This is a genomic window from Nocardioides sp. zg-1230, assembly GCF_013155335.1.
GTDB lineage: Bacteria > Actinomycetota > Actinomycetes > Propionibacteriales > Nocardioidaceae > Nocardioides.
In genome coordinates this window covers 1,009,668-1,065,981 of sequence record NZ_JABJQZ010000001.1, presented here as the reverse complement: position 1 = coordinate 1,065,981, position 56,314 = coordinate 1,009,668, and the positions used below count along the sequence as shown (strand labels likewise).

51 protein-coding genes and 1 tRNA gene (2 of these 52 only partly in view) are annotated in these 56,314 nt (G+C 73.0%); 19 read left to right on the top strand and 33 right to left on the bottom strand.

Translation table 11 applies throughout. From position 1 onward, the window contains the following. The 3 genes in view from HOO61_RS05190 to HOO61_RS05180 are tightly spaced (at most 18 nt apart) and all read left to right on the top strand, a layout consistent with a single transcriptional unit that may run on beyond the window. A protein-coding gene (locus tag HOO61_RS05190; RefSeq protein WP_172257489.1) for a cyclic nucleotide-binding domain-containing protein crosses the window boundary here: on the top strand, nucleotides 1-224 show its 3' portion. It extends 151 nt beyond the left edge of the window; only the last 224 of its 375 coding nucleotides appear in the window; its start codon lies beyond the left edge, outside the window; the stop codon is at nucleotides 222-224. Nucleotides 225-227: 3 nt separating this feature from the next. After that, the gene (locus HOO61_RS05185) at nucleotides 228-1,220 is read left to right on the top strand and encodes an adenylate/guanylate cyclase domain-containing protein (protein WP_367650034.1); all 993 of its coding nucleotides are present in this window, start codon (nucleotides 228-230) and stop codon (nucleotides 1,218-1,220) included. A gap of 18 nt (nucleotides 1,221-1,238) precedes the next feature. Next, nucleotides 1,239-1,820, top strand: coding sequence for a hypothetical protein (locus HOO61_RS05180; RefSeq protein WP_172257488.1), 582 nt, complete (start codon nucleotides 1,239-1,241; stop codon nucleotides 1,818-1,820). A 157-nt stretch (nucleotides 1,821-1,977) separates the two neighbouring features. Here HOO61_RS05180 and HOO61_RS05175 read toward each other — a convergent pair whose 3' ends face one another. From HOO61_RS05175 to HOO61_RS05160, 4 genes are read right to left on the bottom strand one after another with little or no spacing between them, the layout of a single operon-like run. Continuing rightward, the gene (locus HOO61_RS05175) at nucleotides 1,978-2,907 is read right to left on the bottom strand and encodes a DUF5926 family protein (RefSeq protein WP_172257487.1); all 930 of its coding nucleotides are present in this window, start codon (nucleotides 2,905-2,907) and stop codon (nucleotides 1,978-1,980) included. 9 nt (nucleotides 2,908-2,916) lie between these two features. Then, nucleotides 2,917-3,738, bottom strand: a complete 822-nt coding sequence (locus tag HOO61_RS05170) for a glycerophosphodiester phosphodiesterase family protein (RefSeq protein ID WP_172257486.1) — start codon at nucleotides 3,736-3,738, stop codon at nucleotides 2,917-2,919. Between the two features lie 53 nt (nucleotides 3,739-3,791). Beyond that, a complete protein-coding gene (locus HOO61_RS05165) occupies nucleotides 3,792-4,133 on the bottom strand; it encodes a UBP-type zinc finger domain-containing protein (protein WP_172257485.1) in 342 nt (113 codons plus the stop codon). Nucleotides 4,134-4,150: 17 nt separating this feature from the next. Further along, entirely contained in the window at nucleotides 4,151-4,639 is a 489-nt protein-coding gene (locus HOO61_RS05160; protein WP_172257484.1) for a DUF2087 domain-containing protein, read from the bottom strand. A 230-nt stretch (nucleotides 4,640-4,869) separates the two neighbouring features. On the opposite strand from HOO61_RS05160, the gene HOO61_RS05155 reads away from it, so the two are divergent. Then, nucleotides 4,870-5,493: a LysE family translocator gene (locus HOO61_RS05155; RefSeq protein ID WP_172257483.1), complete on the top strand. Its 624-nt coding sequence runs from the start codon at nucleotides 4,870-4,872 to the stop codon at nucleotides 5,491-5,493. 10 nt (nucleotides 5,494-5,503) lie between these two features. Here the strand turns inward: HOO61_RS05155 and HOO61_RS05150 are convergent, their stop codons facing one another. Beyond that, nucleotides 5,504-6,514: a TerC family protein gene (locus tag HOO61_RS05150; protein ID WP_172257482.1), complete on the bottom strand. Its 1,011-nt coding sequence runs from the start codon at nucleotides 6,512-6,514 to the stop codon at nucleotides 5,504-5,506. A 191-nt stretch (nucleotides 6,515-6,705) separates the two neighbouring features. Here HOO61_RS05150 and HOO61_RS05145 point away from each other — a divergent pair, with 191 nt between their 5' ends. Beyond that, the gene (locus tag HOO61_RS05145; protein WP_172257481.1) at nucleotides 6,706-8,133 is read left to right on the top strand and encodes an NAD(P)/FAD-dependent oxidoreductase; all 1,428 of its coding nucleotides are present in this window, start codon (nucleotides 6,706-6,708) and stop codon (nucleotides 8,131-8,133) included. Between the two features lie 188 nt (nucleotides 8,134-8,321). Here the strand turns inward: HOO61_RS05145 and HOO61_RS05140 are convergent, their stop codons facing one another. Together HOO61_RS05140 and HOO61_RS05135 are read right to left on the bottom strand one after the other, a co-directional pair. Next, on the bottom strand, nucleotides 8,322-9,524 hold the full coding sequence (locus tag HOO61_RS05140; protein ID WP_172257480.1) for an ATP-binding protein: 1,203 nt from the start codon (nucleotides 9,522-9,524) through the stop codon (nucleotides 8,322-8,324). Nucleotides 9,525-9,581: 57 nt separating this feature from the next. Continuing rightward, nucleotides 9,582-9,845: a hypothetical protein gene (locus HOO61_RS05135; protein WP_172257479.1), complete on the bottom strand. Its 264-nt coding sequence runs from the start codon at nucleotides 9,843-9,845 to the stop codon at nucleotides 9,582-9,584. Between the two features lie 46 nt (nucleotides 9,846-9,891). Here HOO61_RS05135 and HOO61_RS05130 point away from each other — a divergent pair, with 46 nt between their 5' ends. Then, nucleotides 9,892-10,773, top strand: coding sequence for an Fpg/Nei family DNA glycosylase (locus HOO61_RS05130; protein WP_172257478.1), 882 nt, complete (start codon nucleotides 9,892-9,894; stop codon nucleotides 10,771-10,773). Nucleotides 10,774-10,902: 129 nt separating this feature from the next. Here the strand turns inward: HOO61_RS05130 and HOO61_RS05125 are convergent, their stop codons facing one another. The 3 genes from HOO61_RS05125 to aat all read right to left on the bottom strand — a co-directional run bounded on the left by HOO61_RS05125 (nucleotide 10,903) and on the right by aat (nucleotide 12,618). Next, nucleotides 10,903-11,292 carry a hypothetical protein gene (locus HOO61_RS05125; protein WP_172257477.1) on the bottom strand — a complete coding sequence of 130 codons (390 nt, stop codon included), beginning with the start codon at nucleotides 11,290-11,292 and terminating at the stop codon, nucleotides 10,903-10,905. A 77-nt stretch (nucleotides 11,293-11,369) separates the two neighbouring features. Then, a complete protein-coding gene (locus HOO61_RS05120; RefSeq protein WP_172257476.1) occupies nucleotides 11,370-11,858 on the bottom strand; it encodes a hypothetical protein in 489 nt (162 codons plus the stop codon). A 40-nt stretch (nucleotides 11,859-11,898) separates the two neighbouring features. Further along, the gene (aat, locus tag HOO61_RS05115) at nucleotides 11,899-12,618 is read right to left on the bottom strand and encodes a leucyl/phenylalanyl-tRNA--protein transferase (protein ID WP_172257474.1); all 720 of its coding nucleotides are present in this window, start codon (nucleotides 12,616-12,618) and stop codon (nucleotides 11,899-11,901) included. 73 nt (nucleotides 12,619-12,691) lie between these two features. Here aat and HOO61_RS05110 point away from each other — a divergent pair, with 73 nt between their 5' ends. Both HOO61_RS05110 and HOO61_RS05105 read left to right on the top strand, forming a co-directional pair. Beyond that, a complete protein-coding gene (locus HOO61_RS05110; RefSeq protein WP_172257472.1) occupies nucleotides 12,692-14,065 on the top strand; it encodes a calcium-binding protein in 1,374 nt (457 codons plus the stop codon). 45 nt (nucleotides 14,066-14,110) lie between these two features. Further along, nucleotides 14,111-14,788, top strand: coding sequence for an EcsC family protein (locus tag HOO61_RS05105; protein ID WP_172257470.1), 678 nt, complete (start codon nucleotides 14,111-14,113; stop codon nucleotides 14,786-14,788). A gap of 87 nt (nucleotides 14,789-14,875) precedes the next feature. Here HOO61_RS05105 and HOO61_RS05100 read toward each other — a convergent pair whose 3' ends face one another. The 7 genes from HOO61_RS05100 to HOO61_RS05070 form a co-directional block, all read right to left on the bottom strand. Next, nucleotides 14,876-15,193 (bottom strand): hypothetical protein, encoded by a 318-nt coding sequence (locus HOO61_RS05100; protein ID WP_172257468.1) that lies wholly within the window; start codon nucleotides 15,191-15,193, stop codon nucleotides 14,876-14,878. A gap of 661 nt (nucleotides 15,194-15,854) precedes the next feature. Beyond that, nucleotides 15,855-17,048, bottom strand: a complete 1,194-nt coding sequence (locus HOO61_RS05095; RefSeq protein ID WP_172257466.1) for a hypothetical protein — start codon at nucleotides 17,046-17,048, stop codon at nucleotides 15,855-15,857. Continuing rightward, entirely contained in the window at nucleotides 17,045-18,178 is a 1,134-nt protein-coding gene (locus HOO61_RS05090; RefSeq protein WP_172257464.1) for a hypothetical protein, read from the bottom strand. The genes HOO61_RS05095 and HOO61_RS05090 overlap by 4 nt, the downstream gene beginning before the upstream one ends. A 29-nt stretch (nucleotides 18,179-18,207) precedes the next feature. Further along, nucleotides 18,208-19,293, bottom strand: coding sequence for a hypothetical protein (locus tag HOO61_RS05085; protein WP_172257463.1), 1,086 nt, complete (start codon nucleotides 19,291-19,293; stop codon nucleotides 18,208-18,210). Beyond that, nucleotides 19,290-20,231, bottom strand: a complete 942-nt coding sequence (locus tag HOO61_RS05080) for a hydroxymethylglutaryl-CoA lyase (protein WP_172257462.1) — start codon at nucleotides 20,229-20,231, stop codon at nucleotides 19,290-19,292. Before HOO61_RS05080 ends, HOO61_RS05085 begins: the two co-directional genes overlap by 4 nt. After that, on the bottom strand, nucleotides 20,224-22,155 hold the full coding sequence (locus HOO61_RS05075) for a biotin carboxylase N-terminal domain-containing protein (RefSeq protein ID WP_172257461.1): 1,932 nt from the start codon (nucleotides 22,153-22,155) through the stop codon (nucleotides 20,224-20,226). Before HOO61_RS05075 ends, HOO61_RS05080 begins: the two co-directional genes overlap by 8 nt. 5 nt (nucleotides 22,156-22,160) lie before the next feature. Continuing rightward, a complete protein-coding gene (locus tag HOO61_RS05070; protein WP_172258162.1) occupies nucleotides 22,161-23,702 on the bottom strand; it encodes an acyl-CoA carboxylase subunit beta in 1,542 nt (513 codons plus the stop codon). Between the two features lie 414 nt (nucleotides 23,703-24,116). Between HOO61_RS05070 and HOO61_RS05065 the strand changes: the two genes are divergently transcribed. Continuing rightward, nucleotides 24,117-24,668, top strand: a complete 552-nt coding sequence (locus HOO61_RS05065) for a TetR/AcrR family transcriptional regulator (RefSeq protein ID WP_367650032.1) — start codon at nucleotides 24,117-24,119, stop codon at nucleotides 24,666-24,668. Nucleotides 24,669-24,690: 22 nt separating this feature from the next. Here the strand turns inward: HOO61_RS05065 and HOO61_RS05060 are convergent, their stop codons facing one another. Further along, on the bottom strand, nucleotides 24,691-25,422 hold the full coding sequence (locus tag HOO61_RS05060; protein WP_172257459.1) for a hypothetical protein: 732 nt from the start codon (nucleotides 25,420-25,422) through the stop codon (nucleotides 24,691-24,693). An 8-nt stretch (nucleotides 25,423-25,430) separates the two neighbouring features. Then, entirely contained in the window at nucleotides 25,431-28,154 is a 2,724-nt protein-coding gene (locus HOO61_RS05055) for a DEAD/DEAH box helicase (RefSeq protein WP_172257458.1), read from the bottom strand. Between the two features lie 90 nt (nucleotides 28,155-28,244). Between HOO61_RS05055 and HOO61_RS05050 the strand changes: the two genes are divergently transcribed. Continuing rightward, nucleotides 28,245-29,456, top strand: a complete 1,212-nt coding sequence (locus HOO61_RS05050; RefSeq protein ID WP_172257457.1) for a dipeptidase — start codon at nucleotides 28,245-28,247, stop codon at nucleotides 29,454-29,456. A 64-nt stretch (nucleotides 29,457-29,520) separates the two neighbouring features. Continuing rightward, complete coding sequence (locus tag HOO61_RS05045; protein WP_367650031.1) at nucleotides 29,521-31,095, top strand: DHA2 family efflux MFS transporter permease subunit; 1,575 nt, start codon at nucleotides 29,521-29,523, stop codon at nucleotides 31,093-31,095. A gap of 229 nt (nucleotides 31,096-31,324) precedes the next feature. Here HOO61_RS05045 and HOO61_RS05040 read toward each other — a convergent pair whose 3' ends face one another. Next, on the bottom strand, nucleotides 31,325-33,466 hold the full coding sequence (locus HOO61_RS05040) for a RecQ family ATP-dependent DNA helicase (RefSeq protein WP_172257456.1): 2,142 nt from the start codon (nucleotides 33,464-33,466) through the stop codon (nucleotides 31,325-31,327). 88 nt (nucleotides 33,467-33,554) lie between these two features. Beyond that, entirely contained in the window at nucleotides 33,555-33,713 is a 159-nt protein-coding gene (locus HOO61_RS05035) for a hypothetical protein (protein WP_172257454.1), read from the bottom strand. A gap of 169 nt (nucleotides 33,714-33,882) precedes the next feature. On the opposite strand from HOO61_RS05035, the gene HOO61_RS05030 reads away from it, so the two are divergent. From HOO61_RS05030 to HOO61_RS05015, 4 genes are all read left to right on the top strand, one after another. Then, nucleotides 33,883-35,064 (top strand): histidine kinase, encoded by a 1,182-nt coding sequence (locus tag HOO61_RS05030; protein WP_172257452.1) that lies wholly within the window; start codon nucleotides 33,883-33,885, stop codon nucleotides 35,062-35,064. Then, complete coding sequence (locus tag HOO61_RS05025) at nucleotides 35,061-35,711, top strand: response regulator transcription factor (protein WP_172257450.1); 651 nt, start codon at nucleotides 35,061-35,063, stop codon at nucleotides 35,709-35,711. Before HOO61_RS05030 ends, HOO61_RS05025 begins: the two co-directional genes overlap by 4 nt. A 144-nt stretch (nucleotides 35,712-35,855) precedes the next feature. After that, nucleotides 35,856-36,785: an ABC transporter ATP-binding protein gene (locus HOO61_RS05020; protein WP_172257448.1), complete on the top strand. Its 930-nt coding sequence runs from the start codon at nucleotides 35,856-35,858 to the stop codon at nucleotides 36,783-36,785. Further along, complete coding sequence (locus HOO61_RS05015; protein ID WP_172257446.1) at nucleotides 36,782-37,591, top strand: ABC transporter permease; 810 nt, start codon at nucleotides 36,782-36,784, stop codon at nucleotides 37,589-37,591. Before HOO61_RS05020 ends, HOO61_RS05015 begins: the two co-directional genes overlap by 4 nt. Nucleotides 37,592-37,810: 219 nt before the next feature. Here the strand turns inward: HOO61_RS05015 and HOO61_RS05010 are convergent, their stop codons facing one another. The 12 genes from HOO61_RS05010 to selD all read right to left on the bottom strand — a co-directional run bounded on the left by HOO61_RS05010 (nucleotide 37,811) and on the right by selD (nucleotide 53,182). Then, on the bottom strand, nucleotides 37,811-38,605 hold the full coding sequence (locus HOO61_RS05010) for a 2-phosphosulfolactate phosphatase (RefSeq protein WP_367650030.1): 795 nt from the start codon (nucleotides 38,603-38,605) through the stop codon (nucleotides 37,811-37,813). A 49-nt stretch (nucleotides 38,606-38,654) separates the two neighbouring features. Then, nucleotides 38,655-39,113 (bottom strand): universal stress protein, encoded by a 459-nt coding sequence (locus tag HOO61_RS05005; protein ID WP_172257442.1) that lies wholly within the window; start codon nucleotides 39,111-39,113, stop codon nucleotides 38,655-38,657. Between the two features lie 62 nt (nucleotides 39,114-39,175). Beyond that, a complete protein-coding gene (locus tag HOO61_RS05000) occupies nucleotides 39,176-41,119 on the bottom strand; it encodes a M13 family metallopeptidase (protein WP_367650029.1) in 1,944 nt (647 codons plus the stop codon). A 36-nt stretch (nucleotides 41,120-41,155) separates the two neighbouring features. Next, nucleotides 41,156-42,133 (bottom strand): NADPH:quinone oxidoreductase family protein, encoded by a 978-nt coding sequence (locus HOO61_RS04995; protein WP_172257440.1) that lies wholly within the window; start codon nucleotides 42,131-42,133, stop codon nucleotides 41,156-41,158. A 24-nt stretch (nucleotides 42,134-42,157) separates the two neighbouring features. Next, complete coding sequence (locus HOO61_RS04990; protein WP_172257438.1) at nucleotides 42,158-43,393, bottom strand: M15 family metallopeptidase; 1,236 nt, start codon at nucleotides 43,391-43,393, stop codon at nucleotides 42,158-42,160. A 10-nt stretch (nucleotides 43,394-43,403) separates the two neighbouring features. Next, entirely contained in the window at nucleotides 43,404-44,807 is a 1,404-nt protein-coding gene (locus HOO61_RS04985; protein WP_172257436.1) for an MFS transporter, read from the bottom strand. A gap of 51 nt (nucleotides 44,808-44,858) precedes the next feature. After that, the gene (locus HOO61_RS04980; protein ID WP_172257434.1) at nucleotides 44,859-45,422 is read right to left on the bottom strand and encodes a TetR/AcrR family transcriptional regulator; all 564 of its coding nucleotides are present in this window, start codon (nucleotides 45,420-45,422) and stop codon (nucleotides 44,859-44,861) included. 33 nt (nucleotides 45,423-45,455) lie between these two features. Beyond that, nucleotides 45,456-46,745, bottom strand: coding sequence for an OFA family MFS transporter (locus tag HOO61_RS04975; RefSeq protein ID WP_172257432.1), 1,290 nt, complete (start codon nucleotides 46,743-46,745; stop codon nucleotides 45,456-45,458). A gap of 53 nt (nucleotides 46,746-46,798) precedes the next feature. After that, nucleotides 46,799-47,827 (bottom strand): NrfD/PsrC family molybdoenzyme membrane anchor subunit, encoded by a 1,029-nt coding sequence (gene nrfD / locus HOO61_RS04970; protein ID WP_172257430.1) that lies wholly within the window; start codon nucleotides 47,825-47,827, stop codon nucleotides 46,799-46,801. Next, the gene (locus HOO61_RS04965; RefSeq protein ID WP_172257428.1) at nucleotides 47,824-48,738 is read right to left on the bottom strand and encodes a 4Fe-4S dicluster domain-containing protein; all 915 of its coding nucleotides are present in this window, start codon (nucleotides 48,736-48,738) and stop codon (nucleotides 47,824-47,826) included. Before HOO61_RS04965 ends, nrfD begins: the two co-directional genes overlap by 4 nt. Beyond that, the gene (gene fdh, locus HOO61_RS04960) at nucleotides 48,738-52,109 is read right to left on the bottom strand and encodes a formate dehydrogenase (RefSeq protein WP_253942145.1); all 3,372 of its coding nucleotides are present in this window, start codon (nucleotides 52,107-52,109) and stop codon (nucleotides 48,738-48,740) included. Before fdh ends, HOO61_RS04965 begins: the two co-directional genes overlap by 1 nt. A gap of 83 nt (nucleotides 52,110-52,192) precedes the next feature. Continuing rightward, nucleotides 52,193-53,182 carry a selenide, water dikinase SelD gene (selD, locus tag HOO61_RS04950; RefSeq protein ID WP_172258157.1) on the bottom strand — a complete coding sequence of 330 codons (990 nt, stop codon included), beginning with the start codon at nucleotides 53,180-53,182 and terminating at the stop codon, nucleotides 52,193-52,195. A 118-nt stretch (nucleotides 53,183-53,300) separates the two neighbouring features. Here selD and HOO61_RS04945 point away from each other — a divergent pair, with 118 nt between their 5' ends. The 4 genes from HOO61_RS04945 to HOO61_RS04930 form a co-directional block, all read left to right on the top strand. Next, nucleotides 53,301-53,726: a rhodanese-like domain-containing protein gene (locus HOO61_RS04945; protein ID WP_172257426.1), complete on the top strand. Its 426-nt coding sequence runs from the start codon at nucleotides 53,301-53,303 to the stop codon at nucleotides 53,724-53,726. Nucleotides 53,727-53,736: 10 nt separating this feature from the next. Next, nucleotides 53,737-53,831 (top strand) — tRNA-Sec (locus HOO61_RS04940). A gap of 21 nt (nucleotides 53,832-53,852) precedes the next feature. Beyond that, nucleotides 53,853-55,193, top strand: coding sequence for an L-seryl-tRNA(Sec) selenium transferase (gene selA, locus HOO61_RS04935; protein WP_172257424.1), 1,341 nt, complete (start codon nucleotides 53,853-53,855; stop codon nucleotides 55,191-55,193). Continuing rightward, nucleotides 55,193-56,314: the 5' portion of a selenocysteine-specific translation elongation factor gene (locus tag HOO61_RS04930; RefSeq protein WP_172257422.1), read on the top strand. 654 nt of this gene lie beyond the right edge of the window; the window shows 1,122 of its 1,776 coding nt (coding positions 1-1,122); its start codon is at nucleotides 55,193-55,195; its stop codon lies off the right edge, out of view. Before selA ends, HOO61_RS04930 begins: the two co-directional genes overlap by 1 nt.

Sequence of the window (56,314 nt, the reverse complement as noted above, 5' to 3'; positions counted from 1 at the left end):
CGGTCCGCAGGGGCGGCGTCGAGGTCGCCACCCTGGGTCCTGGCGCCGTGGTGGGTGAGGCCGCCATCGTCAACCGGACCTTGCGCTCGGCGACCGTCGTGGCCCTGACGCCGCTGCGGGTCGTCCACTTCACCCGCGAGACGATCGAGGACCTCGCCGCCGAGATCCCCGCCTTCGGCGAGGCTCTCCGGTCGGCGGCGACCGGGCGCCTCGAGAGCGGCTGAGCCGTGAGCGATCCGGGACACGACGCCCGGGCGCTGGGGGTCGTCCTCCTCGGCGAGGAGCCGAGCCTGATCCGCGTCGAGGTGGCCGAGCGTGCCGGGGTGCCCCTGGACGTCGCGATCACCCTGTGGCACCAGCTCGGCTTCCCCCACCGCGCCGACGACGACGTCGCGTTCGCCGAGAGCGACGTCGAGGCGCTGCGGCTCTCGGCCGAGCTGGTGCGGATCGGGGTCCTGTCTCCGGAGTCGCAGGCGGCGCTCGTGCGGACCTGGGGCCGCAGCTACGCCCGCCTCGCCGAGTGGCAGACGACGCTGCTCGCCGGCCTGGCCGCCGAGGACGGCGACGCGACCGCCGGCCCGACCGACCTCACCGACCTGGTGAGCGAGGTGCTCCCCCGCGTCGAGGCGCTCCAGGGCTACGTCTGGCGCCGCCACCTCGCCAGCGCGGCCGAGCACCTGCTCGAGGACGCGAGCACCCTGACCACCACCGAGTCACAGCTGTCGGTGTGCTTCGTCGACATCGTCGGCTACACCACGCAGAGCCGCAGCCTCGACGGGCCCGCGCTGGTGCGGTGGGTCGACGGCTTCGAGCAGGACACCACCGCGCTCGTGGTCGACCACGGCGGCCAGGTGATCAAGACGATCGGCGACGAGGTCCTCTTCACCGTCGCCGACCCGGCCGCCGCAGTGGAGGTCGCGCTCGCGCTGACCGCGCGCGGCGCCGACGAGGACGACCCGTTCCCGGCGGTGCGGGCCGGCATCGCCCACGGGTCCGTCGTACGACGTCTCGGCGACGTCTTCGGCTCGACGGTCGACGCCGCCGCCCGCCTGACGTCGGCCGCCCGGCCGGGCAGCGTGCTGGTCGACGTGGGCGTCCACGAGGCGCTCGCCACCGGTGACGAGGACGGCTGGCGGTTCCGGCGGGCCCGCCGCATCTCGGCCAAGGGGTTCACGCACCTCGAGGCGTGGCGCGTGCGGACCACCGGCAGGGACGACTGACCCCCCTAGTCTCGGCGCTTGGACCGCGAACGCGTCGCGCACCCGTTCGACGGCTCCCGCCTGTGGGTGTCTCGCGCCGTGGCCGTGGTCTTCCTGCTGGGCCTGCCGTTGCTCGTGCGCGACCTGTGGGTGAGCGTGCACGAGCACCGCGTGCTGCGCGCCGGCGTCACGTGCGGCGCCTCCACCGTGGACTGCCTCGCGGAGGAAGACGTGACCCTCGGTCCGCGCAACGACAGCAGGCGCACCCGGATGGTCGACTGGTACGTGCGGGGCGTCGGCGAAGGGCCCGACGACAGCGACCTGGTCCACCTGCTCCCGGCGGACGACCGCACGGTCCTCGGCTTCGGCCCCTCGGCCGTGGCGTACCGGGTCGACGGCACTGTCGTCGCGCTGTCCCGCACGCCGACGTCGGAGCGCGTCCCCATCGCCTGGGACGGGACCCACGGCGCCCTCCTCGACGGCTTCCTCGTCGCCTTCGTGCTGGCGACGTACGACGCCCTGGTGTGGACGCTCGCCGGGCTCTTCGTCGCGGCTACGTGGTGGGGACCCGCGGTCAACCGACGCATCCTCGCGCCGCGCGCGGGGCGGCACGCCGCCTGACGCCGGGAACCGGGCCGCCCGGAGACGTGAAAGCCCGGTCGTTGTTGACGGGGGAAACAACAACGACCGGGCAGAGACGAATCTACTCCGCCCCGGAGGGCCCGCACAACCGTTGGATCCGTTGTGTTCGAGCCGTGGTCGGATGGTGGACCGGTTCTTACCGGATCGTCACCTGACGGTTGGCGAGTCCTGCTCGCGCGGACCGCTCGGCGGCACTCAGCTCCCCGCCTGCGAGAGCCTCCTCGAGGTCGGTCGCGAACCGCGCTGCCGGCTCCTCGAGCACCTCCGCGCCCGTGCCGACCGGGAGGTCCCAGACCGGGGCCAGCAGGCCGTGCGCACGGAACATCCCCACGAACCGGGAGCCCTCGGCCACGGAATCCTTGCCCGCGGCGTGCAGCCGGGCGAGCGCGTCGAGCAGCTCGTCCTCGGGGTGCGGCATGACCCAGCGCAGGTGCTCCTTGGTGCCGACGTTGGTCCAGTACGCCGCCTCGACCGAGGTGAGCCGGCTGGTCGGCATGACGCCCCCGTTGGCCTGCTCGAGCGCGGCCTCCATGGTCGCGTCGCGCTCGGGGATGTCGTCGATCCAGTACTCGAACCCGTCGTGCACCGTGATGTCGAGGCTGGTGTCGCTGATCAGGTCCTGGATGCTCGGGCCCTCACCCGGGTCGGTCATCAGCCCGACGATGCCCGGCTCCTCGGTGGCCAGCGCGGCCTCGAGCACGGCGCCGAGGTCGCGGGCCGGGTTGCCGTACGAGTGCTGGACCTGCAGGCCGAGCCAGATGTCGCCCGACTCGCGCACCATGGCCGGGGCGGCCCCGGGCAGGAGGGTCGCCAGACGGACCTTGCGGTCGCCCTCCTTCAGGGTCAGCGGCGCCGTCGCGGCCGGGACCAGCTCGCGCAGCGCGATGACGTCGCACTCGCTCGGCATGCCCTCGAAGGGGCGGGCGACGAACGTCGGCGCGGCGCCGCCGGCCGCACCGTGGCAGGCCTTGTAGCGCTTGCCCGAACCGCACGGGCAGGGCTGGCGGGGGCCGACCTCGCCGGCGGCGGAGGCGGACGGGGCGGGCTTGCGGGACTTCTTGGCCATGCCCAGAACCTATCGGCCGAGCAGCTCCAGCATGTAGGCCGGCCGGTCGCTGATGACCGCGGTGACGCCGAGGTCGAGGCAGAGGTCGAGGTCCTCGGCGGTGTTCACCGTCCAGACGTGGATCTCGCGGCCCTCCTTGCGCAGGTGGCGGCCGAGCCCGGGGTGGTCGCGCAGCTCCTTGATCCCGGGGCCGACGATCCAGTCGTCGCCGACCACCGGGCGCAGCACCGGCCAGTGGTGCGCCTTCTCGACCAGGATGACGACGTCGAGCCCGGGCGCGAGACGGCGTACGCGGTTGACGGCGTTGAGGGAGAAGCTCATCACCCGGGCGGGCGACCCCGGTTTGTCCCATCCGAAGTCGCCCAGCACGTCGACCAGGCGCCGCTCGACCAGGCCGCCGTAGCGGGTGGGGTGCTTGGTCTCCACGGCGAGCTCGACGCGCCGGTCGTAGTCGGCGACCGTCTCCAGGAGCTTGCGCAGGGTGAGCACCTTGCCGGCGTCCGGGTCGCGGGCCGGCGCCTCGTCGTCGAGCTCGGACCACGGGTTCTTCCACGAGGCGAAGTCGAGCTCGTCGAGCTCGGCGAGGTTCATCGTCGAGACGAGCCCGGGCGTGGACGTCGTACGCCGCAGGTCGCGGTCGTGCACGCACACGAGGTGCCCGTCGGCCGTCAGCCGGACGTCGCACTCCAGCGCATCGGCACCCTCGTCGAGGGCCTTCACGTAGGCCGCGAGCGTGTGCTCGGCGGTCTCGTGGCTGCTGCCGCGGTGGGCGACGACCTGCGGCCGGTCACGGGGCGTCCGGTCCCGGCGCGTGCGCGGCGTACGTCGCATGGCCCGAGCATGGCACGCACACGACGCGCGACACGGCACCCCGATGGGCGGCGTCAGTGCACGTGGTCGCGCCAGTCGTCCGGCACCCGGCCGGCCGGCCCGGGGACCGTCTGGTCCTCCGGTCGGCTCTGCGGGTCGGCAAGCCGGGGCCCCTCCACGCCGACCGAGCGGTCGTAGTCCCAGAACCAGTCCTCGCCGGGCTCGAAGCTCTGCACCACGGGGTGGCCGGTCGCCCGGAAGTGCGCGGTGGCGTGCTGGGAGGGGCTGGAGTCGCAGCACCCGACGTGCCCGCACTGGGCGCACCGGCGCAGGTGGACCCACCAGCCGCCGGCCTCCTCGCACTCCTGGCACCCGGTGCCCGACGGGGACGCTGCGGGGTCGATGCCTGCCGTCATGCCCCCAGCCTGCCGCCTCAGGGCTCGCGGCGGAAGGCCCCGGCTGCGGCTCCCGCCCCCGCGCCGGAGGGGAAGCCGGGCAGCCAGTGCGCCTCCCAGGCCGGGATCTCCTGTCGCTCGACCGCCGAGCGGGTCGGCGCCTGCGCGGCCGTGCGGTAGCGGCCGTCCGCCCGCTCGAGGTAGTGGTAGTTCACCAGCTCGCGGCGCAGGTAGGCGAAGTCCTCGTGCACCCCGAGGAGCACCTCGTTGACCTCGGGCTCTGCGTAGACACGGCCCGGCTCGAACCGGCTGAGCACCTCGAGCAGCACCGCCGCCCGGACCTTCCGCTTGGCGGGCACCCGCTCGATCCGGCCAGCCCGGAAGAGCCGCCCGACGAGCCGCTCCTGCTCGGCGCGCGCGGCGTCGTACGCCTCCTGCTGGAGCGCCGCCCGCGCGGCGGTGTAGCCCTCGCCGGTCGCGGCCATGCGAGCGCGGACGACCTGCTTGAAGTCACTGTTCCTGGTCATGTCGATCACCTTCGGCTGCGCTGCGCCCCCAGTGCGCCGCTGCAGCGGGCGTCGACGAACCTGACTCGCGGATGCGTCCGAGGATCTGCTCCCCTTCGCCGTGTGCGCGGACTGGGGCCGGCGCGTCGGGCTGGGCGGCGGACGTCGCCCTCGCCGCTGAGTCTCCCAGAAACTCATGGTCGACGGCAAAGCACTTTCGCGCCACGGCGCCGGCGCCCCACACTGGGGCCATGCCGTCGTCGAGCCAGTGGGTGGCCTTCCTCGTCGCCTCGATCCTGTTCATCCAGGTGCCGGGTCCGAGCCTGCTCTTCACCATCGGACGGGCCCTGACTGTCGGGCGCCGCGAGGCGCTCCTGTCGGTGGTCGGCAACGCCCTCGGGCTGGTGGCCCAGGTCGTCCTCGTGGCGGTCGGGCTCGGCGCGGTCGTCGCGGCGAGCGCGACGGCGTACACCGTCGTGAAGCTGCTCGGCGCCGCGTACGTCGTGTGGCTCGGCGTGCAGGCCATCCGTCACCGCAGCGACGCGCGCCTCGCGATGGACGACCAGGCGCCGGTCCGGCGCGGGCACCCGGTGCGGATCGGCTTCACCGTGGGTGCGACCAACCCCAAGACGATCGTGTTCTTCGTGGCCTTCCTCCCGCAGTTCACCGACGCGACCGGCCCGGTGGCCCTGCAGACGATGCTGCTCGGCCTCGTCTTCGGGGTCATGGCCGCCGCGTCCGACAGCGCCTGGGCGCTCGCCGCGGGGACGGCGCGCACGTGGTTCGCGCGCCGCCCCTCGCGGCTCGACGCCCTCAGCGCCACCGGCGGCACGATGATGATCGGCCTCGGGGCGACGATGCTGACCGTCGAGTGAGCCGTGGCGCTCAGCGCGTCTCGACGACCTCCGGCTCGTCGTCCGGGGTCCCGGCCTCCGGGGCCCGGTCGCGGTCCCGCTTGTTGGCCCACAGGCTCGTGGCGATCGTGACGCCGAGGATGCCGACGATCACGAACAGCGACATCAGCGTGGGCACGTCGGGGACCGACGGCCACACCAGGTGCGCCCAGTGCAGCACCAGCTTGCCACCGATGAAGCCCAGGATCGCGGCGAGGCCGTAGCTGAGGTGCCGCAGCGCGCCGAGCGCGCCCTGCAGCACGAAGTAGAGCGCGCGCAGGCCGAGCAGTGCGAAGGCGTTCGTCACGAAGACCAGGTAGGGGTCGCCGGTGATGCCGTAGACCGCGGGCACCGAGTCGACGGCGAAGACGACGTCGGTGGCGAGCACGGCGACGGTGACGAGGGCCAGCGGCGTCAGCGCCCGGCGGCCCTGCTGCACGACGGTGAGGCGGGTGCCCTCGTAGTCGTCGGTGACCGGCATGATCCGGCGCATCACCTTGACCACGCGCATCTCGGCGACGTCGACCTCGTGCTCCTGGCCGCGGACGGCGTCGCGCAGCAGCTTGACGCCGGTGAGCAGCAGGATCGCGCCGAAGACCAGGAACACCCAGTCGAAGCGGGACAGGGCTGCCGCGCCGAGGGCGATGAAGATGCCGCGCAGCACGAGCGCGCCGATGATGCCGAAGAGCAGCACCCGCTGCTGGAGGACCTTCGGCACCGCGAAGGCCGCGAGCAGCAGCATGAAGACGAACAGGTTGTCGACGCTCAACGTCTTCTCGACGAGGTAGCCGGTGTAGTACTCCAGGCCGCGGTCGCCGCCGTGGACGTTCCAGACGTAGAGGCCGAAGGCCAACGGCAGCGCGACGTAGAACGCCGACCAGCCGATGGCCTCCTTCATCGTGACCTCGTGCGGCTTGCGCGTGGCGATGAAGTCGACGACGAGCAGGGCGAGCACCACTCCGATGGTGACGAACCACAGGGTGGGGGACGCGATGGACGACATGGGTCTCCTCAGGATCAGTTCCTGAGGTCTCCCCCGCCGCCCGGTGCTCATCCGTTGGGGCGGCCGTTCGCCGGGGCGCCTGCTGAGGCGCCGTAGTGACCGACGAGCGTTGGTGGGGTACTCCCCTCGGCGGTGATTTTAGTTGAACGGGCAAGGGACGGCGAATCCGCCTGCCCCGTATCGTCCCCGGCATGGAGACAGTCGAGTACGACGTCGTGGTCATCGGTGCCGGCCCCGCCGGGGAGAACGCCGCGCAGTACGCCGTCGAGGGCACCGGCAGGACGGCGGTCCTCGTCGAGCACGAGCTGCTCGGCGGCGAGTGCAGCTACTGGGCCTGCATCCCGAGCAAGGCGCTGCTGCGCCCGGTCGCGGCAGCCGACGTGACGGCCGACCTGCCCGGCGTGTCGACGGCCCACGTCGCCACGAAGGCGCTGCTCGAGCGCCGCGACACCTGGGTCTCGCACTACGACGACTCCGGCCAGGTGGAGTGGGCGAACGGCGCCGGCCTCGACGTCGTGCGCGGCGAAGCGCGGCTCAGCGGCGAACGGAGCGTGCGCGTCTCCCCGGCCGACGGCGCCGACGTGGTGCTCCGGGCGCGACAGGCCGTGGTCATCGCCACCGGCAGCGCGGCGCACGTCCCCGACGAGTACGCCGACGCGCTCCCGTGGGACTCCCGCGACGCCACCGGCGTGGTGGAGGTGCCCGACCGGTTGGTCGTCGTCGGCGGCGGCGTGGTCGCGTGCGAGGCCGCGACCTGGATGGCCGCGCTCGGCTCGTCGGTCACGCTCGTCGTCCGCGGCCCGCGGCTGCTGGGCCGGACCGAGCCCTTCGCCGGCGAGGCCGTGCTCGCCGGACTGCGCGAGCGCGGCGTCACCGTCCTGCTCGGCACCTCCGTCGAGGACGTACGCCGCGCGGCCCCCGAGGACACCGGCACCGGGCGCGTCCATGGCGGCACCGTCACCCTGACCACCACCGGCGGCGAGATCGAGGCCGACGAGGTGCTGCTCGCGATCGGCCGGAGCCCGCGGCTCGACGACCTGGGGCTGTCGTCGGTCGGCCTGACGGCGGACGACGTCACGGACGGCCGGCTGCCCGAGTGGCTGCACGTCGTCGGCGACGCCTCCGGCGGACCGCCCCTCACCCACTGGGGCAAGCACCAGGCCCGCGTCGTCGGGGCCCGCATCGCGGCCGCCGCGGCGGGCGAGGTCGCCTGGGAGCCGGACCGCGAGGCACCGGTCCCGCAGGTCGTCTTCACCGAGCCCGAGGTCGCGAGCGTCGGGCTCACCGAGGCCCAGGCCCGCGACGCCGGTCACGAGGTCGTCGTGACCCGGGTGCCGACCTCCTCGGCCGCCGGCACCGGGCTGCTGCGCGACCACGTCGCCGGCGACGCCCAGCTCGTCATTGACGCCGACACCCGCCTCCTTCTCGGCGCGACGTTCGTCGGCCCCGAGGCAGGCGAGATGCTCCACGCGGCGACGGTGGCCGTCACCGGCGGCGTCCCGGTGCACGTGCTGCGCCACGCCGTGCCGTCGTACCCCACCGCGTCCGAGCTCTGGGTCCGGCTCCTCGAGGAGCTCCCGCCGTCCTTCCGCACCCCGCCGCCGCCCCCGCCCGCCTGATCCGCCCCGCCCGCCGCCGAGCGGTGGTGGAGCCACATTCTGGGCATCAGGGATGTGGCTGGACCACCGCTCGGGGCGTGTCGACGTAGGACGCGCCGGTGGGCGGTGGCGGAGCGACATTCTGCGCGCCCAGAATGTGGGTGGACCACCGCCCAGGCACCGGCGGTCGGGCGCGCGGCGGAGGACGCTCAGCCGCGCTCGCGGAGGTAGCGCCCGAAGTGGGGCACGGTGAAGGCGATGCGGCCGCGCTCGCCGGAGTAGACGAGGCCCTTCTTGAGCAGCGAGTCGCGGGCCGGGGACAGCGACTGGGGCTTCTTGCCGAGCGCCGCGGCGACGTCGGAGCTGGGCACGGAGTCCTCGTCACCGCCGGCACCGCTCTGGGCCTGCGCGACGTCGGCCATCGCCATCAGGTAGTCCCGCTCCCCCGGCGTCGCGCGCTCGTAGCGGGAGCCGAAGAAGCCGACGGCGAGCTCCGACTCGGCCTCGGGAGCGGCGACGGCGACGTCCGCCGCGGTGGTCGGCGAGCGCGGCGCGAGGTCCCACACGGCCTTGCCGTAGGCCTGGATGAAGTAGGGGTAGCCGCCGGTCGCGTCGTACATCGCGGCGAGGGCGTCGGTCTCGTACGCCGCGTCCTCGTCGGCCGCGGGCGCCTCGAGCGCGCGGTCGGCGGCCTCGCGGGAGAGGCGGTCGATGCGCTGGTAGCGGAACAACCGCTCGCTGTAGGACTTGCTGGCGCTCAGCACGGCCGGCAGGTGCGGGAGGCCTGCCCCGACGACGATCACGGGCAGGCCCGACTGGCTGAGCTCGTGGCAGGCGGCGCACAGCGCGGACACGTCGTCGGCACCGAGGTCCTGCATCTCGTCGATGAAGATGCCGATGCCCTTGCCGACGTCGGCCGCGAGCCCGCCGAGGTCGGTGAAGAGCTCGACCAGGTCGATCTCGATGTCGCCGGAGTCGGCGCGACCGCGTACGGCGGCGGCGTCGATGCCCGGACTCCACTGGTCCTTCAGCTTCGCCCCGGCGCCGGCATCGCGGTGCGCGAAGGACTTGATGACGCCGAGCACGTGGTCGACCGAGTCCTCGTCGCGGTGCCCCAGCTCGCGGACGGCCTGGTGCAGCGCGCTGCTGAGCGGACGCCGCAGGCCCTGGCCGGGACGGGCCTCGAGCTTGCCGGTGCCCCAGCCCTTGCGCACGGCCGCGCCGCGGAGCGCGTTGAGCAGGACGGTCTTGCCCACGCCGCGCAGGCCGGTGAGGACGAGGCTGCGCTCGGGGCGACCGTTGGCGACCCGCTCGAGCACGACGCCGAACGCCGCGAGCTGCTCGTCGCGGCCGGCGAGCTCGGGCGGGCGCTGGCCCGCGCCGGGGGCGTACGGGTTCCGGATGGGGTCCACGATCAGACCCTATTCGGGTCTCTAAGCAGATCCCTAGATCACAGGATAGTCGGCGAGTCAGCCGACCTCGCTGGGCCGGTCGAGCCGGTCGACGCGCTCGCGCGCGGCGTCGTACGCGTCGTCGAGCCCGCGGCGCAGCAGGGCGATCAGGTCGGGCACCTCGTCGGCGGCGAGCCGGAAGGTGCCGGCACAGACGTTGTCGCGCCACAGCGACAGCACCACGAGCTGCCGGTCGTGGTGCCAGGTCACGCGCAGCGAGCGGTTCTCACCGCGGGGGTCGAGGAAGACCTCCCCGGTGCGAGGGGTGCGCTGCTGGGCCATGTTCCATTGTGACCCGTCCCACAAGGCTCTGCCTAGACTTGGGCGCGTGCCCGAGCTGCCCGAGGTCGAAGCCCTCGCCCAGGACCTGCGCGGTCGCCTCGTGGGCCGCGCGATCAGCCGCATCGACCTGGCCGCCTTCAGCGCACTCAAGACCTTCGACCCGCCGCTGCACGCGCTGCACGGCACGCTCGTCGAGGACGTCACGCGGCACGGGAAGTTCCTCGACATCGACGCGAGCGGCGTGCACCTCGTCATCCACCTCGCGCGGGCCGGCTGGATCCGCTGGCGCGACGAGGTGCCGGCCCTGCCGGCCAGGCCGAACTCCAAGAACCCGCTCGCCGCCCGCATCGTCATCGACGACCCGGACCTCGAGACCCAGCCCGGGCTCGACGTCACCGAGGCCGGGACGCGGAAGGGACTCGCGATCTACGTCGTCCGGGACCCGCAGGAGGTCGAGGGCATCGCCCGGCTCGGACCCGACCCGCTGTCCGACGACTTCACCATCGAGGTGCTGCGCCAGATCCTCGAGGCCGAGGGCCGCAAGCAGATCAAGGGCGTGCTGCGCATGCAGTCGATCGTCGCCGGCATCGGCAACGCCTACTCCGACGAGATCCTCCACGCCGCGCGGATGTCGCCGTTCAAGCCGGCCAACAGCCTCGACGAGACCGATCTCCAGACGTTGTACGACGCCGTGCGCACGACGCTCGGCGACGCGGTCCAGCGCTCGAGCGGGCTCGCCGCCAGCGAGCTCAAGGGTGAGAAGAAGAGCAACCTCGCCGTCCACGGCCGCACCGGTCAGGCCTGCCCGGTCTGCGGTGACCTGGTGCGCGAGGTGTCATTCGCCGACTCGAGCCTGCAGTACTGCGCGACGTGCCAGACGGGCGGGAAGCCGCTCGCGGACCGGCGGATGTCCAAGCTGCTCAAGTAGCAGCGCGCGGGGCCCTTGGCCCCGGCGTGCCCAGCCGATGACAGCAGAAGAGGCACCGGCCGGGCTCACCCCCGTGACAGCCCGGCCGACGCCTCGCTCGTCAAGTCTACCCTGACGTCGACGATGGCCTCATGCAGTGGCGCCCTTGTCGCCCGAGCGGCGCGAGAATCTCTCCCAGGCCGCCTGCCGGGAGACGCCGAGCGCCCGCCCGATCTCGGCCCAGGAGATGTTGCGGCTGCGGAGCAGGTCGACCCACTCGTGGGCGAACGCGGTGTTCTGCTCGGCCGAGGCGAGGATCTGGGGCAGGGTGGCCAGCAGCGCTGCGTCGTCCATCCGCTCCCACGGGAAGGGGCCGCTCACCGCTGCGATGGCCGTCTCGTCGTGGATGATCGCGTGGAAGTCGTCGATGCACGTGGCGCAGACCTGCGCGCCGAGACCCCCGATCAGGCGCAGGTCGGTGCCCGGCCCTCCGGGCTCGCCGCAGAACGAGCAGATCCTGCCCTCGCGCGTGATCGCCATGGCACGTCCTCCCTCTGCAGCACCGCCAGCCATCGTACGTCCCGACCGGGCGCCGCGCCGTGGACTCGGGTCGCGGGTCACTCGGTCGTCTCGGGCAGCTCGGGCAGCTCGGGCAGCTCGAGGTCGTCCATCGGGTTGCCGCACGTCTCGGTCAGGTAGTCACCGAAGGCGTCGGCCTGCTCCTCCACTTCCTTCGAGGCGTCGGCGCCGCCCTTCTCGAGCTCCTCCAGCTTCTCGATGGAGAAGTCCTCGGCATCGATCTCCTTCGCCTGCTCGACCACCGCCTCGAAGCCCTTGCGCGCGTCGTCGGGGATGTCCTCGGGCGTCCCGACCTCCTCCATCCGCGACCCCCAGTCCTTGACCGCCTGCGCCATGTCCTCGTCGCTCGGCAGCTCGGGGGTGCCCATGTCCTCGGGCAGCAGGTCGGACATCAGGCTGTTGGCCGCCTCGCAGAAGCCGTCCTTGCTCGCGTCGCTCGGCGCGCCGCTCCCTCCCCCGCAGGCGGAGGTGACGGCCCCGACCAGCAGCACGGCGCCGGTCAGGGTCAGGCGGGCTCGGAAGGTCATGGGATCCCTCTCTGGTGGGACGCCCCCACGCCGGGTCGCGTCACGATCGGGCCCACCCTGACGGAGGCGGGCCCTCGTCGTCCACCCGGAAGGCATCGGGCAGCGGGACGTCCAGGCTTCGCCGGAGCGACTCGAGGTAGTCCGCACGCGGACGTCGTACGACGCCCAGCGACGCCAGGTGCGGGGTCTGCCACTGCACGTCGAGCACCCGTCGCGCGGCGTGACGGTCGTTCAGCAGGTCGACGAGTGCCATCAGCGTGACCTTCGACGCGTCCCGCTCGCGGTGGAACATCGACTCCCCGGCGAACAGCCCGCCGATGCTCACGCCGTAGAGCCCGCCCACCAGCCGGTCGTCGCGCCACGCCTCGACCGAGTGGGCCCACCCGAGCCGGTGGAGACGGCCGTAGGCGTGCCGGAACTCCGGGGTGATCCAGCCGTCGGAGCGGTCCGGGCTCCCGCACGCGGCCACCACGTCGTCGAAGGCGGTGTCGATGCGGATCTCGAAGTCTCGCGCCGAGCGGCGCAGCGACCGGGTCACCCGCAGCCCGTCGAGCGGCAGCACCCCGCGCTCCACGGGCGAGAACCAGCCGAGGTGCTCCTCGCCGTCGAGGGTCACCGGCATGGGGAACAGGCCCAGCCCGTAGGCGGTGACCAGGGTGCCCGGCTCGAGGTCGGCGCCCAGCGCGACGAGGTCGTCGTCGGGGTCCCACGTCGAGCTCGGCGGGAAGGCCCACGGCGTCGGAGCGGGGGCGATGGGCACTCTTCGCACGCTAGCGAACAACCAAACCCGCCGGAACGACGTCTCCCCTGCAACGACCTACTCGGAGGACACCATGCGACGCACCGCGACCCTGACCGCCCTTGCCGGACTGGCCCTGAGCACCCTCGGCCCCGTCACCGCGGCTCCCGCCACGGCGGCGGTGGGCTGCGACGGCAAGGCCGCAACGATCGTGGTGCCCGCACCGGAGGGGCCGATCACCGACTCGACGGAGACCGCACCGGTCACGGGGACCCCCGGCGACGACGTCATCGTCGGGAGCGAGGCCCGCGACACCATCGACGGAGGGGCCGGCAACGACACCATCTGCGCGCTCGGCGGCGAGGACATGGTCCGCGGGGGCGTCGGTGATGACCGGCTCTTCGGGGGCCTCGACGGCGTGTACGTCGCCGACGACGACTTCTGGGGGGACGTGGTGGTCCCCGGCCCGGGCGACGACCACGTCGACCTCGGCCACGACCCGCAGGGCGAGGACCTCTGGTACGGGGACTCGATCTACCTCGACCGGGTGTCGTTCCGCGACGCCACCGGCCCGGTGACCGTGGACATGGCGGCCGGCACGGCCACCGGCGAGGGCACCGACACCATCGCGCCCGTGGTGCTCGGCGCGGGCGTCGAGGGTTCGCCGCACGCCGACGTGATCCGTGGCACGGACCTCGACGACCAGATCGACGCGGGCGGGGGCGACGACGTGGTCGAGGGGCGCGGCGGCGACGACGTCATCGAGGCGGACCGGGGCTACTCGGGCATGCCGAACCCCCCGGCCCCGGAGCCGGGCGACGACGTCGTGCACGGTGGGCCCGGCATGGACACGGTCGACGGGGGCCACGGAGTGGACGAGCTGTACGGCGACGGCGGGCGGGACAGCCTCCGCGTGGCGGCGGCCGAGGAGGGCACGCGCGTCCTGGGCGGCCCGGGTCGCGACGGTCTCGGCTCCTGGAGCTTCCGCAACAGCGGCCGCGCGACGTTCCTCGGCGGCGGCGGCAACGACGTCCTCTACCCGGCGATCAAGGGCAAGGGCGACAAGGTCGTCGTCCGCGGCGGTGGCGGCGCCGACCGCATCGCCCCGGCCGCCTCGTTGCGCGCCGCACCGCACCGCAGCCGGGTGGAGATCGACGCCCGCCGCGGCACGTACCGGATGAAGGTCGGCACGCCCATCCGCTTCTCCTCCGTCACCTCCTTCGGGTGGGAGGGCAGCGCCGAGACCCGGCTGACGTGGTGGGGCACGCGCCGCTCCGAGGTGCTGAGCCTCACCGAGCAGTACGGACCGGTGCGGGCGTACGGCGGTGGCGGCAACGACCGCATCGGCGGGGGCCAGGGCCGCGACCTGCTCGACGGCGGACGCGGCCGGGACGTGCTGGACGGCTCGAACGGTCGCGACCGTTGCGTGCGGGGTGAGCGGCTGAAGGCCTGCGAGCTGCGCCGCTGACCGAGCGTCGTGAACGCGCTGGGCCGACGACCGTACGATCGGGCCATGGGCCTGAAGCAGACCGTCGGGCGGCAGCTCGCCCCCCGGATCAACGAGCTCGCGCCGGGGCTGACCGGCGGCTTCGTGCGCGAGGCGCTCAACCGTGCCATCGACGGCGTCGGACCGCTCGCCCCGGCAGCGGCCGCCGCCGACAAGCAGCTGCGCGAGCAGCGGGGCAACGTCGAGCGGGCGATCCACGAGGTGATCGAGAACAACGTGCGCATCGCCGGCGCGCAGGGCTTCGCCACCAACGTCGGCGGACTGGTCACGATGGCGGTGGCGATCCCCGCCAACGTGACGGGACTGGCGATCATCCAGTGCCGCATGGTCGCCGGCATCGCGCACCTGCGCGGCCACGACCTGACCGACCCGCGGGTGCGCAACGCCGTGCTCGCCACCCTGCTCGGCGAGGAGCAGGTCCACGAGCTGGTGAAGAAGCGCAAGCTGCCGAGCACGCCCATGGCGATCGCCACCGCACCGGTCCACGACCCCTCCATCGACGGCACCATCTCGGCGACCGTCGCGACCGACATCGTCGCGCGGGTGGCCGGCAAGCGGCTGGCCACCACCGTGGCCCGTCGGATGCCGGTCGTCGGCGGCGTGGTCGGCATGGGCGCCGACGGCTTCCTGACCTGGCGCATCGGCCGCTACGCCGACCGCGAGCTGCTGCCGCGACGGCGCTGACCTCGACCGCGCGCCTCAGGGGAGCTTGTCCACCGCTGTGGTGAGGAACGTGTCGACGTCCGCGACGCTCACGACGGGCTGCACGTCCTACCCCATCACGATGTCGACCACCTGCAGCGTCATCAGGACCGGGCCCTCCCGAACCAGCACGTTGTGGAGCAGCCAGGAGGCCCTGCCGCCGGCCTCCTCCATGGTCGTCAGCTCGGCGTACCGGTTGTCGCCGACCTCCGCGACGGTCATCGGCTCGACCGTGCCGGGGCCCTCCTCACCGGCGGGGAAGTCGCCCTCGCAGGCGCGCATCCCGTCGCGCAGCGCCTCGAAGGTCGCTGCCACCTCGTCCGGGTCCGCGGCCATCAGGAACTCCTGGACGAAGACCAGGTGGCCCTTTCGGTCGCCCGCGCGCATGTCGATAGGGTCGTCCTCGGACTAGTCGAGCTGCCGGAAGGCCTGCCAGCGCAACGCGTCGGCAGCGGACCGGGACTCCTCGCTGGCCGCTTCGCAGAACTGGATCCGCGGCAGCATCTTCTGCTGGGCCTCGGTCACCACGCCGTCCGTCGCGCCCCCGCTGGTCCGGCGGGATGTTCACGGTCCAGGTGCCGGCGTAGTCGTCCGTCGTCACCAGGGCGCCGGCCAGCTGCTCAGGCGTCGGCACGGTGGACGCTGACGACGAGGACGGCTCGCCGGCCGGCGGGGACGGGTCCGTGCCCGTGCCGACGCCGTCGCAGCCCGCCAGCAGGACGATCGCCCCGGCCAGGGCGAGGGCGGACCGGATGTGTCCCCGGCGTGCGTGCGACGGGGTCGTCATCGACCTCACCTCCCGAGGGCCCGCTCGGCCCCCGGGCAGGTGCCCTCGATCCCACCCTAGGGAGCGGGGACGGATCGCGTCAGGGTCCAAGGTCACCAGGGTGGCGCCAGCTCGTCGTCGTACGCCGGATGACCGGGCGCCCGCGCCGGACCGTCCACTGGAAGGGGCAGGCCGACACCTGGAGGGGGTTGCAACGGCCTCGAAGAGGCGGAGTCCCCGCTCGAGCGGGGGTTCTGCGGCCGGGGGCAGCCCCTCCCCGGGTCAGCCCTTGCGGCCGCGCAGCCGCCGGTAGGCGTCGAGCGAGCCCCGGCCCGCGGGGCTGTTCTCCAGGGTCGTCACGACCTTGCGCCGGGCCCGGAAGGCGGTGGTCGCCCGGGCCCGCTCGAGCTCCTCGTGCGCCTCGCGCAGCTCGCCGTGCAGCCGTTCCTCGACCGCCCGGAGGCGTGCGCCCTCCACCAGGAGGGCGCTGATCGCGTCGAGCGCGGGGGGCAGCAGCTCCTCGGCGGTCGCGGTGTCCGGGTCGGCGAAGGTGCCGGCGTCGGGGCCCAGCAGGTCGTCGAGCGAGCCGACGACGTCGTAGCCGCGCTCGTCGAGCACCTCGATCCAGCGCTGCGACAGCTCGCGCGCCCAGGCGTGGTCGGCCGGCGCGAGGCCGAGGCGGGCCGAGGTCACGCTCCGCGAGAGCGTCTGGTGGGCGAGCGTCTCGCGGACCAGGGGACGGTAGTCGGGGGGCGCGATGATCGAGGTCACCCGCTCGTTGATGGTGCGCAGCAGCGAGGTCTCGGGGACGCCGAGGGACGGGTTCTCCCGCTCGGCGGTCAGGTCGAGCGGCAGCGCGTCGAGCCCGAAGGTCCGCGAGAACCGGCGCCACAGCTCGCCGCGGTCCGCGCCCGGCGGAGGCAGCGTCACCAGGTGCACGCGCTCCGGCGGCAGCGAGGAGCCCCACCGCTCGAGGATGTCGGGGAGCTCCTGGACCGCCCAGAACCACGACCCGATGCGGGAGTCGCGGGCCGGGTCACGGATGGTGCGCAGGAACGAGGCGTACGTGATGTGGCTGCGGTGCTTGACGTTCTCCTGCCACTCGGCCGGGACCTGGCGCACCAGGTCGCGGGCCGACAGCACCAAGTGGACCTCGGCGTCGCCGAGCGAGGCCAGCGCCCGCTCGACCTGCGTCGGGGTCGCCCGGGCGAAGATCTCGTGGCTGATGATCGAGGTGCCGTGCCACTCACGGACCCCGGCGGCGAGCCGGTCCCACGCACCGACGGCCTCGGTCTCGATGCCGCCCCACGGCAGGGTCATCAGGTCGAGCGCGGCGAGGAAGTGGGCGTCGAACCGGTCGGCGGGGTAGAGGATGTCGTGCTCACGCAGGACCTCCTGGTTGCGGAAGAGGACGTCCTGGAGGTAGGACGTGCCCGTCTTCGGGCAGCCCACGTGCAGCAGCACCCGCCTGCTCACCGCTCCACCTTCCTCTCCCGGCCCGTGCGCCACCCCGGGTCGACGATCATCCGGATCGCCAGCTCCAGCACCTGCCGGTCGTCGGCGCCGCCGTGCCGGGACAGCCCGGGGCGGACCGCTGCGCGCGGTGCGAGGTCGGCGAGGTCGCCGACGACAGGGTAGCCAGCGCGGGTCAGGGCGCGGGTCGTGCGCGCCGCGGACGACGCGACCCAGTCGTGCTCCGTCGGGGGTACGACGACGGGCGGGACGCCGGTGTCGGGCATCCGCCTCTGCAGCGTCCGCATCAGTGCCGGCCGCTCGCCGATCGGGACGCGGAGGCCCACCACGGCCGAGATCCGGCGCGCGAGCTCGGCCTGGTCGGCGCCCGGCACCCGGACCTCCGGCAGGCGGCGTACGCCGAGGTGCGCGGGCAGCTGGTCGAGGTCGGTCACCACCCGGACGTAGGGCCGGTGCCCGCCCCAGCGGCGGATCGAGTCGTCGAGGTCGACGCGTGCGGGCAGCTGGTCGCGCTCGCGCCAGAACCGCAGCCAGTCGGCCCACGGCCTGCTGCCGTGCTCGAAGCACCGCTGGGTCCAGGTGTGGGCGAGCATCTCGTCGAGGGGGCCGCCGACCGCGACGACGAAGGGCCGGGGCCCGCCCTCGGGGCGGCCGCGACCGAGCAGGTGCTCGCGCGCCGCGGTGGTGACGACCGGGTCGCCGACCAGCCGGAACCGGCGCCGCCACGGCCGCGGGAGGCCCCGACGGACCGGGTCCGGTCCGAGCGCGACGAGGTCGTCGGCGAGGAGCGTGCTCGCCACGCGGAGCAGCTCGTGGGCGCTGACCGTTGCGGGGTCGACCGGCTGTGCGCCGAACCCTCCCGACGCGGCGCCCACCACGGGCAGGTCGGCCTTGCCCCGCCCGGCCGCCGGCGCGGCGAGCACCCGGTCGGCGAGTCGAGTGCGCTCGTGGTCGCCCTCGCCGCGGGGCCGCGCACTCGACTCCCGGGCGAGGTTGACCCGGCGCAGGAGCTCGAGCTGCTGGGCGCCGGGCAGCACGCGACCGGTCGGCGCGGGGTCGGGGTCAGACGGCTCGGTCCATGCCAGCCACGGCGTCGTACCGCCGGCGCGCAGGTGGGCGACCCACCCGTGCACGGACCCTGCCGGTCGGGTGGCGCTGCCGGTCACCGGTCCCGCAGCCGGCGCGCGGCGTCGCGGAGCCGGCCGCCGACCGTGTCGGTCGTGGCGCGGTTGGCGGCTTCCTGCGTCATCACGGTGAGGGCGTCGAGGGCGGCGCCGAGCTCGAGCTTGGCGCGCACCCGGTCGGGGTCCTTCCACTTCTCGTCCTCGGCAGGCCGGCGCGGGCGCAGGTCCTCCACGTCGCCGACCACGTCGACGCCGCTGCCCTTGATCCACTCGATCCACGCGTCAGCCTGCTGCTCGGCGAAGTCGTAGCGGTCGGGCGGCAGCCTGACCGGGATCGCCTTGCGGGAGACCAGCACCTGCTGGGCGAGCAGCTCGCGGATGAGGGCGTCGTACGCCGGGTCGCGCCACACACCGAGCTCGAGGCGACGGTTGAGCTTGCGCAGCAGGGAGGTCTCCGCGATGCCGAGCGAGCGGTTGTCGCGCTCGGAGTCGAGCGGCGCCCACGCGGGGTCGATGCTGAACGCCCGGCAGAACCGCAGCCACAGCTCGTCGCCGTTGGGCCCGCGGTCGTGCGGGACGGTGACGACGTGCACCCGCTCGGGGGGCAGCTTGGCGCCCCAGCGCTCGAGCACGGTCGGCAGGTCCATCGCGTTGAAGAACCAGGTCTGGCTGCGCTCGACCTTGGTGAGGAAGCGCTTGAAGGGCCACTTGCGGCCCTGCTTGATCGACTCCTGCCACGCCGCGGGCAGCTGCCGGCCGAGGTCACGGGCGGAGTAGACGAGGTGCACCTCGTTGCCGGCGAGGTCGTTCATCGCCTTGGCCACCTTGTCGGGCTTGGCGCCGGCGAGGATCTCGTGGCTGATCACGACGTTGCCGTCGGCGCGCTGCACCCGCCGCATCATCGCGTCCCAGGCGCCCTCGGCGTGCCCGGGCGCGCCACCCCAGTCCTGGTCGAGCAGGTCGAGCGCAGCCCGGAAGTGGAACATGTCGGAGCGGCCGCCGCGAGGCCCGGGGACGGTCACGCCGTGCCGCGCCAGCGAGGCGGTGTTGAGGAGCAGCCGGTCCTGGAGGTAGGTCGTTCCGGTCTTGGGGGCGCCGATGTGGAGGTGGACGACGCGGCTCATGGCGCTGATTGTGCCTGACCGAGGGCTCGTACGACGGCGCTGGGGCTGGGGCGGCCGAGCTGGGCGGCCATCCACGTGCTCGTCGCGACCGCCGCGTCGAGGTCGACCCCGTGCTCGATCCCGAGACCGGTCAGCATCCACACGAGGTCCTCGGTGGCGAGGTTGCCGGTGGCCGACTTGGCGTAGGGGCAGCCACCGAGGCCGCCGGCGCTCGCGTCGAACGTGGTGATGCCCGCCTGCAGCGCGGAGAAGGTGTTGGCGAGCGCCTGGCCGTAGGTGTCGTGGAAGTGCATCGCGAGCCGGTCGGTGCCGACGCCCGCCTCGGCGAAGGCCGCGACAAGGGCGGTGACGTGCCCGGCGGTCGCGACGCCGATCGTGTCGCCGAGGCTCAGCTGGCTCGCGCCGAGGTCGAGCAGGCGCGTGCCGGCGGTGACGACCTGCTCGATCGGCACGGCCCCCTCCCACGGGTCGCCGAAGCACATCGAGACATAGGCGCGCACGTCGAGCCCGGCCTCCCGGGCCCGGGCGACGGTCGGCTCGAACATCGCGAACTGCTCGTCGAAGGTGCGGTTGAGGTTCTTGGTGGCGAAGGTCTCGGTCGCGCTGCCGAAGATCGCGACGTGTCGAAGGCCGAGCTCGAGGGCCCGGTCGAGGCCGCGCTCGTTGGGCACGAGCACGGGGAGGTCGCGGCCCGCCTCGCCGAGCTCGGTCATCAGCTCGGCGGCGTCCGCGAGCTGCGGCACCCACTTCGGGTGGACGAAGCTGGTGGCCTCCACGATCGGCAGGCCAGCGGCCACGAGCCGGCGTACGAACTCGGCCTTGACCGCGACCGGGACGATCGCCTGCTCGTTCTGCAGGCCGTCGCGCGGGCCGACCTCGTAGATGGTGACCCGCGCGGGCAGGCCGTCGACGCGGACGGTCATCGGCAGGTCAGTCATCGGACGGCTCCACGACGAACAGCACGGCGCCGAGCTTGACGAGGTCGCCCGTGGTCGCACCGACCGTGGTGACCGTGCCGGCGAAGGGCGCCTTCAGCGCGAGCTCCATCTTCATCGCCTCCATCACCCCCAGCGTCTCACCCTCGGCCACGACCTGTCCCTCGGTGACGTTTGCGGCGAGGACCGTGCCGGGCATCGGCGCGAGGAGCGTGCCGTCACCGGCGGCGTGGGCGTGGTCGCCGAACGGGTCGGGTCGCTCCCAGGCCCACCGCTGGCCGCGGTGCACCACGTCGACGGAGTCGCGCTGCACGTTGAGGACCGCGTGCTCGTCACGGCCGTCGACGAGGAGGTGGACGGTGTGGTCTGCAGCCGAGACCAGTCGTACGTCGTGGGTGGTGCCGTCGTGCGTCACCTGGCCGCGGTGCCGGTCGACGACGACCAGGTCGGGGCCGAGGACCACCGTGTCGGGCGCGGGGTCGGCACCCATCCGCCAGCCGTCGGCCCGCCAGGGGCGCGGTGTGCTCCCCGGGGTCGGCATCGTGTCGAGCAGCACCTCGGTCCACGCGGCGAACACCCGCGCCAGGGTCGGGTCGGGCGCGGGTACGTCGTGGCGGTCCAGCCAGGCCGTGTCGATCGTCGCGCCGCGGAACTCCCCCGACGCCACCAGCGCGCGCAGGAAGCCGGTGTTGGTGGTGATGCCCAGGATCGCGGTCTCGCCGAGGGCGTCCGCGAGGACGTCGACGGCCCCGTCGCGGGTCGGCGCCCAGGCGATGACCTTGCCGAGCATCGGGTCGTAGGAGGTGGAGACGACCTGCTCGGGCTCCAGCGCGTGGTCGACGCGGACGCCGTCCCCCGACCCCCACCGGACGATCGAGGTGCGGCCGGCCTGCGGCAGGAAGCCGTGGAAGGAGTCCTCGGCGTAGACGCGGGCCTCGATCGCGTGACCGTCGAGGGTGATCGCGTCCTGGGTCATCGGCAGCGGCTCGCCGGTCGCGACGAGGAGCTGGAGCTCGACGAGGTCGACCCGCCCGCCGTCCACGCGCACGACCTCCTCGGTGACCGGGTGCTCGACCTGGAGGCGGGTGTTCATCTCGAGGAAGTAGAACTCGCCGGTGGCGTTGTCGAGCAGGAACTCGACCGTGCCGGCGCCGGTGTAGCCGCACTGCCGCGCCAGGGCGACGGCCGACGAGGTGATCGCCGCACGCTGCTCGTCGCTGATCGTCGGGGCCGGCGCCTCCTCGAGCACCTTCTGGTGGCGACGCTGGGTCGAGCAGTCGCGCTCGAAGAAGTGCAGCACGGTGCCGTGGGTGTCACCCATGACCTGCACCTCGATGTGCCGGCCCGACTCGACGTACTTCTCCACCAGGATCGTGTCGTCACCGAAGGACGAGCGGGCCTCGCGCTGGGCCGCGGCGAACGACTCGTCGTAGTCGCCCGCGCTGCGCACGACGCGCATGCCCTTGCCGCCGCCGCCGGCCGCAGCCTTGACCAGCACGGGGTAGGCGAACGACGCCGGGTCGGCGGCGTCGGGACCGGTGATGGCGTACGACGGCACGACCGGCACCCCGGCCGCGACGGCGACCTCACGGGCGGCGTCCTTGCGGCCCATCGCGTCCATCACCTCGGCCGACGGTCCGACCAGCGTGATGCCGGCCTCGGCCAGCGCCCGGGCGAACGGTGCCCGCTCGGACAGGAAGCCGTAGCCCGGGTGCACGAACCCCGCACCGGTCCCACGCGCTGCCGCGACGACCTCGTCGATGTCGAGGTAGGACTCCACCCGCACCGCGCGGTCGGCCGCGCGCACGTGCGGCGCGTCGGCGTCGAGGTCGGTGTGGATCGCGACGCATCCCCAGCCGAGCCGCTGCGCGGTGCGCATGACCCGCAGGGCGATCTCGCCGCGGTTGGCGATCAGCAGTGTGTTCATGCGCCTCACATCCTGAAGATTCCGTAGCGGGGCTCGGGGATGGGCGTGTACGACGTCGCGGCCAGCGCCATGCCCAGCACGCGGCGGGTGTCGGCGGGGTCGATCACACCGTCGTCCCACAGCCGGGCGCTGGCGTAGTAGGGCGAGCCCTGGGTCTCGTACTGCTCGCGGATCGGCGCCTTGAACGCCTCGACGGCGGCGTCGTCCTCGAGGTCGGTGCGCACGGTCGCGAGCACCGACGCGGCCTGCTCGCCGCCCATCACCGAGATCCGGGCGTTGGGCCACATCCACAGGAAACGGGGGTCGTAGGCGCGGCCGCACATGCCGTAGTTGCCGGCACCGAACGAGCCGCCGATGACGACGGTGAACTTCGGCACGACGCTGCACGCGACCGCGGTGACGAGCTTGGCGCCGTCGCGGGCGATGCCCTTGTTCTCGTACTCGCGCCCGACCATGAAGCCGGTGATGTTCTGCAGGAACACCAGCGGGATGCCGCGCTGGTTGCACAGCTCGATGAAGTGCGCGCCCTTGAGCGCGGACTCGCTGAACAGGATCCCGTTGTTGGCGACGATGCCGACCTCGTAGCCGTCGATCCGCGCGAAGCCGCACACCAGCGTGTCGCCGTACAGCTTCTTGAACTCGTGGAACCGGCTGCCGTCGACCAGGCGCCGGACGACCTCGCGCACGTCGTAGGGCGTGCGGGTGTCGGTGGGCACGACGTCGTAGAGGGACTCCGCCGGATCGTGCGGCTCCTCGACCTCGGCGCGCGGCGTGCGGGCCGGGGTGACGGCGGGCAGCGTGTCGACGATCGAACGCACGATCGCCAGCGCGTGGGCGTCGTCCTCGGCCAGGTGGTCGACGACTCCCGAGGTGCGCGCGTGCACGTCACCGCCACCGAGGTCCTCGGCCGTGACCACCTCGCCCGTCGCGGCCTTCACCAGCGGCGGACCACCGAGGAAGATCGTTCCCTGGTTGCGCACGATGACGGTCTCGTCGGACATCGCCGGCACGTAGGCACCGCCGGCGGTGCACGAGCCCATCACGCTGGCGACCTGCGGGATGCCGGCCGCCGACAGGTTGGCCTGGTTGAAGAAGATCCGGCCGAAGTGCTCGCGGTCGGGGAACACCTCGTCCTGCATCGGCAGGAACGCGCCGCCGGAGTCGACGAGGTAGATGCACGGCAGGTGGTTCTCCGCCGCGATCGTCTGCGCACGGAGGTGCTTCTTCACCGTCATCGGGTAGTAGGTGCCGCCCTTGACCGTTGCGTCGTTGGCCACCACCACGCACTCGCGACCCGACACCCGCCCGATGCCCGCCACGACCCCGGCGGACGGGACCGCGAAGTCGTCGCCGCGGCCGCCGTCGTACATGCCGTACGCCGCAAGCGGCGCCAGCTCCAGGAACGGGCTGCCCGGGTCGAGCAGCCGGTCCACCCGCTCGCGCACCAGCAGCTTCCCGCGATCCGTGTGCTTCTTCCGCGCGCTCTCCGACCCGCCCTGGCGCACCCGCGCCAGCCGGGCACGCAGGTCGTCGACGAGCTCGCGCATGGTGGGGGCCGCCCCGGTCGCCGGGGCCTGTGACTCGGACACGACGTCAGGTTAGCGATCGTTAACCTAACGTGTCCATCGCGGCGCATCCCCGCCGCGCATCGCGCGTGGACATACCCCATCGGCGCAGGATTCCGCGGTGACGACACGCCAAGGCGACGGATTCTTTACCCAAAACTGGTGTAGGCGCCGCACACACCTAGGGGTGTAGCGCCTACGATCTACGATGAGCGTCGGGTGCACGGATCGGGGGATCAGTGGGCCGCTGCGGGGTTGCGGCCCACTGCAGCACCTGGGTTGGACGGGGAGGCACGAGTGATTCCGCTGGCAGTCTCGGAGGCGCCACAGCGCCTCATGCCGCTCCCCACACCACGGACGCCGTGGTCGGGGTTAGCAGGCACTAACCTCGGCGTCGTGACTCCCCGCCGCCAGCAGATCCTGGACATCGCGGCCGACCTCTTCGCCTCCCGCGGGTTCCACGGCGTCTCGGTGGCCGAGCTCGGCGCTGCCTGCGGCATCTCGGGCCCCGCGCTCTACAAGCACTTCGAGTCCAAGGACGCGATGCTCGCCGAGATGCTGGTGACCATCAGCGAGACGCTGCTCGCCGAGGGACGTTCCCGCGTCGCCGCGGCCGGCACACCGCGCGAGGCACTCGAGGCGCTGGTCGAGTGGCACATCGAGTTCGCCCTCGAGCACCGGGCGCTGATCGTCGTGCAGGACCGCGACTGGAGCAGCCTGCCCGACGAGGCACGCGAGCGCGTCCGCGCCCTCCAGCGCGCGTACGTCGACGAGTGGGCCGCGCAGGTGCGCCGCCACGACCCCACCCTCAGCCCGGAGGCCTCGCGCACCCGCGCCCACGTCCTCTTCGGCCTGCTCAACTCCACGCCGCACAGCGGCCGGCTGCCCGATCCGCAGATGCACGACGTGCTGCGCGACATGGCCCACGGCGCGCTCGGCCTCGCCTGAGCCGAGGCGGGCATCGGGCTCCTCACCAGGAGTCGAAGGGACTCTCCAGGCGCAGCAGGCGCGCGGCACGGACCGCCGCGTCCTCGGCGACCACCAGGTCGTCGACGTCGGTCCCGCTCGGCCCTGGGGCGTCGGAAGCGGCCTCGCCGGACCCCGCCCCAGCCCCGGCGGACTGCTGCCCGACCGGCTGCCGGAGCCGGTGCAGGTCGCGCAGCACCCGCTCGCGCGAGAGCCCGCGCAGGTGGGTCAGCACGAACGGGTCCGCCTGGATCAGCCAGGCCAGCTGGGTCAGCACCGCCAGCGCGTGCGGGCACGGGTCGAGCCAGGCGTCGCACGTGCAGGCCGAGCCCAGCTCCCCGCCGTAGGGCAGCAGCTCGACGCCGGCCTCCTCCACCGCCTCGACGAACGCGTGCGGCAGCTGGCCGGCGAGGAGCGCCGCGATGCGACCCGACTCGGCAGCGACGAGCTCGGTGAACGCCGCCGAGTCGGTGTCGTCGAGGACGGGCACGGTGACCTCGACGGTGAAGACGTCCTGGCCCTCGGTCACCGCCGCGACCGCGCCGCCCTCGGTGACCGTGATCGCCCCGACCGCCCCGGACCGGGCCAGCGCCCGCCCGGAGCGGAGGTCCTTCTCACCGAAGGCGGCCTCCTCCACCGCTCGCAGCACCGCCTTGCTCCACCAGGTGCCGCTCCCGCCACCCCGGCGGGCGGGCAGCCGCGGGTGGGTGGTGGCCGTGGCGTCGGACGCGCTCATCGGCGGGCTCACCGTCGTAGTTCCACGAGGTCGCGGAGCTCGGCGTCGGAGAGCTCGGTGAGCGCCGTCTCGCCGCGCGCCAGGACCGAGTCGGCCAGCGAGCGCTTGCGGGTGAGCAGCTCGGCGATCCTCTCCTCGATGGTGCCCTGGGTGACGAAGCGGTGGACCTGCACCGGCTTGGTCTGCCCGATCCGGTAGGCCCGATCGGTGGCCTGGTCCTCGACGGCGGGGTTCCACCAGCGGTCGAAGTGGATGACGTGGTCGGCGCGGGTCAGGTTGAGGCCGGTGCCGCCGGCCTTCAGCGACAGCAGGAAGACCGGCGTCTCCCCCGCCTGGAAGCGGGCGACCATCGCGTCGCGCTCGCGCACCGGGGTGCCGCCGTGCAGGAACTGGTGCGGCACGCCCACGGCGGCGAGGTTCCGCTCGAGCAGCCGCGCCATGGCGACGTACTGGGTGAAGACGAGGACCGCACCGTCCTCGGCCATGACCGTGCCGACGAGCTCGTCGAGCAGCTCGAGCTTCTCCGAGCGCCCGCGGAGCTTCGGGTTGGGCTGGCGCAGGAAGTGGGCGGGGTGGTTGCAGATCTGCTTGAGGCCGGTGAGCAGCTTGAGCACCAGGCCGCGGCGGGTCTCCTCGTCGGCCTCCTCGATCCGACGCATCGACTCGCGCACGAGGGTCTCGTAGAGGACGACCTGCTCGCGGGTGAGGCCGAGCAGGTGGTCGGTCTCGGTCTTGGGCGGCAGCTCGGGGGCGACACCGGGGTCGGACTTGCGGCGGCGCAGGAGGAACGGACCGATGAGGTCGGCGAACTGCCGGGCCTTGGTGGGCTCGAGGCCCGACTCGATCGGACCGGCCCACACCTTGCGGAAGGCGTTGCGGCTGCCGAGCAGGCCGGGGATCGCCCAGTCGAGGATAGACCAGAGCTCGGTGAGGTCGTTCTCGACGGGGGTGCCGGTCAGCGCGACGCGCGCCGTGCTCGGGATCGTGCGCAGGGCCCGGGCCGCGGCGGAGCGGGAGTTCTTGACGTGCTGCGCCTCGTCGGCGACGACGAGGTCCCACGCGACCTCCGCGAGCAGCTCGGCGTCGTTGCGCATCGTGCCGTAGGTCGTGAGCACGAAACCGCCGCTGACCCCGTCGAGGTCACGGGCGCTGCCGTGGTGGCGGCGTACGGCGACCCCGGGCGCGAAGCGACGGATCTCGGCCTCCCAGTTGCCGAGCAGCGACGCCGGGCACACGACGAGCGTGGGGCCGCCCGCCCCCGTGTCCCTCCGGTGCAGGTGCAGGGCGATCAGGGTGATCGTCTTGCCGAGCCCCATGTCGTCGGCCAGGCAGGCGCCGAGGCCGAGCCCGGTGAGCTCGGCCAGCCAGCTCAGGCCGCGGCGCTGGTAGTCGCGGAGCTCGGCCTGCAGCGCGGGCGGCACGTCGACGAGATCACCCGTGGCAGCCTCGCGGACCCGGTCGCGGACCGGGAGGAGGCTCGCGCCGACGACCGCCTCGTAGGGCGCGTCCTCGATGTCGACGACCCCGGTGAGCGTCGCCGCGAGCGCCTGGACGGGCGTGACGGTGCGGATCAGCCGCTTGCGGGCGCGCTTGATCACCGTCGAGTCGACGGCGACCCAGTTGTCGCGCAGCTTGATGATCGGGCTGGTGGTGCGGGCCAGCTCGTCCATCTCGTCGTCGCTGAGCTCCTCGCCGTGCAGCGAGAGCTGCCACTCGAAGCCGAACAGCGCCTGCGGCCCGAACAGGCCGTCCTGCAGCGCCTCCTCGCGCGTGCCGGCGGGCGAGCGGCGGCCCAGCTCGACGCGCTGGGTGACCTCGCGGTCGAGGTACTTCGGCCACATCACCGGGTGGCCCGCCTCGGTCAGCGCCGCGGCACCGCCGTCGAGCAGCGAGAGGATCTCGTCGGTGTCGAGGACGATCTCGTCGGGGACGCGCAGGTCGAGCAGCCGGTCGAGCACGGGCCAGGCGTCGGCCGCGGAGCGCAGGGCGATCGCGGCGTGGGTGCGGGCCCGGTCGCCGAAGCCGTGCGCCGCGTCGGGACCGGACTCGGCCCACAGCTCGGAGGCGTCCGCGAGGTGGGCGGGGTTGTCGACGGCGTGCACCTGCAGCACCAGCCGCACGGCGCCCGCGACGAGCTCCTCCTCGTCGGCCTCGACGCGGAACGAGATGGAGACCAGGTGCGGCCGGTCGTCGTTGCCCCGGGCGCGGATGCGGGCGATCCGCTGCTGGAGCTCGTCGCTGAACGCGTCGGGGCTGCGCGGCGAGGCCTCCGACGGCTCCCCCGACGGCGTACGACGTGCGGGGGCCGGCCCGCGGTGGCGCGAGCGTCCGGGGGTGGTGCGGGGCATGGTGTCGACCACGGCGTCGAGAAGCCCGCGCACCATGCCCTCGGCCGTCGCCTCGTCGAAGCCGTCCCAGGCACGCGAGCGCGCCAGCTCGGCGATGCGGCGCTCGTCGGCGGCGTCGAGCCCCGCGACCTGCCAGTGCCGGCCCTCGGGGTCGGGCGCGAACCGGCCCGAGGCCACCAGCTGCAGGCCCATCAACGCCGCGCCGGCGAGCAGCGCGACCGACGGGTGCACGTCTGCCTGGTCTCGGACCTTGCCGAGCACCGGCAACGCACCACGGATCGGCATCACGATCGTGCGGCCTTCGTCGGTGAACTCGACCGAGCCCTCCCGGGGCGGTTCCCCCACCAGCAGCCTGGCGGGACCGGTGACCGGGACGAAGCTCATCGATCCCCCTCCTGTCCCCGCCGGGCAGCGGGACGACAGGACGCTAACGCCTGGGACCGACAGGGAGTTCCCAGCCGCTAGCGTCGAGCCATGCACATCCCGGCAGACATCTCGGCCCTGCTCGCTGCCCATCCCGTGATCGACGGCCACAACGACCTCCTGTGGGCGGCGCGCGAGCCGTCGGCGTACGCCCTCCTCGATCGGGTCGGCTCCCGCCACGACGTCGGCACCGGCGGCACCGCGACCCACACCGACCTGCCGCGGATGCGCGCGGGCGGGATGGGCGCGCAGTTCTGGTCGGTGTACGTGCCCACCCGGCTCACCGGGGACGACGCGGTCAGCGCGACCCTCGAGCAGGTCGACGCGGCGCGGATGCTCACTGCGCGGTACGCCGACCAGCTGGCGTGGGCGAGGACCGCCGACGAGGTCGAGGAGGCGTGGGCGTCGGACCGGATCGCCTCGCTGGCCGGCGCGGAGGGCGGGCACTCGATCAACTGCTCGCTCGGCACGCTGCGCCAGCTGCACGAGCTCGGGGTGCGCTACCTGACGCTGACCCACAACGCGAACACCCCGTGGGCCGACTCGGCCACCGACACCCCGGTGGCCGGCGGGCTGACGGCGTTCGGCCGCGAGCTCGTGCGGGAGATGAACCGGGTCGGCATGATGGTCGACCTCTCCCACGTCTCGGCCGATACGATGCGCGACGCGCTCGAGGTCGCCGAGGCGCCGGTGATCTTCAGCCACAGCTCGGCCCGGGCGGTCACCGACAGCCCGCGCAACGCCCCCGACGACGTGCTCGAGGCGATGGCCCGGGGTGGCGGTGTGTGCATGGTGACCTTCGTGCCGAAGTTCGTGAACGCCGCCTGCGCCGACGCGCACCGCGAGCTCGTCGCGGCAGCGGCCGCCGAGGGGATCGCCGAGGCCGACGGCACGCGGTTCAGCGCCTTCGAGGAGGTCTGGTCGCTCGAGCACCCGCAGCCGGTCGCCACGCTGGCCGACGTGGTGGCGCACTGTGAGCACGTGCGCGAGGTGGCCGGCATCGACCACGTCGGGCTCGGCGGTGACTACGACGGGGTGGCGACCCTCCCCGACGGGCTCGAGGACGTGTCCACCTACCCGGCGCTGCTGGCGGCGCTGGCCGACCGCGGCTGGTCGGCCGACGACCTCGCGCGGCTCACCTGCCGCAACACCCTGCGCGTGCTCCGCGAGGTCGAGTCGGTGGCCGCGGACCTCCAGGCCGAGCGCGGCCCCAGCCTGGCGCGCATCGAGGACCTGGACGGCGTACGACCGGTCCACCCGTGAGGGTGACGCAGGCCACCGCGAAAACAATTGCGTGGTTGTTGGACGCAACCAATACCGTTGCCCGGTGACCGACACCCAGACCCAGCCCGGCGCCACGCAGCCGGAGCACTCCGACAAGCTCGACAAGAGCGTCCTGATGGTGGCCGGCGTGGTCGTCCTGGGCGCGATCATGTCGATCCTCGACATCACCGTCGTCTCCGTCGCGCTCAACACCTTCCAGGAGGAGTTCGACGCGACCGCGGCCGAGGTCGCCTGGACGATGACCGGCTACACCCTCGCCCTCGCGAGCGTGATCCCGCTGACCGGCTGGGCCGCCGACCGCTTCGGCACCAAGCGCCTCTACCTGCTGGCCGTCGCGCTGTTCACCATCGGCTCGGTGCTGTGCGCGGCCGCGACGTCGCTGGAGATGCTGGTCCTCTTCCGCGTCCTGCAGGGCCTCGGTGGCGGCATGCTGATGCCGCTCGGCATGACGATCCTGACCCGCGCCGCCGGTCCCGAGCGGGTCGGTCGCGTGATGGCCGTGCTCGGCATCCCGATGCTGCTCGGACCGATCTTCGGCCCCATCCTCGGTGGTGCGCTGATCGAGAGCGCGTCGTGGCACTGGATTTTCCTGATCAACCTGCCCATCGGCATCGCCGCGATCGTCTACGCCTGGATCGTGCTGCCCAAGGACCACGTCGAGCCGTCGGAGACCTTCGACTGGCTGGGCATGGTGCTGCTCTCCCCCGGTCTCGCCGCGTTCCTCTACGGCGTCAGCTCCATCCCCGAGGAGGGCACCGCGATGGCCGCCCGGGTCCTGGTGCCGATGGTGCTCGGGCTCGTGCTGATCGTCGCGTTCGTCCCGTGGGCGCTGGCCAAGCGCAACATCCACCCGCTTGTCGAGCTGCGGCTGTTCAAGAACAGGAACATGACGGTCGCGGTCATCACGATGACGCTCTTCGCGATCGCGTTCTTCGGCTCCTCGCTGCTGTTCCCGCTCTACTTCATCCAGGTCCGCGGCGAGGGCACCCTCTTCACCGGCTGGCTGCTGGCCCCGCAGGGCGTCGGCGCGATGCTCACGATGCCGATCGCCGGCATCCTGGCCGACCGGATCGGCCCCGGCAAGATCGTCCTCACCGGCATCACCGTGATCACCGTCGGCATGGCGATGTTCACCCAGATCGAGGCGGACACCTCCTACGTCTACATCCTCGGCGCGCTCTTCATCATGGGCCTCGGCATGGGCGGCACGATGATGCCGATCATGACGGCGGCGCTCGCGACGCTGACCGCGCACAACGTCGCCCGCGGCTCGACCCTGCTCAACATCACCCAGCAGGTGGCGGCCTCGATCGGCACCGCGCTGTTCTCGGTGATCCTCACCAACGAGCTCAAGGACTCGCGCTTCGTCGCCGCCGGCACCGCGCTGGCCGAGGCCGGTGACGACCAGACCAAGGTCGCCGCGATCCTCGAGCGCTTCGGCATCTCGCCCGACCAGCTCGGCGCCCTCGAGCAGCTGGTCACCAACGACATGGCCGACGCGTTCGCGACCGTCTTCGTCGTCGCGACCGTGCTGGTCGCCTGCTGCCTGATCCCGGCGGCGTTCCTGCCCCGCAAGAAGGTCGCCCCGGTCGACCCCACCGCGGTGATGGGTCACTGACCCGACGTCGTACGTCGACCGCGGCCCGTCCTCCACCCGGAGGGCGGGCCGCTGTCGTTCCCCGTCGGCCCCCGGTCGTTGCCCGACGTCGTACTCCCCGATGTCTGAGGACGTCACGGTCGTGGAACCGCGACGGATCCGTTCACCACGTCCTCAGATATCGAGGGTCGGGGACGTCCGGGGGCACGGCGGAGCCGGACACCGTCGACGACCCGGGGAGCCCGGGACGTCAGCCCTGGGTCGCGAGGGCGAGGGGGAGGACCGCTGAGGCGCCGGCGGCGCGGATCGCGGTCGCGGCGACGGTGAGGGTCCAGCCGGTGGAGACCTGGTCGTCGACGAGGAGCACGGTCGCGCCGGGTCGTACGTCGGCGTCGAGCCCGCCGCGGCGGCGCACCGCCGCGACGCGCTGGGCGGAGTTGGACTGACCGGCGCGCCGCGGCACGGACGGGTCGCGGATCGCCCAGGTGCCGACGACCGGGATCTGCATGACGCGCGACAGGCCGTCGGCGAGGTCGCGGACGAGGGTGGGCCGGGTCGCCGACTCGACGACGACGATCGCGTCTGGACGCGAGGTCCACTCGGGCGCCCAGTCCTTCATCACGTCCATGACCGCCTGCGCGAGGCCCGGGGGCACCGGCCCGTCGGGGATGTCCTCTCGGAACAGGGCGCGCAGCGCCTGGCCGTGGCCGAGGTCGGTGAGGCGGGCGACCGTGCGGCCCGGCTCGGCGCCCTCGGCGATCTTGCCCTTGAGGTCGAGGCCGAGATTGGCCAGGGCCGTCGGCCACATGCGCCGCGGCTCGAGCACCACGCCCGGGCGCGACAGCCGCTGCCCGGCCTCGGCGACCGCAGCCTCACTGACCGACGTCGACAGGGTCAGGCCACCGCAGTTGTCGCAGCGCCCGCAGTCGGTCGCCTCGGGATCGTCGAGCTGTTCGCGCAGGTAGCGCATCCGGCACTCGGTGGTCCGCAGGTAGCCGAGCATCGCCTGCTGCTCGCGCTCGCGCGCCTCCGCGACGCGGGCGTAGCGCTCGGCGTCGTAGGACCAGGGGCGCCCGGTGGCGACCCAGCCGCCCTGGACGCGCTGCACGGCGCCGTCGACGTCGAGCACCTTGAGCATCGACTCGAGCCGGTTGCGGCCGAGCTCGACGCGGGTCTCGAGCGTCGCGGTCGACAGAGGGCGGTCGGACTCGGCGAGGGCGGCGAGCGTCTCGCGGACCTGCTCCTCGCGGGGGAAGCCGAGCGAGGCGAAGTAGGCCCAGATGTCGCGGTCCTCGATCTGCGGCAGCAGGACCACGGTGGCGTCGTCGGTGCCGCGGCCGGCGCGGCCGACCTGCTGGTAGTAGGCCACGGGCGAGGAGGGCGCCCCGAGGTTGATGACGAACCCGAGGCTCGCGTCGAAGCCCATGCCGAGGGCGCTGGTGGCGATGAGCGCCTTCACCCGGCCGTCGACGAGTGCCTGCTCGAGCCCGTGGCGCTCGTCGGCCTCGGTCTGCCCGGAGTAGGCCGCGACCTCGAGACCACGCTCGCGAAGGTAGCCGGCCACCTCCTGCGTCGCGGCGACGGTGAGGCAGTAGACGATGCCGGAGCCGGGCTGCTCGGCGAGGTGGTCGGCCAGCCAGGCGAGCCGCTGCTCGGGCGTCTTGAGCTGGACGACGCCGAGGCGGAGCGACTCTCGGTCGAGGGTGCCGCGCTGCACGAGGACGGCCGCGTCGGACGAACCGTCGGCGTGCACGCCGAGCTGCTCGGCGACGTCGTCGGTCACCCGGGCGTTGGCGGTCGCGGTGGTCGCGAGGACGGGGATGCCGGACGGCAGCTCGGCCAGCAGCGTGCGGAGCCGGCGGTAGTCGGGGCGGAAGTCGTGACCCCAGTCGGAGATGCAGTGAGCCTCGTCGACGACCAGGAGCCCGCAGGTCGCCGCCAACCGCGGCAGCACCTCGTCACGGAACCCGGGGTTGTTGAGCCGCTCGGGGCTGACGAGCAGGACGTCGACCTCACCGGCGTGGATCTGGTCGTGGATCGGCTGCCACTGGTCGATGTTGGTGGAGTTGATCGTCACCGCCCTGATGCCCGCTCGCTCCGCGGCGGCGATCTGGTTGCGCATGAGGGCGAGCAGCGGGCTGACGATCACGGTCGGCCCGGCCCCCGCCTCGCGCAGCAGCTTGGTGGCCACGAAGTAGACGGCCGACTTGCCCCACCCGGTGCGCTGCACGACCAGGGCGCGCCGGCGGTCGACGGCGAGCGCCTCGATGGCGGCCCACTGGTCCTCGCGCAGCACCGCGTCGTCGCGCCCGACCAGCGCGCGCAGGTGACGCTCGGCTGCGTCCCGGGCGGAGAGGCGTACATCGTCGGTGGCGGCGGTCGGGGCACTCATGGGCTCCTGTCTACCAACCGCCACCGACGCCCGCACCGCCGCATCCACAGGCGCTCGCGGGAGACCCGGTCAGACCTGGTCAGCCTGGTCAGGGCGAGCCCGGCCACCTGGGGCGGCACTGCTCGGTCACCCGGCGCAGCTGCTCCGCGGTCATCGGCTCGGTGCGGCTGAAGTCGCCCGCCCAGTAGCCGTTGTGGCGCCGGCGGAACGTCGGCATGTCGCTTCCCTGCTCGAACTCGATGTCCATCTCCGGCTCCTCGTGTCGTGGTGTGTCGTGGTGTCGATGTGTTCGACGCTAGGTCCCGTGGCGGCCGGGCGCGTCGTCGGAACGGTCCGAGCGGCCGGCCACCTCGCGACGACCCGACGTCCTACCTTGTGTGGACGCCGACCCCGCGGGAGCGTCGTACGGTGACGAGGTGAGCCGAGCGCGGGCACTCCTCGCCAGGCATGGTCTCGACCTCCTGGTCGTCATCACCGCGGTGGTCACCGCGGTGGGGACCCTGCTGCGCGACGACCTGGAGAACCCCGACGGGCCGCTGTTCGTGCTCGAGCTGGTGGGGATCACGTCGTCGGTGCTGGTGCTGCTGGCCCGCCGGCGCTTCCCCTTCGCAGCGCCCGCCACGACCTGGCTGGTGTGCGCCGCCCTGTCCTTCGCGGACGAGCAGCTGATCGTCAACGGTGCGGGCATCCTCGTCGCCGGGATGGGCGCCGCCGTGCTGCTGGGCACGGTCCGCAGCGCCTCGCTCTCCCGCGTGGGCCTGGTGATCACGCTGGCCAGCTCGGTGACGGTGGTGCGCAACGGGCCCAACAGCACGACCGACGACCTCATCTCCGTCCCGGTCATGTTCGCGCTCGGGTGGCTGGTCGGGTGGTCCCTGCGCGAGCGCACGGAGCGGACCGAGGCGGCCGAGGAGCGTGCCCGTCTCGCCGAGCTGGAGCGGGAGGCCGCCGCCCGGGTCGCCGTCGCGGAGGAGCGCGGCCGGATCGCTCGCGAGCTGCACGACGTCGTGGCGCACGCCGTCAGCGTCATCGTGCTCCAGGTGGGGGCGGTACGGCACCGGTTGCCGGAGGCCGCGACCGACGACCGCGAGGCCCTGCGCAACGTCGAGGAGGCGGGGCGTACGGCGCTCGCGGAGATGCGCCGGCTGCTGGCCGCGATGCGCGACGACGAGGACGCTCCCGAGCTGGCCCCCACCCCCGGCCTCGACGACCTCGACCGGCTCGTGCGCGACGTACGAGCGGCCGGGCTCGCGGTGCAGGTCGAGGTGCGCGGCGATCGCGTGCCCCTCCCCCGCGGCCTGGACCTCTCGGCGTACCGCATCGTCCAGGAGGCACTGACCAACAGCCTCAAGCACTCGGGCGCGGACCGCGCCGAGGTGACGGTGCAGTACGCGCCGCAGGAGCTGTGCCTGCAGGTCCGCGACCATGGTCGCAGCCACGACCGCGCGACGGTCGGCTCCGATGGCGGTGGTGGCGGCCACGGCCTCGTCGGCATCCGTGAGCGGGTCAAGCTCTTCGACGGCAGCCTGGACGCGGGTCCTGCACCCGGTGGCGGCTTCCTGGTGCGCGCCCGGCTACCCCTGCGAGCCGGGTCATGAGCATCCGCGTGATGGTCGTCGACGACCAGACGATGGTGCGCGCCGGCTTCCGTCTGCTGCTCGCGGACGAGCCCGACATCGAGGTCGTCGCGGAGGCGAGCAACGGCCGGGACGCCGTCGCCCAAGCCGCGCGATTCCGGCCCGACGTCATCCTGATGGACATCCGCATGCCCGAGATGGACGGCCTCGAGGCGACGCGGAGGATCCTGGCCTCCGACGCCGGGGCGCGCGTGCTGGTGCTCACCACGTTCGACCTCGACGACTACGTCTTCGAGGCCCTTCGCGCCGGGGCGAGCGGCTTCGTACTCAAGGACGAGCCGCCCGAGCAGCTCATCGGGGCCGTGCGCACGATCGCTGCGGGTGAGGCGCTGCTGTCCCCGACGGTGACCCGCCGGGTCATCCGGCGCTTCGCGACCGTCAGGCGCCAGGCCCCGCCGCCGGCCGTCGCGGAGCTCACCCCGCGGGAGCTCGAGGTCTTCCGGCTGATCGCCCAGGGCCTGTCCAACGCCGAGATCGGCGACGAGCTCTTCATCAGCGACACCACGGTCAAGACCCACGTCACCCGGCTGTTCCAGAAGCTCGACCTGCGCGACCGTGCCCAGGCGATCGTCCTCGCCTACCAGACCGGCCTGTTCGACGACGCCTGAGCGGTGGGGTCCTCCTTCCGGAGGACGCCGCGTCGACCGCGCTGCGTACGACGGTCGCGACCTCGCGACGACGCGGCGGCGAGCCGTTCTTCCTACGGTCGAGACGACCCCGGAACACCACCCCAGGACCACGGAGGACACCCCATGATCACCATCGACTCACTCACCAAGAAGTACGGCAGGACCACCGTCGTGGACGACGTCAGCTTCGTCGCCCGGCCCGGGCGGGTCACCGGCTTCCTCGGCCCCAACGGCGCCGGCAAGTCCACGACGATGCGCATGGTCGTCGGGCTGACGAAGCCCACGTCTGGCTCGTCGACGGTCACCGGCCGCCCGTTCGCGGAGCTGCCCAACCCGGGCCGGGAGATCGGCGTGATGCTGGATGCCTCGGCCCAGCACGCCGGTCGCACCGGGCGCGAGATCCTCACGATCGTCCAGCAGATGCTGGGCCTGCCCGGCCGCCGGGTCGAGGAGATGCTCGACCTGGTGAGCCTCACCCCCGCCGAGGCCGACCGGCGCGTCGGGAACTACTCCCTCGGCATGCGGCAGCGGCTCGGGATCGCGACGGCCCTGATCGGCAACCCGGGCATCCTGATGCTCGACGAGCCGGCCAACGGGCTCGACCCGGCCGGCATCCGCTGGATGCGCGACCTGCTCCGCGACTTCGCGGACCGGGGCGGGACGGTGCTGCTGTCGTCGCACCTGCTCCGCGAGGTCGAGGTCATCGCCGACGACATCGTGATGATCGGCCACGGCCGCGTCGTGTGCGAGGGCGCCAAGTCCGACCTCGTCCGGTCCCTGGGGACCGTCGCCCGCGCCGACGACCTCGCCGCCCTGCGCCGGGCCCTCCACGCGGCCGACATCGCCACGACGGTCTCCGACGAGGGCGGCGTGGCCACCTCCGCGGAACCCGGGCTCGTCGGCCACGTGGCGTTCGCCGCGGGCGTCGCGCTCACGGAGCTGCGCACGACGGAGGGCGGTCTCGAGGACATGTTCCTCGAGCTGACCGCCGACACGCAGCGAGAAGTCACCCACCCCCAGAAGAAGCTCCGCCGAGAAAGGACAGCAGCATGACCACCACGGCCCCCTCCACGACATACGACCCCACCCGCGAGCAGCACGGCGACCAACCATCGGTCCCCCTGGGACGCGTCGTCCGCGTCGAGCTGCGCAAGATGTTCGACACCCGCTCCGGCTTCTGGCTGATGGCGAGCATCGTCATCATCGCCCTGGCGACCATGATCGGCGTCGTCCTCCTGGCCCCTGACGAGGACCTGACCTACTACACCTTCGCGAAGGCGCTCGGCTTCCCGATGACGCTCGTGCTGCCCATGATCGCGGTCCTGTCGATCACCGGCGAGTGGAGCCAGCGCACCGGGCTGACCACCTTCACCCTGGTCCCGCACCGGGGCCGGGTGCTCTGGGCCAAGACGATCTCCTCGGTGATCGTCGGCGTGGTGGCGATGCTGTTCGCGCTCGCTGTCGGAGTCGTCGGCAACCTCGTCGGCACGGCAATTGCCGGTACCGACCTCGTCTGGGACGTCTCGGCTGCCGAGGTGCTCACCATCGTGCTGGGCAGCCTGCTCTGCCTGCTGACCGGGACGATGCTGGGGATGCTGTTCCGCAGCTCGGCGGGAGCCCTGGTGGCCTACCTCGTGCTCGCGCTGGTGTTTCCCACCATTGCCGGCATCCTGAGCGCCAGCGAGCCGACGTTCGTCGACATCCAGCCCTGGGTGGACGCGAACTGGGCACGGTCGTTCCTGTTCGAGGGAACTCCGACGGCCGAGCAGTGGGCGCAGATCGGCGTCACCACCGCGGTCTGGCTGGTCCTGCCGGCCCTCCTCGGGCTGAGGAGCGTCCTCCGCTCGGAGGTGAAGTAGCCCTACCCGCCCAGGGGTAGTCCAGTGAGAGGTGGTCGTGGATCAAGCCCACGACCGACCGTTCCTCACTGGACTACCCCTTCGGCGCGCGTCCGGACGCCCGACCCATCGGCTGCTGCGGGCGGTGAACCGGTCGATGTCGATCCCGGCCCTGCGGGCGGCCCGGCGCGCCTGAGCACCTCGCCGCACCAGAGGCGATCGGTCAGGTCGTGCCGGCGATCAGATCCGGCGCAGCCGAGCCCCGGACGGCGGCAGGGAGGCGGCGTCGCGGAACGACTCCCCCACCAGCACCGGCACGACGTCGCTGACGTCGTGCTGGGCGGCGATCTCCACGTCCGCCACGAAGCCGGCCTCGGCCAGCTCGCGGCCGCCCGCGCAGTGGAGCAGGTCGTGGGGCAGCACCGCAGCCTTCCAGGCCGCGATCGCCATCCGCGCCTCCGGGCTGGCCCCGGCCTCGGCCTCGGCGTCGATCGCGGCGAGGACCGCACCGGCTCCCCACAGGTCCTCGGCCGCCGGGCGGAGGGTGTCGTCGTACCACCTCTCACCGGCGGGTACGACGACCACGCTGGCGCCGTCGGCCACCTTCGGCGCCAGCCACCGGGCGACCGCGCCGGCGTTGCGCAGGCAGGCGCCGACCACCTGCGCGCCGGAGTCGGCCAGGGCGAAGGCGATGGTCGAGCCGTTGGGCGAGGGCAGGACGAGCCGCTGGACGCCCTCGACCTCCGCGAGGCTGGCAGGCGACAGCGAGACGTGGCGGGCGTCGCCGCGCGAGAGCGCCTCGAACCGGCCGACGGCGAGCGTCGCGCCGTGGCGCACCGCGTGCTCGGCGGCTCGGGAGTCCTTCCAGCGGAACGGGTAGACCTCGATGCCGCGGTCGAGCGCGACGCTCAGCGTGGTCGTGAAGGACAGCACGTCGACGACGACGGCGTAGTCGGCCGGCACGGCCTCGGCGCCGGTCGGCCCCCACTCCATGCGGAGCCGGTAGGTCGACTGGTCGTGTCCCGGCAGCGTCACGCGAGCCATTCAACAACCCCGGTGTGACGGTGGCCCAACCGCGGCCTGCTCAGTCCGGGGTGTTGGGGACGACGAGCACCGGGACCGTCGAGTGGCGCACGACCTGGGTCGCGGTCGAGCCGAAGCGGAGGCCCTTGAACCCGCCGGCGCCCCGCGTGCCGACCACGAGCATCTCGGCGTGGGCCGCGGCCGCGATGAGGCACTCGGTGGTCTGGCCCCGCAGGGCGTAGAGCTGGAGGTCGACGTCGTCGGCCAGCCCGGCAGCCGCGCAGTCGGCCTTGAGGTCGGCGATGACCGCTTGCTCGAACTCCGCGAACGGGGGGACGTAGCCGCCGACCATCGACTCGGGCCGGGGCGCGGTCGCGAGGTTCCACACCCGCACGACGTGGAGCGTCACGCCCAGGCGCTGCGCGAGATCGGCCGCACGACGTACGACGGCGCTCGACGCGCGCGACCCGTCGTGCCCGACGACGATGCCCCCGGTGATGTTCGCTTCTCTCCTGACCATGCTCCATCTTAGGAAGCCGGCAGGCCACGCGGCAGGGGTCGAACGGCCCTACTTCGCGCCGCTCACCAGATCCGCACGCGGCCCTCGGGCTCGAGCCACAGGCCGTCGCCAGGCTGCGTCTCGAAGACCTCGTGGAACTCGTCGAGGTTGCGCACGATGTTGGCGCGGAACTCGGCGGGGCTGTGCGGGTCGATCGTGAGGTACTGGAGCTCCTGCTCCTTGCGGCGCTTGGTGCGCCACACGTGGCTCCAGTTGAGGAAGAGCGTGCGCCGGTCCTCGACCGAGGCCTCTCCGCCCTGGCTGATCACGAACGCCTTGTGGGCGATGGTCAGGCCGCCGAGGTCGCCGATGTTCTCGCCGACGGTGAGGCTGCCGTTGACGTGCTCGCCCGGCAGGTTGCGCGGCTCGAAGGCGTCGTACTGGGTGATGAGCGCCTGCGACTTGGCCTCGAACGCGGTCTTGTCGTCGGCGGTCCACCAGTCCTGCAGGTTGCCGTCGCCGTCGTACTGGGCGCCCTGGTCGTCGAAGCCGTGGCCGATCTCGTGGCCGATGACCGCGCCGATGCCGCCGTAGTTCTCGGCGTCGTCGGCGTCGGGGCTGAAGAACGGCGGCTGCAGGATGGCGGCCGGGAAGCAGATCTCGTTGGTGCCCGGGTGGTAGTAGGCGTTGACCGTCTGGGGCAGCATCAGCCACTCGTCGCGGTCGACCGGCTGGCCGACCTTCTCGAGCTGGCGGTCGGTCTCGAAGGCCGACGCGGACGCGACGTTGCCCAGCAGGTCGTCGGCGGAGACGGTGAGCGAGGAGTAGTCGCGGAACTCCGTCGGGTAGCCGATCTTGGGGTAGAACCGGTCGAGCTTGTCGTACGCCTTCTGCTTGGTGTCCTCGCCCATCCAGTCGAGCGCCTCGATCGAGCGCCGGTAGGCGGTGACGAGGTTGGCGACCAGCTCGTCCATCATCTGCTTCGACGTCGGCGGGAAGTGCCGCTCGACGTAGACCTTGCCGACGGCCTCGCCGATGGCGCCCTCGACGAAGTCGACGCCGCGCTTCCAGCGGGCCCGCAGCTCCGGCGTGCCGTTGAGGGTGCGGCCGTAGAAGTCGAAGTTGGCCTCGACGAACGCGTCGGGCAGGTAGGGCGCCGAGCTGCGGATGATGCGCACGTGCAGGATGTCGCGCCAGGTCTCGATCGGCGTCTCCTCCAGCACGGTGGAGAGGTGGGAGAAGAAGTCGGGCTGCATCACGATCGTGCGCCGCAGCGTCTCCTCGGTGCCGCCGAGGCCGGTGACGTAGGTGACCCAGTCGAAGGCCGGGCAGAGCTCGCGCAGCTCCTCGAGGCTCTTGTGGTTGGTCGTCTTCTGCACGTCGCGGGTCTCGGCCGCCTCCCAGTGGCCCTCGGCCAGCCGGGTCTCGTACGCCATCACGCGCGCCGCAGCGCCCTCCGGGTCGTCGTGCTCGCTGAGGGTGAGCAGCGTCGTGAGGTAGTCGACGTACTTCGCGCGGATCTCGGCGAACTTGTCCTCGCGGTAGTAGGACTCGTCGGGCAGGCCGAGGCCGCCCTGCGCGAGGTAGACGATGTTCTTCGAGGCGTCACCGCGGTCGGGGGTGATGTAGGAGCCGAAGAGGCCGGGCCCGCCGATGCGCTCGTAGGCCCCGAGGAAGGCGGCGAGCTCGGTCAGGTCGGTGATGCCGTGGGCGCGGTCGAGCAGGCCCTGCACCGGGGCGAGGCCCTTCGCGGCGATGGTCTCGGTGTCCATGAAGGAGGCGTAGAGGTCACCGATCTTGCGCTCGTCCTCGTCCAGGTCGTCCGCCGGGCGGTCGGCGAGCTCGGTGATGATGTCGCGCACCTGCTGCTCGGCGGCGTCGGCGAGCGCGATGAAGGCGCCCCAGCTCGACTTGTCGGACGGGATCTCGGTCTCGTCGAGCCACCGGCCGTTGACGTGGCCGAAGAGGTCGTCCTGCGGGCGGATGTCGGGGTTCATGCCGTCGCGGGCGGCGTCGAGGATCGTCACGCGGTCGACCCTAACGCCGTGGGCCCAGCGAGCGCTTCAACGCACGTGCACGACCGACTTCCCGAGGGTGCGCCGCTCGTCCATGTCGACGAGGGCCTGCCCGAAGCCGGCCAGCTCGTACGTCGCCCCGACCGGTGGCTTCACGACGCCCGACTCGATCATCGGCACCAGCCGGTGCCACTGCTGCTGCATGTAGCCGGGCCGGGTCATGGCGTAGGCGCCCCAGCCGACGCCGCGGACGTCGGTGTTGCCCAGCAGGAGCCGGTTGACCTTGACCTCCGGGATGCCCTGGCCGGCGGCGAAGCCGACGACGAGGATCCGGCCCTGCTCGGCGAGGCAGCGCAGCGAGTCGGTGAACGCGTCGCCGCCGACCACGTCGAGGACGACGTCCACGCCCCGGCCGCCGGTCAGGTCCTTGACGGCGTCCTTGAAGTCGGGGCCGACCACGGCCTCGTCGGCGCCCGCGGCCCGCGCGAACGCCGCCTTCTCCTCCGTGCTCACCACCGCGATCGTGCGGGCGCCGAGGCCCTTCGCGACCTGCAGGGTGGCGGTGCCGACGCCACCGGCAGCGCCGTGGACGAGGACCGTCTCGCCCTCGCGCAGGCCCCCGCGCTCCTCGAGCGCGAAGAGGGCCGTCAGGTAGTTCATCGGCAGCGCCGCCCCCTCGTCGTACGACATCGCGTCGGGGAGGGCGAAGGTGAAGATCGCCGGGTTCGCGACCTGCTCGGCCGCCCCGCCGTGGAGGTTCACGCCGGCCACCCGCTGGCCCACCGTGAACCCGCTGGACTCCGGCGAGCCCGGGTCGAGCACGACGCCGGCGAAGTCGACGCCGAGGGTGAACGGGGGCTCCGGCCTGAACTGGTACTCCCCCCGGCTGAGCAGCAGGTCGGGGAACGAGACACCGACGCTGTGGACCTCGACGAGGACGTCGTCGTGCCCCGGGGTCGGCGGGTCGACCTCACGCACCTCGACGTCGGCGGGACCGGTGAGCGAGACGACCTGGACTGCCTTCATCCCGCCGACCCTAGCGACGGCGCCTCAGCCGACCCGCTTCACCTCGGCGAGCTCGAAGTGCATCGGGTCGGTCCAGCGCCAGTCGCCACCCCAGGCGAAGCCCCAGGTCTTGAAGATCGCGACCACGTCGCGGTCGATCTCGCCGACGGTGCCGCGCTGGTTGCCCGCGGTGTTGAGGTCGAGGGCGAGGCCGAAGGAGTGGTTCGACAGCGTCGTGGTGTTGGCGATGAAGCGGGGGTAGTAGCACCCGGCGTACTGACCGGGATCGATCGCGTCGGCGAGGCCGCGCTGCTGCACCTCGAGCAGGGCCGCGCGCAGCTGCGGGAAGAGGTCCTTGTGGCAGGTGACGCTGCCGAGGATCGGCACCGCCTCGGTGCGGATGTTGGCCGAGACCCACGCCGGGTCGGGGGCGATCCGTCCGCCGCCTATCACGCGGTAGCGGAAGACGCCGACGACGCTGCCCAGCGTGCCGCCGGTGGGGACGGCGGTGAGCTTGGCGTCGGGGTCGAGGCCGATGCGGGAGGCGACGTCGAGCATCTGCACCGAGGCGTCCTTGCCGACGAGCCGCTCGAGCGGCTTGCGGATGCTGGCCGGGGTCTTGCGGTCGGTCGAGATCAGCAGCCCGTTGTCGGTGGCCATCTCGATGTCCTCGGCCCACGCGGTGTTGACGACCATGTCGATGGTCGGGATCTGCGGGGTGTACGCGCCGACGTGCAGGGTCGGCGCGTCGTCCTCGACCCCGAGCCGGATCATCCCTTCGTCGTCGGCGAGCCGGCGGGCGACCGTGCGGTCGATGGCCAGCTCGCCGCCGGCGACGCGTTCCCACGCCTCCTGGAGGTCGGCGACCTGCGCCTGGGTGAAGTTGCGGTAGCGGGCGGGGTCCACAGAGGCGACGGTGAGCACGCGGTTCTCGAGGCTCACCTGGCCCAGGCCGATGCGCTCGGTGTGGGCGACGCCCTTCAGCTGCTCGACCTGCTCGAGCAGGTCGTCGTCGATCGCCCGGTCCCACTGCACGAGGATGTCGGCGCTCCACAGCCGTCCGTCGCGCTCGCCGGGCGGGTCGACGGCGTGCTCGGGGTCGGCCACCGGGACCGTCGAGGTCTCCCCGGTCGGCTCGGGAGGCGCGGTCGAGCGGCTGGGCTCGGCGGTCGTGGCCGGCGCGGGGTCCGGCGCGCCCGGGGAGGTGGGCTCGCTGCACGCGACGAGCACGGTCAGGAGGACGGCTGTCGCCGCCGCCCCCGCCCGCCGTCGTACGCTCACGCCCCCGACCCTAGGCAACCGGTGTCTGGTCGATCGGTGTCTGGACACCGCTCGGGATCGTGAACCACGAGACCAGCCCGCCCAGGGCGAGCAGCGCAGCACAGGCGAGCATCGCGGTGCCGTACGCCGCGTCGAACAGGGCCGGGTCGCGGTAGTCGTCGCCGGCGAGGCCGACGGCCGCGGGCAGCGCGGCGACCGCGAGCAGGGAGCCGGCGCGCGCGATGGCGTTGTTGATGCCGCTGGCGATGCCGGCGCTGTCGTCCGGGGCGGCGTTGAGCACGGTGGACGTCAGCGGCGCCACCATGAGGGCCAGGCCGAGGCCGAAGACGGTGAGCCCGGGCAGGACGTCGCGCCACCAGGTCACGTCGTCACCCACCACGAGCAGCCACACGGTGCCGGCGGCCATCACCAGCGGACCGACCGTCATCGGGATCCGGGGACCGATCCGCTGGCCAAGCGCGCCGCCCCTGGAGGCGAGCAGCAGCATGCAGGCCGTGATCGGCAGCGTCGCGAGGCCCGCCTGGAGGGCGGAGTAGCCGCCGACGGTCTGCAGCTGGAGCACCAGGAAGAACAGGATCGCCCCCAGGGCGGCGTAGACGAGCAGCGTCATGCCGTTGGCCGCGCTGAACGTGCGATTCGCGAACAGCTCCAGCCGGACCATCGGGTCGTGCAGCCGGCGCTCGACGACGATGAAGCCGACCGCGGCCACGACCCCGACGGCGACGGCGTACGGCGTCGCGGTGCCGCCGGCGTCGGTGAGGGCCCAGGTGATGCCGGCGAGGGCGAGCGCGGCGAGGGTCGCCCCGGCGACGTCGAAGCGCCCGCTCGCCTGCTCGTCGCGGCTCTCCGGCACCCAGCGCTGCGCCAGCCACACCGTCAGGGCGGCGAGGGGCAGGTTGATCAGGAAGATCCAGCGCCACGACGCGTAGTCGATCAGGAGCCCGCCGACCAGGGGTCCGACGGCTGCGGCGATGCCGCCCAGCCCCGACCACGCGCCGATCGCGCGACCCCGGTCCGTGGCCCGGAACGACGCCTGGATCATCGCCAGGCTCCCCGGCGTCAGGAGCGCGCCGCCCATGCCCTGGAGCACCCGCGCCGCGATGAGCACCTCGGCGGTGGGGGCGAGCCCGCACAGCAGGGAGGCGAGCGCGAACCACACGGTGCCGATGACGAAGACCCGGCGGCGGCCGAGGCGGTCGCCGAGCGACCCGCCGATCAGGATGAGCGAGGCGAGGGAGAGGAAGTAGCCGTTGGTGATCCACTGCAGCTGCGCCAGCGACGCGTCGAGGTCCGAGCCGATCCGCCGCAGCGCGACGTTGACGACGGTGCCGTCAAGCAGCGTCAGCCCCGACCCGAGGGTGGCCGCGGCCACGATCCCCCGCGCGGTCGGCGTACCCCAGGCGACTCCGCTCACCCGCACACCCTAGGGCTCGCGGGTGACGCGGGCCGTGGGCCGCGGTCCGGCTCAGCCGCGCAGGACGCGACCGGCGAGCCAGGCGATGTCGGCGGCGGTCCGCTCGGGCGGGCCCGAGGGCTGCATGACGTGGCTCAGCACCACGCGCACGACCATGTCGATGGCGGGGTCGAGGTGGGCGGCGTCGACGCCCGGGGCGTACGGCGCCACGCGGGCGCTGATGACGTCCTTGGCCGCGCCGAGCAGCGAGCCGGCGTTGGTCGTCAGCAGGGGCAGCAGCTCGGTGTCGGCGCCGTGGGTCGCGCTGACGACGGCGTGCAGCAGCTTGTTGGCGCGGGCGTAGGTGAGCACGTCGGTGACGGCGCGCTCGATGGCGCGGGTGAGGTCGTCGGGCTCGGCGTCGAAGGCCCCCTCGACGACCTGCAGGAAGCGGGCGAGCTCCTCGAGGATCATCGTCTCGGCCAGCGCCGGCTTGGAGCCGACCTCGTTGTAGACGGTCTGGCGGCTCACGCCGGCCGCGTCGGCGAGCCGCGCCATCGTGACCGCTGCCCAGCCCGACGAGGTCGTCATCTCCACGGCTGCCGCGACGATGCGCTCGCGGGTGGTCGTCGCCATGCTGGAAGTCTGGCAGGCCTCCCCTGATCCGCCTCAGTCGTGCTCGGCGTGCCGGCCGGCGGGCACCTTGGTGACGAAGGTGAGCGCCACGGCGGCCAGCGCGATGACGCCGATGGTCGTGTAGGCGAGGGTGTAGGCCTTCTCCTCGCCGATGAGCGCCGAGGCGAGCACCGGGCCGATGACGCCGCCCAGGCTCCAGCCGATGAGCATGAGGCCGTAGATCGCGCCGGCGTTGCGCACGCCGAAGAAGTCGCCGGCGGTGGCGGGCATCGTGCCGAACGTGCCGCCGTAGCAGAGGTAGATGATCGCGGCGAGTGCGGAGAACAGGATCACGCTGCCGGCGTGCGGGAGCAGGATCAGGCACACGCCCTGCAGGGCCAGGATCGCGGCGAACGTCTTCATCCGCCCGATGCGGTCGGAGATGCCGGCCCAGACGATGCGGCCGGCGCCGTTGAAGATCGCCAGCACGCCCACCAGCGTCGCGGCACCGGTGGCGCTGACGCCGGCGATGTCGGTGGCGCTGGACTTCGCCTGGGAGATCAGCGCGATGCCCGCGCTGACGCTCAGCGTGAGGATGGCGGTCAGGAGGAACCACTGGGGCGTGCGCAGCGCCTCACCCTGCGTGTAGTCGACGGCGTCGCCGCCGGCGTCGGTCCCGGCGGGCGGTTCGTACCCGAGGACCCGGTATCCCTCCGGCGGGTCGCGGAAGACCGAAGCCCCGACCAGTGCCATCACGAGGTAGGCCAGCCCCAGAGGCAGGAAGACGCTCGCCGGGTCGTCCGCGTTGCGGTCCAGCAGGGCCTGCGCCACCGGAGCGGTGATCACCGCACCGAAGCCGAACCCGCCGACGGCAAGACCGGTGATGAGGCCCTTCTTGTCGGGGAACCACTTCTGGAGCATCGCGATCGGGACGATGTAGGCGAAGCCGAGGCCGAAGCCGCTGATCACGCCGTAGCCGACGATGAGCATCCAGTAGTCGTCCGACCCGTTGGCGAACGAGGCCAGCAGGATGCCTCCGGCGTAGATCGCACCTCCCGCGAGGGCGACGACCCGAGGGCCGCGCCTGTCCTGCAGCCGCCCTCCGATGTAGCTGCCGACGAAGATCATGCCGACGCTCACGGTGAACGGCAGCGACGCCTCGACCTTGCTCAGCTGCCAGGAGTCCGCCTCCTCCAGCGCCCCGCCGATCACCGACCAGGCGTAGACGCCGCCGATGGCCAGCTGGAGGAGCAGCGCGCCGGCGACCAGCAGCCAGCGAAAGCCGCCGGGAGTGGAGCCGTCCTGCGCGGCCTCGCCGCGCGCGCGGGTGGTGGTCTCTTCCATGCCTGTCTCCTTCGTCCGGCCCGGCCGTCCGATGGCCCGAGATGACCTGCGGTTCAGCCCTCGTAGCGCACCTGTTCGCCGCGCTCGACCCGTTCGCGCTGCGGCACCACCGTGTACTTCGGGTCCCTCGCCGAGGCCATCCCGGCCTCGTAGACACCCAGGCGTGTGCAGAACGAACCAGCCATCAGGGCAGTACCCGAAACGACCGAGATCACACGGCTGCGACCACCCAGGAGGGCGCCCGCCGCGCCTGCCGCAGTGAGCACCTTGCTGGCCCGCATCCACCGGCCGGCGGTGCCGGTGTGGAGCGTCTCGGCCGACAGGCCCATCGACGCCTCCATGCGGTGGGCCATCGCCAGCTCGACGACGGCGCCGCCGACGGCGAAGGTGCGCGCGGGTCCGGCCTCCGCCACCGGGGCGGTCACCATGGCCCAGCCGCCCGAGGCCGCGGCGGCGGAGCCGCAGAAGACGAAGGGCAGCTCCTCGTAGGCCGAGTGCCACGCCGGGGTGGCGGTGTCGGCCAGCAGCACGGCGGTGTACGCCGCCACGGGCGGGGCCGTCACGGCCCCCACCAGCCCGGCCGGGCGTCCGAGGCGCAGCAGCAGGCGCACCGGCCCGCGCTGCCAGCGGGTGGGCAGCATCCCGACCAGCTCGGCGCCCGCGGCCAGGCCTGCGAACGGCCCGTGCAGCGACAGGATCCACGTGCCGACCGACATCGGCGAGGTCAGCTTGACCACGCGCAGCATGTTGAGGAAGCGGCTCGGCCTGCCGAGGTCGTGCACCAGGGCGACGACGCTGAGCAGCAGCCCGACGAGCGAGCCCATCCGTCCCGCGCGACGCAGGCCGGGTCGGTCGGTCAGGTCCGCACCGCCGGCGAGCAGCGAGGAGCCGGCCGCGACGCCGCCGGTGAAGAGGTAGTAGGCGATGTCGTGCTCCCACGGCGCCGCCTTGACGATCGGACGGCCGTAGTAGGAGGTGAAGTCGGCCTCGGGCACCATCACCCGGTCGCCGCCGCGCGAGCTGCCGCGAGAGCGGCCGGGGCTGCCGCCGTGCTGCACCTGCGTCCCGGGGCCCTCGGTCATGGCCGCCTCCGCACGAAGGACAGGGCCGCGCCGATGAGCAGGGCCGTGCCCGCCATCCCGGCCCGGGTGAACATCTGCGGGAGGTCCTTCGTCGTCACGACCGGGTCGGGCGGCAGGCCGTAGACCTCGGGCTCGTCGAGCAGGAGGAACATCGCACCGGTGCCGCCCACGCCGTCCTCGGGGTCGTTGCCGTAGAGCCGGGCGTCCATGACGCCCCGCTCGTGGAGCAGCTCCACCCGCGCGGTGGCGCGCTCGCGCAGCTCGTCGACGTCGCCGTACTGGATGGACTCCGTCGGGCACGCCGCCGCGCAGGCCGGGCGCTGGCCGTCGGTGAGGCGGTCGTAGCAGAGCGTGCACTTCTGCGCGATGCCCACCTTGGGGTCGCCCTCCGGACCGCGGCGGCGGTCGATGACGCCGTACGGGCAGGCTGCGACGCAGTAGCCGCACCCGTTGCAGATCTCGTCCTGCACCACGACCGTGCCGAACTCGCTGCGGAAGAGCGAGCCCGTGGGGCACACGTCGAGGCAGGCGGCATGGGTGCAGTGCTTGCACACGTCGGACGACATCAGCCACTGGAAGTCGGGCTTCGCGTCCTCGGGCACGTCGCTGGGCGGGGCGCCGACGCTCGGCATGCCGAGGTCGGTGGTGGGCCGGGCCGGGGTCGCCGGGCGCTCGACGAAGGCGACGTGGCGCCACTGGTTGGCGTTGAGCGAGTGGCTGTTGTCGTAGGACGTGCCGAGCATCTCGAACAGGTTCTCCGGGACGTCGTTCCACTCCTTGCACGCCACCTCGCAGGCCTTGCAGCCGATGCAGACGCTGGTGTCGGTGAAGAAGCCCTTGCGCTTCGGCGCGTCCGTGTAGCCGGCGTCGGGCGCCGGGTCGAGCGGTCCGAAGAGGCTGTTGCGGCCCATCACTGGCCTCCCTGGTCGTCCTGGTCGTCGTCGCTGGTGTCGGCCGCCGCCAGGGACCGGGCCTGCGCCTGGTCCGAGGCGGTGACGATCCGGGGGTGCACGTCGTCCCGGATCCCGGCCCGGTGCGCGTAGTCGCCGACCAGCTCGCGCAGCGCGGCACCGGTCGGCCGCCGCCCGGGGCGTACGTCGCAGGTGCCGACCTTGCTCTCCTGGATCAGCACGTTGGGGTCGAGCGAGATGCCGAACAGGTCGTTGGTCGAGTCGCCGCTGACCAGACCGCCCTGGCCCCAGTGGTACGGCATCCAGACCTGGTGGACCGTCCGTCCCTCGACCCGCAGCGGCCGGAGCCGCTCGGTGACCAGCACCCGTCCCTCGACCGCCGACCGTGCGGTCACCACGTGGCACCAGCCCATGTGCTCGAGTCCGCGCTCCTGGGCCAGCGCCGGGGACACCTCGACGAACATCTCCGGCTGCAGCTCGGCGAGGTGCTCGAGGTAGCGGCTCATGCCGCCGGCCGTGTGGTGCTCGGTGAGCCGGCTGGTGGTGAAGACGAAGGGGAACACGTCGCTGTGCTCCTCCGGCGGCGCCGGGTTCATCCGGTTGTCGTTGCGGTCGTACGTCTTGCGCGTCGGGTTGGCCTGCTGGCCGTAGAGCGGGTTGCGGAACGGCGACTCGACCGGCTCGTAGTGGGTCGGCATGGGGCCGTCGATCAGGCCCTGCGGCACGTAGAGCGCGCCCTTCCCGTCGCCCTGCATGATGAACGGGTCGATGCCCTCGATCGCCTCGACGCCCTCGGACCCCGCGGGCGCCCGGTAGGACGGCGACTTGGTCTTCTCGAAGTCGGGCACGTCGTCGCCGACCCACTGCTGCTGCGCCTCGTCCCACCAGACGTACGCCTTGCGCTCGCTCCACGGCCTGCCGTCGGGGTCGGCGGACGCGCGGTTGTAGAGGATGCGCCGGTTCAGCGGCCAGGCCCAGCCCCACTCGGGGGCGACGAAGGACTGGTCGTGGCGGGACGTGCGGCGGTTGGCCTGGTTGACACCGTCGGCGAAGACGCCGGTGTAGATCCAGCAGCCGCCGGCGGTCGACCCGTCGGCCTTCATCTCCACGAAGCTCGACAGCGGCCGCCCGGTGGCGACCTCGTAGCCGTTGATCTCCTTCAGCACCGCCTCGGCGCTGGGCTCGCCCCAGGCCTGCGCGCCGACGGTGCCGAGGACGCCCTCGTCGTGCACGGGGTAGTCCCACGCCAGGTCGAGCAGGGGCCGGTCGCGCTCGTCCGTCGAGTCGGCCAGGCGCTCGCGCACCATCCGGCCGAGGTGGTAGAAGAACCACAGCTCGGAGCGGCAGTCGCCCGGCGGGTTCACCGCCTTCTCGCGCCACTGGAGCATCCGCTGGGTCTGCGTGAAGGTGCCCTCCTTCTCGGCGTAGGAGGCCGCGGGGAAGAGGAACACCTCGGTACGGCACTCCTGCGGCACGATCTCGCCGGTGGCGACCTCGGGGGCGTCCTTCCAGAACGACGCGCTCTCGATCTCGAAGAGGTCGCGCACGACGAGCCAGTCGAGGTTGGCCATGCCCAGGCGCTGCGCGCGGCCGTGGGCCGAGCCGACGGCGGGGTTCTGGCCCAGCAGGAAGTAGCCGGAGACCTTGCCGTCGATCATGTCGAGCACGGTGCGGTAGGTGCCGTGGTCACCGGTGATCTTGGGCAGGTAGTCGAAGCAGAAGTCGTTGTCGGGCGTCGCGGCATCGCCCCAGTAGGCCTTGAGCAGGCTGACCGTGTAGGCGTCCGCCTTGGACCAGAAGCCCTTGCTGCCGGGGTTGCGGACGCTGTCGACGTAGTCGCCGAGGGTGGCGTGCTGGTCGGGGTTGGGCATGGGCAGGTAGCCCGGGAGGATGTTGAACAGGGTCGGGATGTCGGTCGAGCCCTGGATGCTGGCGTGGCCGCGGAGCGCCATGATGCCGCCGCCGGGCCGGCCCATGTTGCCGAGCAGCAGCTGGAGGATCGCGCCGGTGCGGATGTACTGCACGCCGACGCTGTGCTGGGTCCAGCCGACGCTGTAGACCAGCGCGGTCGTGCGCTCGCGGCCGGAGTTCTCCGTCCACGCCCGGCAGACCTCGAGGAAGTCGGCCTGGCTGACGCCACAGGTCTGCTCGACCACCTCGGGGGTGTAGCGGGCGAAGTGGCGCCGGAGCACCTGGTAGACGCAGCGGGGGTGCTGGAGCGTCTCGTCGCGGCGCGGCTTGCCCTCGACCTGCATGCCGTGGGCCTCGTGCTGCAGGCCGGCCGCGGTGTCGCGCTGCTCCTGGGTCTCCTCGGAGTCGTCGGCCTGCGCCGCGCTCTGCTGGCCTTCCTCGTCCTCGACGTCGTACTGCCAGCTGGTGGGGTCGTAGGTGCGCTTGTCGGGATCGAAGCCGCTGAAGAGCCCGTCGAGGTCGTCGGTGTCCTCGAACTTGTCGCTGACGATGGTCGCGGCGTTGGTGTAGTTCACGACGTAGTCGCGGAAGTCGAGGCCGTTCTCGAGGACGTAGCGGATGATCCCGCCGAGGAAGGCGATGTCGCTGCCCACGCGGATCGGGACGTGCTTGTCCGCGACCGCGCTGGTGCGGGTGAACCGCGGGTCGACGTGGATCACCTTGGCGCCACGCTTCTGCGCCTCCACCACCCACTGGAAGCCCACGGGGTGGGCCTCGGCCATGTTGGAGCCCTGGATGATGATGCAGTCCGCGTTGGCCAGGTCAGCCGTGAAGCCGGTGGCGCCGCCGCGTCCGAAGCTGGTCCCCAGACCGGGGACGGTGGCGGAGTGTCAAATACGTGCCTGGTTCTCGATCTGGATGGCGCCCATCGCAGTGAAGAGCTTCTTGATCAGGTAGTTCTCCTCGTTGTCGAGCGTCGCGCCACCGAGGCTCGCGATGCCCATCGTGCGGCGCACCCGACGGTCCTTCTCGTCGAGCTCCTGCCACGCGTCGCGCCGCGACTTCACGACCCGGTCGGCCACCATGTCCATCGCGGTGGTGAGGTCGAGCTCCTCCCACTCGGTGGCGTAGGGGCGGCGGTACTTGACCGTGGTCTCACGGAGCTCGCTGGTCACGAGGTTCTTGCTGGCCGAGCCCTTGGGGCACAGCCGGCCGCGGTTGACGGGGCTGTCGGGGTCGCCCTCGATCTGCACGATCTTCTCGTCCTTGACGAAGATCTTCTGCCCGCACCCGACGGCGCAGTAGGGACACACGCTGCGTGCGACCCGATCGGCGGTGCTGGTGCGCGGCTCGACCTCGTCCGTACGCCGCGAGCGCACGGCCCTGCCGCGGCCGAGGAGGTCACCGCTCGTCAGCTGTCGCAGCACCGGCCACGGGAGGAGAGACCTCGACTCCGCCATGGACGTCACCTTCCGAGTGTGGGCTGGACCTCGACCCTAGGGACGGTCACCGGGGGCCGTCCACCACCGGAGGGGTGGGCGCGTCACCGGACGACGAGCGCGTGCTCCCCGGCCGCGACCACCTCGCCGACGACCGGGTGTCCGGGCAGCTCGCCCACCACCAGCAACCCGCCCGAGGTCTGCGCGTCGGCGAGCAGCACGAGCTCGTCCTCGTCGAGGTCGGAGGCGAGGTGGGCGCGCACCCAGTCGAGGTTGCGCCGGCTGCCACCGGGCACGAACCCGTCGGCCAGCGACTGCCGCGCCCCATCGACGTACGGCACCGCGGCCGCGTCGACGACCGCAGTCGTGCCGCTCGCGCGCATCATCTTCATGAGGTGGCCGAGCAGGCCGAACCCCGTGACGTCGGTCGCCGCGCGCACGCCGGCGGCGACGGCGGCGCGGCTGGCGTCGCGGTTGAGCGCGGTCATCACCGCGACCGCCTCCTCGAACCACTCACCGGTCGCCTTGTGCCGGTTGTTGAGCACGCCGAGGCCGAGCGGCTTGGTCAGGGTCAGGGGCATCCCGGGCTGCGCGGCGTCGTTGCGCAGGAGCGCGTCCGGGTCGGCGATGCCGGTGACCGCCAGGCCGTACTTCGGCTCCGGGTCGTCGATGCTGTGCCCGCCGGCGAGGAAGGCCCCCGCCTCGGTGCACGCGTCGTCACCCCCGCGCAGCACCTCCGCCGCCACGTCGAAGGGGATCCGGTCGCGCGGCCAGCCGAGCAGGTTGACCGCGACCACCGGCGTGCCGCCCATCGCCCAGACGTCGGACATCGCGTTGGTCGCGGCGATGCGGCCGAACGTGTAGGCGTCGTCGACGACCGGGGTGAAGAAGTCGGCCGTGGCGATGACGGCCCGACCGGTGCCGTCGGGCCCGTCCTCGATGCGTACGGCGGCCGCGTCGTCGCCGTGGTCGAGACCGACCAGCAGGTCGCCGGACGCCCGGCCCCGACCGAGCCCACTCAGCACGCGCTCCAGCTCCCCGGGCGGGACCTTGCACGCGCACCCACCGCCGGCGGCGTACTGGGTCAGGCGGATCTCGCTGGCGGACGTGCTCGCGTGCTGGGTCACCCGGCCAATCTAGGCAGACGCCGCACCTCGCCCCTCACCCCGTTGTTCGTGGCGGGGACCGCGGGTGCGCGCCTAGCGTCAGGTCATGGACCCCGACGGCTCCGCCATCGCCCGCCTGCTCGAGGAGTGCCGGCGCGGGCTCGAACGGGTCGAGCCCGCGGAGCTCGAGGCCGTCACCGCGGCCGGGGCGCTCGTGGTCGACATGCGCCCGGTGCAGCAGCGCCTCCGTGACGGCGAGGTGCCGGGCGCGGTCGTCGTCGACCGCAACGTGCTCGAGTGGCGCCTCGACCCGACCAGCCCGTGGCGCCTCGCGGTCGCCGGCGACCCGGACCGGCGGATCGTGCTGGTGTGCACCGAGGGCTACAGCTCGAGCCTCGCGGCCCACACCCTGCAGCAGCTCGGCCTCACCCGGGCGACCGACCTGGCCGGCGGCTTCGTCGCGTGGGCGGCGTACGTCGCGGAGGTGCAGGCGGGCGAGATCGCGACGGAGCGGCGTGTCGCCACGCACTAGGGTGGCTCGTGGAGGCGGTTCTCGTCTGGTGACGGACGCGGTCCTCAAAACCGTTGCGACCCAGCAGCTGGGTCGGGCGGGTTCGATTCCCGTCCGCCTCCGCCAGACGTGAGAGCAGGAGGGCGCGTGCCGGATCCGAGACGGGCCGTCCCGCGCACCGACCAGGTCCTGACCGACGAGCGGCTGCGGGCCGCCGCGACCCGGCTCGGGCCGGCGCTGGTCAAGCAGGCCGTCGTCCGGGCGCAGGAGCGGTGCCGGTCGGGCGAGGTCGCCCCGGAGGAGGTCGTCGACGTGGCCGTGGACACGCTGCCGGCGTCGGCCACGACGCTGCGCCGGGTCCTCAACGCGACCGGCGTGGTGGTCCACACCAACCTCGGCCGCGCGCCCCTGTCCGGCGCCGCCGTCGAGGCCGTGCGCGTCGCAGCCGGCGCCACCGACGTGGAGCTCGACCTGGCCACCGGGCAGCGCGGACGACGCGGCCGCGGCGCGCTCGAGGCGCTCGCCTCGGCCGTGCCCGACGCGGGCGGGGTGCACGTGGTCAACAACGGCGCGGCCGCGCTCGCCCTCGTGACCCGGGTGCTCGCGCGCGGCGACGACGGACGCGACACGGTCGTCATCGCGCGGGGCGAGCTCGTCGAGATCGGCGACGGCTTCCGCATCCCCGAGCTGATGGAGTCGGTCGGCGCCCGGTTGCGGGAGGTCGGCACGACCAACCGGGTGCACCTCGCCGACTACGCCTCCGCGCTGGACGACTCGACCGCGTTCGTGCTCAAGGTCCACCCCTCCAACTTCGCCGTCACCGGCTTCACCTCCTCGGTGCCCGCCCGCGACCTCGCCGGCCTCGAGCACGCCGGACGCCGGGTCCCGCTCGTGGTCGACATCGGCTCGGGCCTGCTCGAGCCCCACGCCCGCCTGCCCCACGAGCCCGACGCCGCGTCCGCCCTGCGCGCGGGCGCCGACCTCGTCACCGCCTCCGGCGACAAGCTGCTCGGCGGCCCGCAGGCGGGCTTGCTGCTCGGCGAGGCCGGGCTGGTCGAGCGGCTGCGGCGCGACCCCTTCGCGCGTGCCCTGCGCGTCGACAAGCTCACCCTCGCCGCCCTCGAAGCGACGCTGGTCGGACCGGTGCCGCCGGTGCGGGCAGCGCTCGCTCGCTCCGTCGAGGACCTCGCGGCGCGAGCACGCGCCATCGTCGGGACGTGGCCCGCCGACGTGGTGACGTCACTGGGGGCCGAGGTCGTCGACTCCGCCGGCGCGGTCGGTGGCGGCGGAGCGCCCGGCGTCGAGATGCCCAGTGCAGCGATCGCACTGCCCGAGCGCCTCGCCGCGCCCCTGCGCGCCGGCGAGCCGCCGGTCCTGGGCCGCACCGTGCGCGGGCGGCTGCTCCTCGACCTCCTGGCGCTCGACCCGGCCGACGACGCCGCGCTCGCAGACGCCGTACGCCGTGCGGCGGGGGCGGGCAGCGCCTGATGCACGTCGTCGCGACCGCGGGTCACGTCGACCACGGCAAGTCCACCCTGGTGCGGGCGCTCACCGGCACCGACCCCGACCGGCTCGAGGAGGAGCGGCGACGCGGGCTGACGATCGAGCTGGGCTACGCGTGGGCCTCCTGGCCCGGCCTGGCCGGGCCCGGTGGCGGCGACGTGGCGTTCGTCGACGTGCCAGGCCACGAGCGCTTCCTCACCACGATGCTCGCAGGCGTCGGGCCCGTGCCGGCGGCGCTGCTGGTCGTCGCGGCCGACGACCCGTGGATGCCGCAGGCGGCCGAGCACCTCGCCGCCCTCGACGCCCTCGGCGTCGGCCACGGGGTCGTCGCGGTCACGCGCAGCGACCTCGCCGACCCCGGCCCCGCGATGGCGCGGGCGGCCGCCGAGGTGTCGCGCACCAGCCTGGCCGGCGCACCCGTCGTCGCCGTCAGCGGCCGCACTGGCGCCGGCCTCGACGACCTGCGGGCGGCGCTCGCCACGATGCTCGGCGCGCTCCCGGTGCCCGACGCGGACGCCGACGTACGCCTCTGGGTGGACCGCCGGTTCAGCGTGCGGGGTGCGGGCACGGTGGTCACCGCGACCCTGCCCGCGGGCACGGTCCGGGTGGGCGACACCCTCACCGACGGCGACCGGCTGGTGCGGGTCCGCGGGCTGCAGGCCCTCGGTCGCGACACCGACACCGTGGCGGGGACCGCCCGGGTGGCGCTCAACCTCACCGGCGACCTCGACGGGATCGGCCGCGGGACGGCGCTGACCACCCCGGACGCCTGGCACCACACCGAGGTGGTCGACGTACGCCTGACGCCGGGGTCGGGCGCCGGCACCGGCACTCCCCCACTCGCGCCGCAGCTGCACGTCGGCGCCGCGGACGTCGCCGTGCGCCACCGACCGCTCGGCTCGCACGAAGACATCGCCCGGCTCACCCTCGAGCGCGCCCTCCCGCTGCGGGTGGGCGACCGGATGCTGCTGCGCGACCCGGGCGACCGGCGGCTGTGGCGGGTCGACGTCCTCGATCCCGACCCCCCGCGGCTGCGGCGGCGCGGGGCCGCCGTTCGACGGGCGGCCGCGCTCGCCGGCGCGGACGGCACCCCCCGTCTTGCCGAC

Excerpts from the sequence above, each read along its gene's own strand:
- nrfD (WP_172257430.1), bottom strand. The coding sequence starts at position 47,827 with ATGACCGAGGGCCCCGGGACGCAGGTGCAGCACGGCGGCAGCCCCGGC.
- HOO61_RS05105 (WP_172257470.1), top strand. The coding sequence starts at position 14,111 with ATGGGCCTGAAGCAGACCGTCGGGCGGCAGCTCGCCCCCCGGATCAAC.
- HOO61_RS05165 (WP_172257485.1), bottom strand. The coding sequence starts at position 4,133 with ATGACGGCAGGCATCGACCCCGCAGCGTCCCCGTCGGGCACCGGGTGC.
- HOO61_RS05125 (WP_172257477.1), bottom strand. The coding sequence starts at position 11,292 with ATGGCGATCACGCGCGAGGGCAGGATCTGCTCGTTCTGCGGCGAGCCC.
- HOO61_RS05155 (WP_172257483.1), top strand. The coding sequence starts at position 4,870 with ATGCCGTCGTCGAGCCAGTGGGTGGCCTTCCTCGTCGCCTCGATCCTG.
- HOO61_RS05070 (WP_172258162.1), bottom strand. The coding sequence starts at position 23,702 with ATGCGCGAGCTCGTCGACGACCTGCGTGCCCGGCTGGCGCGGGTGCGC.
- HOO61_RS04995 (WP_172257440.1), bottom strand. The coding sequence starts at position 42,133 with ATGAAGGCAGTCCAGGTCGTCTCGCTCACCGGTCCCGCCGACGTCGAG.
- HOO61_RS05035 (WP_172257454.1), bottom strand. The coding sequence starts at position 33,713 with ATGGACATCGAGTTCGAGCAGGGAAGCGACATGCCGACGTTCCGCCGG.
- HOO61_RS05015 (WP_172257446.1), top strand. The coding sequence starts at position 36,782 with ATGACCACCACGGCCCCCTCCACGACATACGACCCCACCCGCGAGCAG.
- HOO61_RS05100 (WP_172257468.1), bottom strand. The coding sequence starts at position 15,193 with ATGCGCGCGGGCGACCGAAAGGGCCACCTGGTCTTCGTCCAGGAGTTC.
- HOO61_RS05175 (WP_172257487.1), bottom strand. The coding sequence starts at position 2,907 with ATGGCCAAGAAGTCCCGCAAGCCCGCCCCGTCCGCCTCCGCCGCCGGC.
- HOO61_RS04945 (WP_172257426.1), top strand. The coding sequence starts at position 53,301 with ATGGACCCCGACGGCTCCGCCATCGCCCGCCTGCTCGAGGAGTGCCGG.
- HOO61_RS05110 (WP_172257472.1), top strand. The coding sequence starts at position 12,692 with ATGCGACGCACCGCGACCCTGACCGCCCTTGCCGGACTGGCCCTGAGC.
- HOO61_RS05075 (WP_172257461.1), bottom strand. The coding sequence starts at position 22,155 with ATGAACACACTGCTGATCGCCAACCGCGGCGAGATCGCCCTGCGGGTC.
- HOO61_RS05150 (WP_172257482.1), bottom strand. The coding sequence starts at position 6,514 with ATGTCGTCCATCGCGTCCCCCACCCTGTGGTTCGTCACCATCGGAGTG.
- HOO61_RS05005 (WP_172257442.1), bottom strand. The coding sequence starts at position 39,113 with ATGGTCAGGAGAGAAGCGAACATCACCGGGGGCATCGTCGTCGGGCAC.
- HOO61_RS05020 (WP_172257448.1), top strand. The coding sequence starts at position 35,856 with ATGATCACCATCGACTCACTCACCAAGAAGTACGGCAGGACCACCGTC.
- HOO61_RS05060 (WP_172257459.1), bottom strand. The coding sequence starts at position 25,422 with ATGAGCGCGTCCGACGCCACGGCCACCACCCACCCGCGGCTGCCCGCC.
- HOO61_RS04965 (WP_172257428.1), bottom strand. The coding sequence starts at position 48,738 with ATGGGCCGCAACAGCCTCTTCGGACCGCTCGACCCGGCGCCCGACGCC.
- HOO61_RS05160 (WP_172257484.1), bottom strand. The coding sequence starts at position 4,639 with ATGACCAGGAACAGTGACTTCAAGCAGGTCGTCCGCGCTCGCATGGCC.
- HOO61_RS05145 (WP_172257481.1), top strand. The coding sequence starts at position 6,706 with ATGGAGACAGTCGAGTACGACGTCGTGGTCATCGGTGCCGGCCCCGCC.
- HOO61_RS05055 (WP_172257458.1), bottom strand. The coding sequence starts at position 28,154 with ATGAGCTTCGTCCCGGTCACCGGTCCCGCCAGGCTGCTGGTGGGGGAA.
- HOO61_RS05085 (WP_172257463.1), bottom strand. The coding sequence starts at position 19,293 with ATGAGCCGCGTCGTCCACCTCCACATCGGCGCCCCCAAGACCGGAACG.
- HOO61_RS05135 (WP_172257479.1), bottom strand. The coding sequence starts at position 9,845 with ATGGCCCAGCAGCGCACCCCTCGCACCGGGGAGGTCTTCCTCGACCCC.
- HOO61_RS05040 (WP_172257456.1), bottom strand. The coding sequence starts at position 33,466 with ATGAGTGCCCCGACCGCCGCCACCGACGATGTACGCCTCTCCGCCCGG.
- HOO61_RS04980 (WP_172257434.1), bottom strand. The coding sequence starts at position 45,422 with ATGGCGACGACCACCCGCGAGCGCATCGTCGCGGCAGCCGTGGAGATG.
- HOO61_RS05080 (WP_172257462.1), bottom strand. The coding sequence starts at position 20,231 with ATGACTGACCTGCCGATGACCGTCCGCGTCGACGGCCTGCCCGCGCGG.
- HOO61_RS05025 (WP_172257450.1), top strand. The coding sequence starts at position 35,061 with ATGAGCATCCGCGTGATGGTCGTCGACGACCAGACGATGGTGCGCGCC.
- HOO61_RS04975 (WP_172257432.1), bottom strand. The coding sequence starts at position 46,745 with ATGGAAGAGACCACCACCCGCGCGCGCGGCGAGGCCGCGCAGGACGGC.
- HOO61_RS05170 (WP_172257486.1), bottom strand. The coding sequence starts at position 3,738 with ATGCGACGTACGCCGCGCACGCGCCGGGACCGGACGCCCCGTGACCGG.
- HOO61_RS05050 (WP_172257457.1), top strand. The coding sequence starts at position 28,245 with ATGCACATCCCGGCAGACATCTCGGCCCTGCTCGCTGCCCATCCCGTG.
- HOO61_RS05120 (WP_172257476.1), bottom strand. The coding sequence starts at position 11,858 with ATGACCTTCCGAGCCCGCCTGACCCTGACCGGCGCCGTGCTGCTGGTC.